Here is a 57265-nt window from a genome sequence, read left to right on the forward strand (position 1 = left end):
AAGCTGATAACCTGTCTGGCGTTAAACACGAGCCGTATTCCCTGGCGATGCCCTATTTCCTTCCTCACCTGATTATTACCGTACGCGCATACACCATTAACAAAAAGCAATACAACGGCTTTAAAGGGCCAGATGATATGTATGCCTGGTACAATTACCTGTATAAAAAGGCAGATAACAAACCGGAAACCATTAAAACCGTAGTAGACCAGCTGACCAAAGGTAAAGGCAGCGATGAAGAAAAAATACGCTCCCTCTACTACTGGGTACAGGACAACATACGCTACATTGCTTTTGAAGAAGGCTATGCGGGCTTTATACCCCAGTCGGTACAGGAAGTATACAAGAACAAGTACGGCGATTGTAAGGGCATGGCAAACCTGCTCTCTGCCATGTTAAAAGAAGCAGGCTTTGATGCACACTTTGCCTGGATAGGCACCCGCGACTTACCGTATGACCGTACCGAAGTACAATCTATGTGTGTGGATAACCACGCCATTTGCGTACTGTATCACAAAGGCACTACCTACTTTCTGGATGGTACCGAAAAATACCAGCCACTGGGCCGCAATGCTTACCGCATACAGGGCAAGAAAGTATTGGTAGAACATGGCGATACTTACAAAATAGAAGCTGTACCGGAAGCAAAAGCCAGCGAGAACAGTCATAATACCCTTGCCACGCTTACGTTGCAGAACGATAAAATTACCGGCCACGTAAAAGTAAGTTTTGACGGCGCTACCAGCAGCCTGTTCCATTATATCTATAACAACACGCCTACCAACAGACGTAAAGACTTTATCAACAGTCTGCTCCAGTTCAACAACAAAAACGCAGAGGTAACCAATGTGCGCACTTCTGACTTTAAAAACAGAGACTCGGCTATTGTGATAGAAGGCGATGTGGACCTAGCAGAACAGGTAACTACTGTTGAAAACAGATACTATACTAATATTGACTTCTTCCCCGGCACTATTACACGGTTTATTCCCGATGACAAGCGTAAAACACCTATTGATATTAATGCAGTGTATACGTCTAACGACGAAATAACCCTGCAGCTGCCTGCCGGTGGCAAAGCTTTATCACTGCCTAAAAGCTTTACCAGTGAGTTTATGAAGAATACCATGCAGGCCAGTTATGAAACGCAGGGTAACAAAATAACACTTCATAAAACGATGGTAATTAATAACCCTGTTGTAAACAGAAGTGAATTTACCGACTGGAAAAACTTCCTGAACCGTATTAAAGCATTTAACAAAAGCAACCTGTCGGTACAACTGTAACCCTGTTACCCAATCAACCTTTACACATGATACCCATTGTATATAGTCTGCTTGCATTCAGCCTTATCACCACTTCTGTAACTGCGCAGCAGCGCATTACCGATAAGGCGCTGGATGCGCTGGAAAAAAACAACAAAGAAGCAAAGCTGCTGGAAGATACAGACGACGACTTTAAAGGCCTTGCCAACGCCACCAGCTGGCAGGAAGAGAGCGCCGTAATACTGGCCCAGAAAACCAGTTTCAGCTTTGATAAAAAAAGCCTGAGCGTAGGAGGCCGTATAGGCCGTAACCTGCTGGGGCTGCTGTATGCCCCCTTTACCTTAGGCACTTCCATTGTACTGGCCAACACCATTAACGAAACCAGTATTCTGGTACAGGAAACAGAAAGAAGGAAGATTCTGCTGCAGGATAAGTTTGCCGTAGAAAACTATTCCATCCTGTACTTCCGCCTGAGTGCAGAGGGTGATGCTTTTACCGCCCGTGTAATTAAAAAAGACGGCACCCAAACAACAGTAGACCTTACAGACGCGGTACGGGTAGAGAACCCTTCTTCAGTACCGGCGCTGTTTACCAGCTATACCGACTCCAGGCCCAGCTATAGCTACCGCCCTACCTTTTATAAAGTAGCGGTGCCTGATATGGAAGAGGGCGATATTATTGAGTACGAGTACGTAAACTTTAACACTCAGAAGTATTCTCAGAATCCGGATTATAAAGAGTTTCAGCCAGTATACTACCTGTGTAACAGAAGTCTGCCTGTGGTAAAACAGGTGCTGGAAGTTGTTACCGAAGACGACCGTTATTACGTAAGCTACAAAAGCCAGAAAGGCGCACCTGACTTTATACAAACTACTGCCAAAGGCAACAAGGTATACCGTTGGACGGATAATAACCGCGACGCCCTTACCCGCGGACGTTTTGTAAACCGTTTGCTGCAACTGCCTTCTGTAAAGTTTCAGGTAGTATATGCCCGTAACAATAGCAAAAACCTGGTGTGGTTTAAAGACAACGAAGACCCTAAGAGCAATATTACCCTGGAGCAATTATCTGAAAAAGCAAAAACCTTCTGGTTTAACCCTGGTAAGCTGCGTACTACCGGTGAGTATACAGATGGCCTGAAAGCCAACTTTGAAGAAACCGCTAAGGGCATTTACAAGGGCATGAAAAAGAAAGGCATTACCAATACCACTGATGATGAGTATGTGCGTAAAGCTTACTACAGCATACGCGCTCAAACGCTGTATAACAACTGGAGCGATTTTGCTTTTGCTAAAATCTACTCTGCACTGCTGGCTAAAAATGATATTGCGCACGAGATTATTGTAACTACTGCCAACAACGAAACCACCATTGAAGCGGCTTCCTTTGCACAGGAACTGAAATGGCTGATACGTTGTAAGAATAAATACTACGCCAATCCGGATGAGCACCGCAACCCGGAAGAGCTGCCCTCGGAGGTATGTGGTAACCCTTCTGTACGCTTTAACGCGCTGAAAGAAGAAGGCAAGCCTACTATAGAGCCTCTGCCACAGTCTGACACACTGGCCAATACCCTTATTGCCAACATTAAGGTAAGCCTGAATCATACGGAAACCAGCGACCTGCTGAACGTAGATAAAACAGTAGAAGCACAGGGCCTGGTTAAAGATGATTTAACCGATGAGATACTGGCCTATACGCCGTTTATGGAAACTGACTTCCGCAACTACGATGGCACCGGTATGTGGGAAGGTATGAACTCCCAGCAGGAAGCGAAAGCTATCAGCAACTTTAATGAGCAAAAGAAAGAGTGGCGCGAAGAGAAACCTAAAATGATGAAGGCGATGGCAGAGGACTATTACGACTTTGCCGTAACCGACTACGCCTCTTTTAAACTGATGCAGGATGGCCGCAGCTTTAAGAAGAACGTATTAAAGTACAACGAGATTTATACGCTGGACGATGCGGTTAACACCGTGGGTGATGATCTGCTGCTGTCTATTCCCAACCTGGCAGGCGGCTCGCAGGGCAAGCTGAAGAAAGAAGAACTTACCCGCACCCTGCCGGTATATCTGGAATATGCCCGCGCTTATAACTACAATATAACCTGCCCCATACCTGCCGGTTATACCGCCCGTGGTGTAGAAAGCCTTTCCAGAGAAGTAAGAAACGAAGCAGGCTCTTTTACTGTTAAAGGCCGTATTGACAATAACAACGTGATTATTGAAGTACGCAAAACCTTTAACAAGAGTGAGGTGAGCGCGCAGCAGTGGCCGCTGATTACAGAATTGCTGAAAGCTGCTTATGGTTTTTCTAAAGCTAAAATCTTATTCAGCAAGAGTTAGTATAGTATCTATATACACAAACGGTTGCCTGTTGTGGATATAACAACATTCCGTTCCAAAAAAATTAAAACGTGGGTGTATCAAAGTATGATACACCCACGTTTTTTATTCCTTACACGCAACCGCCAACATCAATACTGTTTAAGCCTGCGTTATTTCTTTACGTTATGCTTTATTACTGGCAGGCATATAGTCTCCCAGCCAATACCTGCCTGCACTATCCTCTAACTTAAAAGATAGCTTCCAGCTCTTTCAGGTGCAGCACCGTATAAGTTGGTTGCACATGCGGCGTTACATTCAGATGATTTACGAACACCGTATCCAGCCCTGCATTCATTCCCCCCTGTATATCTGCATCCAGGTTATCGCCAATCATAATGCTCTCTGATACCGAAGCGCCGGTTGCCTTCAACGCGTATTCAAATATCTCTTTATGCGGCTTCAGGCTGTTGCACCGCTGTGAGGTGAACATCTCTTCAAAGTAGCTGGTGAGGTTGCTGCTTTCCAGCTTACAACGTTGTACTTCATCAAAGCCATTGGTGATGAGGTGCATACGGTAACCTTTATCGCGCAGGTAATTCAATATTTCTACGGTGTAGGGAAACAAGTTGGTGCGGTACGGCAGGCGGTCCAGAAACTGAACCGACATGGTTTTGGATAAAGGTTCATCGCCTATCTTAAAATCCAGCAGGGTAAACCACATCCGCTTCCAGCGTAGTTCTTCCTGTTTAATAAATCCTTTGGTGTATCTGTCCCACAAACGATCATTATGAAAACTATAACGTTCAAAAAAAAGGGTCATATCATGCACTCCGCGTGCCTCCAGCTGGTTATGGGCATATAGTTCCCTCAGTGTGTCACGTGCATTCGCCTCAAAATCCCACAGGGTGTGATCCAGATCAAAGAAGATATGTTTGTATTCAGCCATACTCAAAGGTATTGCTTACCTGCCGGATAAAAGGATTGCCCGATATTTGTTGCTTTAAAATTCACATTCCGTTGATAAATACAGCAGGCTATGAATATTGTAATAACAGGAGCATCTAAAGGATTAGGAAGAGCGATTGCCGAGAAATTTGGTGAAGACAAACAAGGACACGGCATTTTTTTATGCGCCCGTAACAAAGAGCAACTGAGAGCTTTTGCGTTGGAGCTGCAAGGCCGTTTTCCACGTACCAATGTACAATACTATGCCTGCGATGTAAGTAAACCGGCCGAAGTACAGGAGTTTGCTAACTGGTTACTGCAACAGAACATTCGCATAGATGTTTTGGTAAACAATGCGGGGCAGTTTATACCCGGCAGTGTACACAGCGAACCGGCGGGCGCTTTACAGCAAATGATAGAAACCAATCTTTACAGTGCCTATAATCTAACCCGCGCTTTGCTGCCTGCGATGATGCAGGCAGCGCAGGGTCATATTTTTAACATGTGCTCTATTGCCTCTTTACAGGCGTATGCCAACGGTGGCGCCTACAGCATCAGCAAGTTTGCGTTGGCAGGGTTTTCTAAAAACCTGCGGGAAGAAATGAAGCCGCATAACATTAAAGTTACCGCCGTATATCCCGGTGCTGCATATACCGATTCCTGGAGTGGCTCAGGTGTAGATCCTAAGCGCATTATGGAAGCGGCTGATGTGGCAGCACTTATTTATGCAGCTTCCTTTTTATCGCCACAGGCTTGTGTGGAAGATATTATTCTGCGTCCGCAACTGGGCGACCTGTAGGCACCTCCGCTTTATAAAACAGGGGGTTGATACAGTTTTGCATCCGTAGCCTCCTGTTGAAAGAAGGTTTGTGGCAAAGCATAGAAATGTTTGAAGTCTTCTGCGGATACATCACCTACGTATGGCACGTAGTAATGCATGCGCGGGGGCTTCATGTATTCATTCCAGCCGGCATTGCGCCATAGCAGCACATACGATATTTTATGGTCGCCTATTGCTTTCAGCAGTTTGTCTGTCCACCAGCGGGCATAGGGTATCTGCTCGTAGCCGGTTTCGGCTATGGCAAACAGTTTTCCTTTTTCATTGGCAATCTTTTCTATTACTGCCAGATCACGCTCGCAGTTCTTTTCAAAAGCATCGCTCTTTGCAGGGTCGTCATACTGATAGGTATCAAAACTTAATGCGTCTGCCATATCATCGCCGGGGTAACGGGCCAGAAAATGGTCTGCGGTTTCAAAGCCACCGCTGGTGTTGTATACAATCAGCAGGTTGTGCAGGTTCTTTACCTGGCGCAGGTAATAGATGGTAAAGCGCCAGAGTGTAACAAATTCAATATCGCTACAGGTGTTGCGGCACCACCAGAACCAGTTACCGGTAAGTTCATGAAAAGGCCGGAATAATAACGGGATGGGTTCGCCTTTGCTGCCTTTAAGCGTGGATATATAGGCCGCTGCTTTATCCAGCCAACCTTTATACAGCTCATGATTTTCGCCGCCGGGTAATATGGTGGCTACGGTGTTGTGCGTGGTATCCCAGGCGTTTTTACCACCACCTAACGGGCTGGGCATGTGCCAGCTGAAGGTATTGATGCCACCGCGCTCATATACCTGCTTTATATATTTCCGCTGCTCTTTAAAAGGTACACCGTCCAGGTCTTTGGCCTGATCGCTTTCTATACCTGCCAGATCCCAGCCATATACTGCGGGATGATCGCCGGTTACATTTTTAACATCACAGCTGTCTTTGTTGTATTTCCAGTGAACACCGTAGGCCAGTGCATCCTGATGGCCGAAGAAATAGCCGGTAGCAGCCATGCGTTTCATATTCTGATACAGATGCACCATTTCCGGAGTGGCGTGAGTATCGGCAGGCAACAAGCCGTTCTGCGCAGAGGCAGTAACACTTATGCAGGCAGCCAGTAAAGCGGTAGATAACAGTTGTTTCATACGGCAATAAATAGTAGCACAAAGCTAGGGGCAAGGGTAGCCCGCCTGTGAATACTATTTTAACTAATGCTTATACTTTTCCGTGAAGCCGGTAAGGTAAAGCGCAGCGTACGCAGCAATCAGGAAGCCTCAGGAAAAACAAACCCGGTGTTTGAGGCACCGGGCTTGATAAGCTATTTAAACACTTCCTGTAAACTGGTCCAGGAACCTGACATCGTTTTGTGAATATAAACGCAGATCGTTTACACGATACTTCAGCTGGCATATCCTTTCCATACCCATACCAAAGGCAAAGCCGGTGTATTTGTTAGAGTCGATACCAAAGTTGTCCAGCATTTTAGGATGCACCATGCCACAACCCAGAATTTCTACCCAGCCGGTGTGTTTACACAGAGAGCAGCCTTTACCGCCACATACGGTACAGCTGATGTCCATTTCGGCACTGGGCTCTGTGAACGGGAAGTAAGACGGACGGAAACGGATTTTAACATCCTTACCAAACATTTCCTGTACAAAGAAGTACAGTGTCTGCTTCAGATCAGCAAAGCTTACATGCTCATCAATATACAAGCCTTCTACCTGGTGAAAGAAACAATGCGCCCGGGCGCTGATGGTTTCGTTACGGTATACACGGCCTGGGCAGATGATACGGATAGGCGGCTTTTGCTTTTCCATTACACGTGCCTGCACGCTGCTGGTATGTGTACGCAATACCCAATCCGGGTTCTGCAGAATGTAAAACGTATCCTGCATATCACGCGCGGTATGGTTTTCCGGCATGTTCAGTGCAGTAAAGTTGTGCCAGTCGTCTTCAATTTCCGGGCCTTCTGCTACGGCAAATCCCAGTCTTTTAAAGATGGATACAATCTGGTTGCGTACAATGCTGATGGGGTGACGGCCACCTGCATTTACCGGCGTACCGGGTAAGGTCCAGTCAAAATCAACACCCGCCTGCTCGCCGGAACCACCTGCCTGTTTCAGGCTTTCCCATTTTTCCTCAGCCAGTTGTTTCAGGTCGTTCATCACCTGTCCAAACTGTTTCTTCTGGTCGTTGGGAATATTTTTCATCTCACCCATCAGGCCTTTGATAACGCCTTTGGTACCGAGATATTTAATACGAAATTGTTCTGCAACATCCGCTTCAGTACCGGCAAAGGCACCAATTTCCTGCTTCAGTTCTTCAATCTGTTGTAACAGTTGTTCCATTGGATGAATATAATAAAATCTGATACAGCCCTGCTGTTAAGAATTTTGTTTGGTGATTTTTTCCGCGTTCTCCGCTACCTGCAATGCTTCAATAAACTCTTCAATTTCTCCGTTTACCACCGCATCCAGATTGTAAGAGGTTAAGCCGATACGGTGATCGGTTACGCGGCCCTGCGGCCAGTTATACGTGCGTATTTTGGCACTACGGTCACCGGTGCTTACCAGAGTTTTACGCTGGCGGGCAATTTCATCTTCCTGCTTACGCACCTGCTCTTCGTACAGCTTGGTACGCATCATGGTCATAGCCTTTTCGCGGTTACCTAACTGGGTACGTTCAGTCTGACAGATGATCACCGTTCCGGTAGGTATGTGGGTTAACATCACCTTGGTTTCCACCTTGTTTACGTTCTGTCCACCCGCACCACCGCTTCGGGAGGTTTCCATTTTAACATCGGCGGGGTTCAGTTCAAAATCCACTTCTTCTGCTTCGGGCATTACGGCCACGGTAGCAGCAGAGGTATGCACACGGCCCTGCGTTTCGGTATTAGGTACACGCTGTACACGGTGTACACCACTCTCAAACTTAAGGGTGCCATATACATCTTCCCCGGTTACTTCCACCATCACCTCTTTATAGCCGCCTACGGTGCCTTCGCTTTCGCTAACCACAGCAGTTTTCCAGCCTTTTTTAGAGCAATAGCGCAGGTACATATTCAGCAGATCTCCTGCAAACAGCGAAGCTTCGTCGCCACCGGTTCCTGCCCGTATTTCCAGTACAGCGTTCTTATCATCCTGCGGATCTTTGGGTATCAGCAGTTTGGTCAACAGCTTTTCCAATGCTACTTTTTTCTCCTCCAGCTCGGGCAGCTCCATCTTTGCCAGCTCGCGCAGCTCCTCATCAGTACCGTTCAGCGCGTCTTTGCTGAAGTTATAGTCGTCCATTACCCTACGATACTCCTCATAAGGCTGTACAATCTTTTCTAATTGTCTGTATTCTTTACTTTTCTGACCAAACTCCTTCTGATTATTGATAATCTCGGGGTTGGTGAGTGCAATACCGATTTGTTGAAAACGTGCCTTTATGGCATCTAACTGGTCTAACATCTTGTATGGTTTACCGCTTCAGGTGGTACAATTTTTATTGCATACGCCTGAAGTGGCGGCAAAATTAAGAGTTTTCGCCCGCATGCAGCGTGTCATGTAACTTTACCGTATGGCATATTTAAAATTTCAGGGAGAAGGGATATTCAACGGCCGGGAAATATTGCCTGCCCACCAGGTTCTGGTAACCAATGAGAAAGGTATTATTGAGGAAATTATACCAGCCACAGAGGCGGGTGCAGATGTGCAGCAGCACCAGGGGCTGCTTTGCCCTGGTTTTGTAAATACCCACTGCCACCTGGAACTGAGCCATATGAAAGGGCTGCTACCGGAAAAAACCGGCCTGGTAGATTTTGTAACCGGTGTAATGCAGCAACGGAATTTCACCCCGGAAAAGATACAATCTGCCATGGCAGAAGCCGAAGCCGATATGCAGGCCGGCGGCATTGTAGCGGTAGGCGACATTTGTAATACTGACCATACCATTACCCAAAAGGCACAAAGCCCGCTGCACTGGTACAACTTTATAGAAGTAAGCGGATTTATACCCCAATCGGCCCCGTTGCGGTTTGAGCAGGCGGTAAAAACCTATAACAGCTTTACAGAAAAGCTACCGGCTACCGGGCAGCACCAAACGGCTGTTACCCCGCACGCGCCCTATTCGGTATCCAATGCTTTGTTTGAACTGATTAATGGCTTTTCTGCGGGTAAGGTAATTTCTGTTCACAACCAGGAAACACCGGAAGAAGATGCTTTTTTCAGGAATGGCATTTCCCGTTTCCGGCAACTATACACTCAGCTGGGGGCAGACATTTCTTTTTTTGAGCACCCCGGCTGCTCATCCCTGCAACACTGGCTACCCCAGGTAACGCAGCCGGCGGCGGTATTGCTGGTGCACAATACCTGCACCACAGAAACCGATATCCGTTTTGCCCAGCAGGTGGCGGCAGGCAGGCAGCAAACGCTGTACTGGACCTTATGCCCCAATGCCAATTTATATATTGAGGGCCGGCTACCCCATGTAGAACAGTTACGCCAGAACCAGTGTGCCATTACTATAGGAACAGACAGCCTGGCCAGCAACTGGCAGCTGAGCATACTTTCCGAACTGCAAACCCTGCGCACCCACCTGCCCAATATACCGCTGAACGAGCTTTTGCAATGGGCCACCCTTAACGGCGCACAGGCTTTACGCATGCACGACAAACTGGGCAGCTTTGAAAAAGGCAAACAGCCAGGTATATTGGTGGTAGATAAGCGGCTGGACAGTGTAAAAAGGCTGTTATAGCCTTTTACCTGCCTGCAATTTTTTCCAGCAGTTCCATTTCTTCTTCGTTAAGGGAAATGGCTGCGGCTGCAATGTTTTCTTCCAGATGTTTTACGCGGGAGGTGCCTGGTATCAGCAGAATATTGGGTGAGTAATGCAGCAACCAGCTTAACGCCAGCTGATGCAGGCTCACGCCTTTCTTCTGTGCAAACTGCTCCAGTTTGGTAAGCGCCTCGCTGTTGCCGCCGCCTAAAGGATACCAGGGAATAAAACCGATACCTTCATCGTTACAAAACTGCAGCTCGGCCTCCCACTTACGGTTATCAAAGCTGTACATATTTTGTACAGATACAATATCCACATATTCCTGTGCCTTCTGTATCTCTGCCACTTTTACTTCAGACAAGCCGATATGTTGTATCAGACCATCTTCCTGCGCTTTCTGTAAAAAGGCCAGCGAATCTTCAAACGGCACGTTAGGGTCAATACGGTGCAGCTGGTACAACTGAATACTATCTACCTTTAAACGTTCCAGACTTCCTTCCAGCGCTTCCCGCAAATGATCGGGGTGGGCATTTACCGGCCATTGGTCAGGCCCGGTGCGGAGCAAACCACCTTTGGTGGCAATTACCAGATTATCTGCATACGGATACAAGGCTTCGGCAATCAGCTCTTCCGATACATGCGGGCCGTAGCTGTCTGCCGTATCAATAAAATCCACTCCCAGCTCCACTGCACGCTGCAATACGCGTATGGCTTCGTCTTTATCTGCGGGCGGGCCCCAGATGCCTTTTCCGGTAATGCGCATAGCGCCATAGCCCATTCTGTTTATGGTAATATCACTTCCCAGTGTGTAAGTGGGTTTGTAGGTAGTAGCCGTGTTCATTGTTTATGGTTTTATGTAGGTATAAGTACAAAGAATAACAGCAATTGTTTTGCCGGGAAAACTGATGAGTGTCAAGATTTAAGATGTTATACATCATTTACCGGTGTACGTACCACAGATAGCTTTGAATTCTTAATCAAAACATCATTTATGAAAAAGCTATTCATCATGGGTTGTTTGCTGGCAGGTAGTATTTCAGTGTTTAGTCAGAAAAGCAACGAATGGCGTATAAGGGCCAGGGGCCTGGGTATAGTACCACAGGAAAGCGCCGGTATTGGCGTAGTAGGTGGCGATATCAGTATTGGAGCTGCTTATATTCCGGAACTTGACTTTACGTATTTTTTTACTAAAAACATTGCTGCGGAACTGATACTGGGTACCTCCAGACATACGGTTGGCACAAAAGGTTCTGACCTGTCTGCCATTGGCGGCCCTTCTTCGGCCGATATAGACCTGGGTAAGGTTTGGCTGTTACCACCCACTTTAACGCTGCAATACCATTTACCGCTGGGTTGCGGATTTAAACCCTATGCGGGTGCCGGTGTTAACTACACCATTTTTTACAATGCCAGCTCCGGGCCGGTGGTAAAGAATGTTTCTTACCAAAACAAGTTTGGCTTTGCCACTCAGTTGGGTATAGATTACGACATCAGCAAAAAGCTATACCTGAACATAGATGTGAAAAAGATATTTCTGAAAACAGATGCAACCGTAGATGCGTCTAACCTTACCCCTTCTGCACATCCTGAGTTAAACAGTGTGCTGGGTAATATAGGCGCCCCCACCAAAATAAACCCCTGGGTATTTGGAATAGGCATCGGTTATAAGCTGTAAGGCTATAGCTGATAAAAGTGACAGGGCTGAGAAGCACCGCTTTTCTCAGGCCCTGTCTTTATGTATAATGCGCTTATCCCATATGTCAAAGAATGTCCAACACATTCCGGGCCTTTGCTTTTCATCAAACGATGTTACTAGCTTATAACTTAAAAAGCTGCCCGTTTTCAAAAATAGTTACGCCAGGTTTGGCGGCTATGGCTACAGTAATCATGGCTTTTGCCACTTCTGTTGAAGAAATTGGTTTGTATTTTTTTAAAATACCGATGCTGTTGAGCACTTTTACCAGTGCAATGCTCCAGCCTTCGCCGGTGCGCTTTTGTTTACGCGGGCCGTAAAGGGGGCCAGGCCTTACAATGTTAATGCTGGTAAAGGGAATGCGGCTTACACCTTCATCCAGCTGGCCTTTCATGCGGGGGTAAAAAAGCTTTGCATCTTTATCGGCCCCAACCGAAGAAACAAGTACATATACCGGCACTTTGTTTTCAGCCGCAATAGAGGCCACTGCAAACTGATAGGTATAATCTACCCGGTACTGCGCATCCTTTCCTCCGGCCTGCTTCATGGTAGTACCCAGGGAGGAAAATAGTATATCCCCCTGCACATGGTGTTTCCATAGCTGGGGTTTTCCAAAATCAATCTGGTGCTCCTCCAGTTTTTCGTGGGTAACACCGGTAGCACTTCTGCCCAGTACTTTTACTTTGGAGAAACGGTTGTCTGAGAGCAGCAGTTGCAGCAGCGCGCTACCTACCAGGCCGGTGGCGCCAATAATGATTGCAGTTTTCATGTTACTGGTACAACATTTTAGAAGCTGTTTAGTTTAAAATACCCAAGATGTAAAACATCCTCAGTGTCAGCATATTCTGCTTTTTCAATCTGCAAATGGAACTGCGCTTTTGCAGATTGGGGTAAAATATCGGCAACTTCATACATGTCATCCACGTCTACCCCATATTTATCATCCACATGGGCTGATGCTGAATGCTTAAAAAAGCTCAATTGCTTTGCCTCTTTTATGGCACTGTTTTTATCGTTAGCTATAGAAAGAACCTTGTAATGATACTCTTCAAACTCGCCGGCTTTATATCCACCCAGATTCAGAAAAAAGAGCTTTCCGGCATTATCCGGCTGAGCAGCTTCCAGCGGCACCACCGTAACGCGGTATCCGTTTACCCGTGTTACCTCGCGCCACGCATCGATGTGGATGCCCTCTTTTCCCTCCGGCCAGAAAGTTTTGATAGCAGGTACCAGTTCTTTCACAGACGCGCCCACTCCAAAGAAAATGTCGTGCTGCTCCGTATGCCTGCCCGCCGGCTTGCATCCCAGTAAAAACATATATAATTTCATTTCACTCATATACTGTTATTATTGAGTAGTTATGCCGCTTCTTACGCAAATACTCTGGCTGTTTTTACTGGCACTGCCCATAGCATGCATTGCCTGGACCGTAACCCATGAAGAGGTTTTTCTGGAACCGCGGCAGTATTGTATTGACAGAAGTAAGCATAGCAAAACTTTATTCAAACGTAAAGTATTTTATTTATTTACCTGTGAATACTGTTTCAGCCATTATGTAACCATTTTTATGCTGATTCTGACCGATTTTCAGCTGTTGCTTACCGGATGGCGCGGTTACCTTATTGCCGGGTTTGCACTGGTGTGGGTGGCCAACATATACATGAGCCTGTTTGCCCTGCTGCGCGCCAGCCTGAAAAAAGAAAGTACCGAAGCCAATATTGAAGTAAAAAAGCTGGAGCAGTTATAGGCTAGTGCATATTGCCCAGGCCACTGAGCATAAGGGTACATGCAGAAAAGCCAATCAACACAAACATACCAAAGCCTGCCAGCATGCCTGCGCCCATGGTGCGGTACTCCTGCATAAAACAAAGAATAAGCCCTCCAAAAAACTCGCCTATAAGCAACATTACGCCTATAGCCATAAAAGCCTCGCTGGTAAAAGCCAGGCCCAGCATTAAAAAATTACCCAGGCAAACCAGCAGCGCCACCTTCCAGAATTTACTCATATACTTCTGTTAAGCGTTTACAAATGTTCTTTCTTTTTGTAATTGCTGCAGATGATTTTCCTTGTCATCTCTATACAGCAGATTCATGGTTTCAAACGGAATAATACGCCCGTCTTTATGTACAATATGTACACAGCTTTTTTTAATAGCCCGCACGTCAAAATCCCAGGCATCAATAAACCGCATAATAATAATGCGGAACAGGTTGTCGTACCCCAGCCCCGGTGCATGTATCTGTGGCAGGCAGCATAGTAACTCTTTAAAGTTATCCTGCACTTTATCTACAGAAATACCGGTGCTGAATATAGAGAGCATGTGTTTATGCAAAGCCTCATCCTGCTCGTATACAATAGTATTTCTGCCGTTGTGAAGCAGATGGGCAGGATCTACATAACGCGTCATAGGAAATACCTGATTGCCCAGCTTTAACGCATAGCCCATTACCAGCGCATCGGGGTTACAGGGCACCGGTATCAGATCGTTGGGCTGAAATACGTTGGTTTGGGTAAGTATCTGGTCGCGCACATCCGTCATGGTAATACGGTCGGTAGCCGGATCAAACTTATCCAGGCGGCCCGCTATCTGCACGGGCTGAAAAGTAACGCCTCTTACACAACGTTGTTTCAGCGCAAAGTCAATAATACTACCGGTTTCATCATCATTAACCCCCTTTTGCACGGTTACCACCAGGGTGGTAGACACGTTAAACTCGTTCAGGTGTTCCAGCGCTTTGGCCCGTACTTCCGCTAAATCTTCACCGCGCAGCTTTTGCAGGGCCTCCGGTTTAAACGAATCAAACTGGAGGTAGATTTCAAAGTCGGGCTGGTAGGTGGCCAGGCGTTTTACAAACTCCGGGTCTTTGGCTATCCGAATGCCATTGGTATTTACCATCAGGTGTTTGATGGGTTTCTTTTTGGCAATATCCAGTATTTCAAAAAACTGCGGATGCACGGTAGGTTCGCCGCCGCTTATCTGCACCACATCGGGCTGCCCTTCGTTGGCTACAATAATATCCAGCATACGCTCCACCTCTTCTACCGTGCGGTGGCGGCCATAGTGGGGCGAACTCATGGCATAGCAGGTGGGGCAGGTAAGGTTACAGCGGTCTGTAATTTCCACCACGGTAAGGCAGCTGTGCTGCTCATGATCGCGGCAGAGGCCACAATCGTACGGACAGCCATAATGCGTGTCTGTATTAAACTGTAGCGGCATTTCGGAAGGCTTGTTGTAATTGCGGATGTTTTTATAGTACGTAGCGTCGCCTGCTATCAGCACCTTACTGAAACCGTGTTCGGGGCAGGTTTTAAGCATGTACACTTTATTCTCTTCAAACACAATTTTGGCATCAATTCTCCGCAGGCATTCCGGGCAAAGGCTCACGGTAAAATCGTAGTAAGTGTACGGGCGTTCCGGCATAGTATTCAGGTGGTTATTGCCGGTAAAATAGCTGTTTTTTTGGATTCAGCAACACTTTATAATAGTATAACAGGCCTGCTATACAGGTAAGCTGAATTACTGAGAAAGGAATAACGGTATAGTAATGGGGCTTTATAATATCCAGCAACAGTCGAAACAACAGATAGGCCACCATAAACAGTTTAAATCGTGCGCCGCTAAGCAACTTACGGCGTTTCTCCAATTGTACCAACCCTATCCATAACGCTATCAGAAACACCATTTCATACAGGCTTACGGGGTGGCGGCTCATCCCATCGCCCAGGTTCATTCCCCAGGGCGGCGTGGTAACATTACCGTAAGTTTCCTCATATATGCCCATACTGAAACAACCTATGCGGCCTATAATTAACGCCAGCAGCATAGGAAATACAAACAGATCTCCGGAGGATTGCTTTTCCCCTATGGCTTTTTTAATGGCCTCTACCCCAAACAGGCCACCCAGAAAGCCGCCCACTACTGTTTTATTAGTGTAGAAGTACAGCAGTTTATTGGAAGCGCTTAGCAACTGTTCAGGATTTTCCAGCCCGCCAATTAACCTGCTGCCCAGGAGTGAGCCGAAAATGGCGCCCAGGATAATCATCATGCGGTTGGTAGTTTCAATGCTATCTGTTTGCCTTTTGCGCAGGTACAGAAAGTAGCGGAAGCCAATGAAAAAGCCGGCTGTTTCCATTACAGCATGTAACGGAACCGACAGCCGGCCTATAGTTATTTCAACGGGAAAGTGTATTACCATGCTATGCCATAATCTTCGCCATGATTGCTGGACCCGCCCCAGAAACTGCCATGTTTCCAATCGAAGTAAATGGCGTTTACCGGGCCTGAGGTTCTGGCTTCATAACGCGGAAGATAGCCCATGTTCTTCAGCTTAACGCGGATATCTTCCGGGGTATTGTTGTTTAACAGAATGGAGCCGGGTTTGGGTTTTCTTTCTTCCCCACCCAGGGAAAGGTATAACTGATCGGTATTGATGTTGGCGGCTTCTGTGGCCTGCTGTACCGTCATACCAAATTCGACCATGTTCAGGAAAAACTGCAGCAGGTTCTGATCCTGGGTATCACCACCCTGTACCGCAAAGGATATATACGGTTTGCCATCTTTCAGCGCCATTGTGGGAGTAAGGGTTACGCGCGGGCGCTTGCCTGGCTCAACCACGTTAAACGGATTGTAAGCCGGATCTAATACAAAGCTCTGCATACGCTGGCTCATGCCTACCCCGGTATGCCCGGCAATACAGGCAGGCACCCAACCACCACTGGGGGTAACAGATACCACCCAGCCCTCTTTGTCCGCCGCTTCTACCGAGGTAGTGCCCAGCCACTGTTTTTCCAGATAGGCTTCATCTACCGGTTTATCAGATGCCGCATAGGTTTTGTGCAGCAACGCCAGGTAGGGATTGGTTTTACCTTCAAACGGATAGGGATCGCCCGGTGTTATACGCGGATCATTTTTACCCGTATCTATAGTAGCTGCCCGTTGTTTTGCATATGCTTTTGACAGCAGGCCCTTCATGGGTTCTGCGGGTGGAAAATTGGGATCGCCATAATAAAAATCTCTGTCCGCAAATGCCATACTCATGGTCTGGTATAAAGTATGAATGTATTTAAGCGAGTTATAACCCATAGCCTTCAGGTCGAAGTTTTCCAGTATGTTTAACGCCTGCAGCATTGCCGGGCCTTGTGTCCACTGCTGTAACTTATATACTTCAATGCCTTTGTAGTTTACCATCAACGGCTCTTCCTGAATTACTTTCCAGTTGGCCAGATCGCTCATAGTAATCAGTCCGCCCTGTTCCTGACAACCACGTACAAACTCACGGGCAATATCGCCTTTGTAAAAACGGTCGTATGCGGCGTAGATGGCCTGCTTTCTGGATTTGCCTTTTTTCAGTGCATCCTGTTCAGCAGCTACCATTTTTTGCAGCGTGGCCAGCAGCTCTTTCTGTTTAAATATTTCACCAGCCTCGGGAGCTTCGCGCTCTTCACCAGGATGGGTAAGAAACACGGCTCTGGAGTAAGGCCATTCTTTAATTTTTTCCTTATTCTTTTGAATAGAGTTGGCGGTTTGCGCTTCTATAGGGTAGCCTTCTGCCATTTGCATGGCGGGTGCCAGCACCTGTTTCAGGCTCATAGTACCGTACTCTGCCAGCATGGTACAAATGCCACCAGGCGTACCGGGGGTGGTGGCAGCCAATGCTCCAAACTCCGGCGGCCAGCCCATGCCCTTGCTTTTAAAAAAATCCGCTGTAGCACCCGTAGGGGCAACCCCCATTGCGTTAATACCTATTACCTTTTTTGTTTTGGGGTTGTAAATCAACGCCTGCGTTTCGCCCCCCCAGCTTAACACATCCCACATGGTGCAGGTGGCGGCCAGCATGGCGCAGGCAGCATCTACTGCATTGCCGCCCTGCTGAAAAATGGTAGCGCCGGCAGTAGCGGCCAGTGGTTTGCCCGTAATAGCCATCCAGTTTTTACCATGTAAAGCTGGTTTTTGTGTTGGGGAGGTATTAAAACCCGGGGGTTGCGTACGCGGCTGTGCGTAAGCAGCTGAACCGGCCAGTACGGCTGACAGCAAAATAGTTGTATAGCTTCTCATAATATACAGTGCATTGGCACTGTTATAAAGATAGGGTTTACCCGTAGCAATCCGGCGCTGCCGGGCAGGGTTATCGGTTAATGCAAAGCAGGCTTCTTCCGGCACGACATTTTCAATACATTTAGCAGCAGGCGGCCAAAAATGTGGTAGTGTTTTCCTGGCTGTAAGCACTCAAAAACAACAAAGCATGCGTATCGGCGATTTTATAAAAAGAAGGTTCCGCATTTTCAGAGAGGAAGTGCTGGTACTGTATTTTGCCCTGCGGCACCCGGCAACACCGCTGGCCTCCAAAGCTATAGTGGTGCTAACATTGGCTTATCTGATAAGCCCGCTGGATGCTATACCGGATTTTATACCGGTGGCAGGATTTCTGGACGATATAGTACTGGTGCCTTTTTTGATTAATACTTCAGTAAAAATGCTTCCGTTGCATGTAAAAGCAGCCAGTGCAGAAAAAGCCAGGAAAGAGGCAAAGCGCTTAAAAATATTATTTACGCTTGCCCTAATCCTGCTGATTATTTTATTGGTCTGGCTATTCATAGGCATTAAAGATGCCATACAACATCTGTTGCAGTAAGGTGTGTAGCAGCCGTATAAGCCATACAATAGCACCACAGAGCCGCCGCACCATATGCTTAAAAATTATTTTCATCAGCACTGGGCCCATAGCTTCCGGGAATAGGAACATCCAGCAACCGAAGGTAAACCCCCAGTTGCGCCCTATGGTGAATGATCTGGCTTAAGGCCATGCGCATTACCGCCACTTTGGGCTCTGCGCTGAAGATGTTTGCACCGCTGCGCAAAGTCCATATTTTATCCAGTACTTCTTCTTTTGCCCCCACCAGCTGTGCTTTTCCTTCGGCCAGGTTTTTCTCAAAAAACTCCAGTAACTGAGCAGTGCTGGTAATATCTACGGGCTGGTAAGGGTTGTTTTCAAAATCCAGTTCATCGGTGTGTAAAACCATTCCTATCCAGGTAGGCAGTTCTGCTATATGCGAGGCCAGCCTTTTAATAGTCATACTTTTTTCATGCGGTTGCCAATCCAGCTTATCATCCGGAATACGCTGTAACATTCTGCGGGTGGTATTGCCTTCCTGTTCCAGTTGCTGCTGTAAAAATTGAATGATTGTCATAGTTTCTGTTTTGTTATACAAAGAAAAAAACGCCTACTGACAACCCTATGTCAGTGGCGTTTGAACAATCTTTTCTTTTTATAACCTGGCTACGAAACCCGTGTGGCACCATCCGGTACCTTACCGGCCATAAAGGCTTCCTGCTGTGCTTTATCGCTCAGTTCCATGGTAAAATTCTCCCACTGGCCATTGCTGTTGAGCACGGCACAGTTCCACGGACCATCTACCTCATCAGAAAACTGCCACAGAATATGGTAGCCTTCTTCATTGGAAAAGCCTTCATCATCGGCCTGTAATATGCCTTCTGCTTTTTGCCATAAGGCAGACTGTATGGTAGTAATAATGGGGTAGTGCTGTGGCTCCAGCGCCAGCTCTGTCAGCTGCAGCGCGTAAATCACCTTCACTTTATCAAAAAAGCTTTTAAGCCAGTTAGCGGCAGAAAGCGGTTTAAACTCCAGAATGGTTTCGCGGAATTCGTCCAGCTCTTCCAGGCCAAAATTGCCTTTTACCACCGGGTTGCGTTCTATTTCTATCAGCACTTCTTCTTTATCGCTCAATACTTCAATAGAAGTCCACTTTTCGGGTTTTTCATCATCGGCCACACCAAACTTTGCCCGCAGGCCTTCTGCCTCCAGTGCATCCAGCAGTTCATCCAGATGAATATCGGGGTTCTTTGTTCCCAGAACACGTATATAGTAACTCATGCGGCTAAATTACAGAATTTGTATAGCCTTAACCAACAGCTGTTAAATTATTAATAAACCGTTTGCCAGTACTTCCACAATCGTAAACAGCAGATTAATTTCAGCCTACCATTACACTAAACACTGTTCTACCATGAAAAAGCTTTACTTATTCTATGCTCTTGGCTTGCCATTGTTATTTGCATCCTGTTCCGTTTATCAGTTAAATACCATTTCCAGTAATACGGCCAAATGGAATGAAAAAGACGGCTCCTTTGTACAGGAGAACGATTCTTTACGGATTATTTATTCTTTTGCGGGACAGAATGCACCGGTATCTATTGAGATTCATAACAAACTGAATGAACCGATTACGGTGGACTGGCAGCGTTCTGCGCTGGTGTATAACGACAGCGCCATCAGCTACGCCGGCAACAAGGCGTATATTAAAGGAGACATCAGCGGCAGTTCTATTAACTGGACGCGCGATTTCAGCAGCAACAGGGCCAGCCTGGATGGCTCCGTTACACTGCCGCAGTATGTAGACTTTATTCCGCCCAAAAGTTTTATCAGGCGGGTACCGCTGGAGCTGACCAACGCTTTCTTTGAAAACTTTGCCGACACTTTTTACAGGAAGATTAAAGTGCCTTCTGTTGAAGCGGATTACAAAATAAATGGCAAAAGGGCATTATTTACCGCCAGCAACTCACCACTGGTGTTCAGCAGTTACCTTACACTTACGTATAACAACAAAGAAGATAACAAGATTGCGTATCAGCAGCAGTTTTATATTTCTGAACTGCTGAGGTTGGGCGCACACCCCAGCAATACAACGTTGATGGACAAAAAAAGGGGAGACATGTTTTATGTCTCCCAGCAAACCGGTTATGGTAAAACGATGACCACGGGCGCAGTAGTAGCGATAGGGGCTGCGGCAGTGGCCGGTTCAGCACTTACCAACACCCACAACAACGGTAACATTAATTAATTGCAGGTTTCCATTGCCCCAGCTGTTGCAGCGCTTTAGTTGCTTCAGCTGGTTCATTGGTACCAATAAGCACTCTTTCGCCGTTTTTAAATACCAGCTGAATACCCTGGTTACCGGAGATATTATATGCAGTACCCGATTTTCCACCGGAACGCACACCCCAGCCGCCATATTCTTTTACAGGCTTATATTCTCTGATATAACACTCTTTAATGTCTTCCCAGGCATACTTTCTTTCTTCCGAAACAAAGGGTACAAACTTTACATAAATACCATCTTCGCGTACTGTAGTCAGCAGCTGACTGGCTAATATTAATGCAGTAACCACCCCTGCAACTGCCTCACCAATCCAAAAGCCTATAATGGCTTTGGGTTTATGCTCGCCATTGGCTTTAATATAAATGGCACAGATAACACCAATCAAAATAATATGCACCAGTGCCAGCACTACCCATACATACACATTGTTAAAGCGCTGACTTTCGTTAAAATAAATTGCATTGTTCATGAAGAGAGTATTAGAGTAGGTTTAATTCCTGCTGCAGGTTTTTACGCGCCTGCTGCTCGTATTGCTGATAAAAATATTGCGTTTTAAAAATCCGGGGCATCTGTAAAAAATGATTCAGCACCTTTTTGCGGCCGGGATTATAGAGGAGGGAGGGGTACACTTTATACTCCTGCCGTATCTGCCGGTAATAAGCTTCATACGCCTCCCAGGGCTTACCCAGTATGGAAAGGTCTGCATCGGTAAAAAAGCAGGTATCACTATCTTCACTGGCTGCATGGCCTTTGGTAGCCAGTATCAGCTGCACGCAGCGTACGCGGCTTTGCGGGGGCACGCCCAATTCTGTTAAACGTGCCTGTGCCAGTTGTGCGCTCTTTTCTTCATTATCCTGCTTCTGCACTTTGTACACACTATCGTGATAACAAATGGCAAACAGCAATTCCGGCCAATGTGTAATATGGGATTGTACGGCGGACAGCTCCGCCACCAGATTTTCGAGGTGGATTAATGTGTGGTAATAACGTCCGCTTTCAGAATGTTTCTGCTCAACTTCTGCCCATAACTTCTGTACCAGTGCACTATCTGTTGTGTATTCCGAAGCCAGTTGCAAAAATGCCTGACTTAACATTGGGTATTAGTGTTGTTTAGGCATTAAAAGTAATGCAAATACCAACAAACCCGCCGGTTAATTACCGGCGGGTTTGTAAAATTTATACTGCGTAAATAACGGCGTGGGCCTCCCATAAAGCAGGGATTTCCAGCTTATTTACCAGCTTGTCTATTACAGCAGCGGGCACCACAGCCTCCCTGTTTGTGTTTTGTTTATGCAGGTAGCGGTATGGCACTTCTACATAGACCAAAGTAACATGCGCTTTATAAGTAGTAAACAGCTCTGTTAGTTGCTGGCGTAACTGCGCGGTTACATTGGTGGCATTCCATACAAAGCCAGCTTTACGCCGCAGCAGGGCTCTTGCCCTTTCTTTGGCCTCCTGTATAACACGGCCGTTGCCGGATTTATCTACGGGAGATATGCCCATTTCTTCCCGTATGGCATCCAGCGATATTACCTGCCAGTGTTTATAATGCCTTTTGATATAATTGTCTTTACCAGCTCCCGGCAGTCCGCTCATCATTACTACCTCCGCAACTGGTTTATCAAAAGGCTGATAACCTGGCCATGCCGCTTCATGCGTTAAAAAGTGCCATTTGGCTTCTGCCGACGCAAAGTGCATGGCTTTGCCCCAGCAATCATGCTCTTTACAAAACTCTTCAAAGCAATCAATGCGGTACAAAAGGTCCTGTGCATCGCCACATATGCGGCCCAATACATCTGCCCTGGCCAGCATAGCCAGCCAGGCTGTGTTTACCTCCATACTTACCCGCGCCAGCGTTTTCAGCGGATCTGGCTTTTCCAGCAACCACAATGGCATGCTATGATAACGCACCAGCGCCACAATGCTCTCCCTTATATCAAAAGGAGTGGCTATATCGCGGTACAGCAGTTGCCGGGCCGTTATAGCCCCCTTACGCGCATGGCCGTGCGCGGTAATGCTTCCATCCTGCTCTTTTACCGTGGTAGAACGTTTCTCCACATCGTGCAGCAGCGCAGATGCCCATAGTATTTCCTGCTCCTGCGGTGGCAATGCCTGCCAGGCAGGCAATTGGGTAAGGCAATCCAGCACCATAAAAGTATGTACCGCCACATCGCCTTCTGCATGGTGTACCGCATCCTGCGGCACGCCATGCATATCGCGCACCCAGCTGAATGTTTCTTCCAGGCAGCTTCTCTGTTTGTTGTTACTTATCATCCACATACCCACCTCCTTCTGTTTGCAACCGGGCACGCTTCCAGTTCCGTGTCCAGTGTTCATCTGTTTTTACATGCCCTTTACGCACGTACTTAAATACATTTTTATCCATGGCGTCTACTGCATATCCATCTGCATTGCGGGTTACAATACCTTCCATGGTAACAGGTTTGCCAGTAAACGCGTCGTGTGGGGCAAAACTGCCGGGGCCTGCTACCATTTGCAGCACTTCGCTTTCAAACGTTTTGCGGCAGGTGGGTGGCTTAATAACGCTTATCTCTGGTACTACCGGCAAATCCAGCATAGACGCGTAAAACTTTGTTTCTTCCCAGCTTAACCACTGGTCGTTTTCTCTTACCGCAAATACATAAAAGTGCTGATTCAGTTGCTGGTATCCGATAGAATGCACTGCATACAGGTTCTCTAAAAATATTTCCAGTGCACCCAGATCATGCTTTACCAGCGCCCAGAAGCGCCGCAGACTCTCTGTCCATGGCGACACCGTGGGTGCCGCATGTGAACGGGCAAAGACGCCCCATCTGGACAGACAATTGTTTTCGCCGTCCAGTTTTTCCGTATGTACCACCTGCCGCATCTGCTGCAGGTACTGCCAATAATCTTCCTGAATGCGGTCGTCATTGGTAGTACCCGGAGAAAACGGGTAGTGGTATGTACGGCCATATTTTTGTGAAATGGCCATGTAATTCTGTTGAAATGAAAAATAATATCACCGCCTCACCCGGAGCGGGGAGGTTTAACAAGATTGTTATGTGAGTGACATTACATGGCTCAAAGTGTTAAGCGTTTATATTGAAGGCAAAAGTAGTTATTTTATTCAGAAGTCAAAAAAGACAATCCCACCCGGAGTTCCTCAGCTTTTGCAGAAGTGCTTCCTGTTCTTTGCTTACATCACTTTCAGCTTTATCGTCCTTTGGTTGTAACGAAGATTTGCCTAATGATAATTGTTTCAATAATTCATCTGCCTTTTCCTGAGAAGTTTGCTTCAACATCACCTTTACCCGTTGCTCTTTAGCAGTAACAAATGGAGTAATTCCTAAAACCAGCATACCATTTACTTTGCCTGTTGCCATAATGTAAGCCTGCATACCAGGCTTAAGCGGCAAGGCACTACTCTCCTCATAAAAAACATACCCTTTTTTATTGCTTAATAAACCGCCCTCCACAAATATTTTATCCCCGGGTATGATAAGATAGGTATTTACTATTTTATCATTGCTTCCTTCCACAAACACTTCCAGCTTTGCCTTTACTACGCCGTTTACATCAAACAAATAGGCGTCAATATTAAACCATCCAAAGGTGCTAATGCCAATATTGTAATATTCGGCAGATACAGCAGGCGAAATATTATTCTTCCTCTCGGAAAGCTGCTTCTCAGCAGCACTTGACGGGTTTAATTTTTTATACTGATTGTAACATGCATCTAATTCTGCCTCCTTAATAGTTATAGTATCAGGAATACCCAATCTCTCTGTTTCCCGTCTTATATAAGCCAGCACGCATTCAATTTCATAATCTGTAAAGGAGAAGGAATTCATTGCAATTTTATATTGGCAATACGCCCTGCTCATATAAGCACATTCATCACTACTTATCAAAGCCTGACTGTTCCGGATGCAGCGGTACAAATGCTCGCGGTTAGTCCATCTGCTTTCTATATGTGCAAGTGCAGGCCCTGTAAGTCCGTGCTTAACAGTATGACAGGAAGTACAATTAGCTTCAAAAAGCTGCTTTCCGATTGTATAAGCGCTCAACGTATCCACCTTTAACTCTACCGGATCCTGCCAGTCTACTCTTCCATTCTCTTCCATACCTTTAAAAAGCTGCATAGCAGGATCTGCAAAGGCAGCAGGAACACTTAACCGTAAAGGTTTTGTTAGTTCAGAGGCTTCCCTGGTGTTGATATAGAACATGCCGTTACTGCGCAGTAGTTTATCACCTGAGCGCGTGGTAAGTCCGGCCCGTAGCATATCATATAATGAAAGGGCTTCCTTTACTACTACTGTTACTGATGTTTTAGTTGACTTTATACTACCAGCCGGAATATGCACGCGAATGCCTGCTGCGGAAAGTAAAATGGTGTCCTTTCCGGTATTGATGGTAAAAAGCTGCTCAGTAATATTCTCTTTGGTTAATACATCAGACGCCGGTGGTAATGATACAGACTGGCAACTGCTGCAAAGCCACGTGGCAGTTACTGCCACCAGAGAGTTGCGTAAAGAAAGAATGGGTTGCATTTTTTAAGGGGTTCTGTCCCCCCAAAGTTAACACTTATCTCAGAGAGAATAATCTGTTGATTTCGTCAGGCTTTCCCATTCATGAAACGCTTTGTTGAGGGTTTCTGTTTTTTGCAATGCCCTGTCAAAAGCATCTTTACCCAGCAGCAGATAGAGTGGCGGATTTTGTTCTCCGGTAATAGCAATCATTGCTGCAGCTGCTTTTTCGGGGTCGCCTGCCTGCATACCATCCATTTGCAGATAACGGGCGTGCGACTTTCTCACTTCTTCATACGCTTCAATGGGTTGCTTTGTCATTACCAATGATTCGGGATTGAGGAAGCTGGTTCTGAATGCGCCGGGTGCTACTACGGTTACTTTTACGCCAAATGATTTTACATCAGCTGAAAGCACTTCAGACAAACCTACAATAGCATACTTCGCAGCAGCATACACCGCCCAGCCTGTGTTGGCAGTGAAACCGGCAATGGAAGAGATGTTGATGATGTGACCCGACTGCTGTTCGCGCAGGTAAGGCATTACTCTTCTTATTACATGCAGGGTACCGAATACGTTGATGTTAAAGCTATCGCGCGTTTCCTCATCTGTTAATTCTTCCACACTGCCACCAATGCCATAACCGGCATTGTTTACCACTACATCTATACGGCCAAAAGCTTCTTTAGCGCTTTTCACCGCCTGCGCTACTTCGCTGTCACTTGCCAGATTTACCTGTAAAGGAAGAAAATGATTGTTGTCGCCTACCGCTTTCAACAAGTCGTGTATGTTACGGGATGTTGCCACTACACGATGGCCTTGTTGCAGCAGCTGTTTTGTAAGACTCAGGCCCAGGCCTTTGGAAGCGCCTGTTATAAACCATACTTTACTGTTACTCATAGCTGGTGTATTTAAGGCAACAAAACTAAGGCAGGTTACAACGGCGACACTTGCGCTATTCAAAGCAATAGTTGCAAAATTCAAATCATAACGAACTGTACGGGTGATTTGTACAGCTGTTTTGTTCATGCGCATAGCTATGCCGATGAACAGGATAGGTATGCGCATGATCGGGATAGCTGTACCGGAGAGTGGGATAGCTGTACGGGCCATCCGTAGTGCTATGCCAATGAGTGGCACAGCACTACGACTCACCGGCATATATGTGTCGGTGAGCCATCTATATATACGATTCGCCCGCATAGCTATCCCGTTGAGTGGCATAGCTATCCCGATCATGCGCATAGCTGTGCCGATGAATGGGATAGCTATGCGCATGATCGGGATAACTTCCCAGATTTCCGGGGAAGTTGTGGGGATGATCGCCACAGATGCTAAATTCATCGCCACATCTATGGGGATGAATGCTACATATGCCAGAACGGTCACCACATCTATGAGGATCATCCCCATAGATGCAAAATTCATCGCTACAGATGCCAGATTCTTCCCCATATGCGGGGTGGCTTCCCAAAGCATACTTTATGCGTAGTGGAAAGCTACGGCGGCATTACGCCAGGCTACGAATAAAAATAAGATGGGAGATTTGTACAGGGCTGTATCGGGGAAAACGGGAACCCTATATAAAAAAATTCCCTGCTATGAATAGCAGGGACTTCAACCCTAAACCCTTAAAAAACATTGTAAAGGTAGTTTAATGTATTTTACAAATTATCTTTTTGTTGTTAAAAAACTGCTTAAAACTGCATAATCCGGTTTGTTACCCCATCTGTTTTACGTTGCCGGTACGCTTCAAAACACCCCAATGCTGCAATTCCCCCTTAATAGCCCGCAATAAAGAGCGGAATAATATTATCATTAAAAGCCATCTGTACACCAGACGCTGGGGTAACAACCACACTAATTGCCAGGGCTTTTCTTTCTCCAGCAAAAATGCGAACAGTGCAACAGCTGCATCTATAACGGTAAACAGCAGATAATATTTTCCTATGTTGCTTCTATTTGCGGTAAACAGGCCAATCAGCATGAAAAAATCGGCCAGCGGGGTGAAAAAAGGGATAACATACTTAAATAATAATATGTCAGGAAAAGCCACCCAGCCAAGCGCTTTGTAGCGGAAGTTAAACGTAATATCCTTGTTTTTCCATACAGTTTGCATTACACCAAAACTCCAGCGGAAACGCTGCTTCATAAACTGCTTTACAGTTTCCGGTGCTTCTGTGTAAGCAAAAGCATTGGCTTCGTTGGCAACCACATAACCTGATTTTAATATCCGGATGGTAATATCGCAATCCTCCGCCAGGGTATCGGTAGTAAATCCGCCTGCCATAATCAAAGCGTCTTTCCGGAAAGCACCTATAGCACCCGGCACCACGGTAATGGCATTGATATAAGCAAACGCCTTTCTGTCGAAGTTCTGGCTGGTAATGTATTCAATGCTTTGCCATCTGGTAAGCAGGTTCAGCGTATTACCCACTTTAACAGTACCGGATACGGCACCTACCATAGGTTGCCCCTGTTGCGCCGGCCGTAAAAAGTGCTGCATCAGCAAACGCACTGCATCGGGCCGGAGTTGTGTATCGGCATCAATACATACCACAAAATCGGCATGCGACTGTGAGATGCCGTAATTGAGTGCAGAAGCTTTACCCCCATTGGGCTTGGTAAATACCTTTACCTGCGTGTTGCCTGCAAACGCTTCTGATACTTTTTGCCAGGTAGCATCTTTACTACCGTCATCTACGAATACGATTTCGAAATGCGGATAGTTGCACAACAGCAGGTTTTGCAGTGAGCTTACAGCATTCACTTCTTCATTATACGCAGGCACAATAATGGAAACCAGCGGTAAATGTTGCTCTTCTATCGTTACCGGCTGTAACGCTTTCTCTTTTCTTTTCTGTAGTGTGGCCAGTATACCCAGGGTAAGTAAGCGTATGGCACTTACTGTAAGGAATACAATAAACAGGGTAAACAAAATGTGGCTTCCATAATAGATAAATTGCACCAGCAGGAAGTTGGATTGAATGATGTTATAACCGCTGCCTTTAGGAACAGGCGGCATCAGCTCGTCTTTGTTTTTCCCCAGTAAATCAGCTACCGTAGTAAAGGTGTAACCCTTAGCCCTGAAATACCGGATAATACGAGGTAGCGCCTGTACGGTTGCTTCACGCGGCCCGCCTGCATCGTGCAATAGAATTACATTACCCTTGTCCTGAAAGCGCACTACCCGGTTAAAAATGCTGTCAGCATTCAAGGTAGGGTCTATAGTAGCCTCCCAGTCGTTAGGGTCAATACTTTCTCCTATGGTTAAGTAGTTGCGGGTTCGGCTAAGCGCAACAGGAATCAGCTCTTCAATCGTTTCCGGCTCACTATCGGCATTGTAGGGCGCGCGGAACAGAATGGTGCTTCTGCCGGTAATACATTCCAGCAGCAGCCTTGTGGCATCCATTTCCAGAAAGGCCCTGCTCTCGCTTACCTTAGCCATATTGGGGTGCGTAAAGGTATGATTGCCTATTTCGTGCCCCTCTTTAAAGATGCGTTTTACCAGTGGTATGTTGTTCTCTGCTTCTAACCCTACGAGGAAGAAGGCTGCAGGTGCCTTATACTTTTTAAGCGTATCCAGTATCTGTTGGGTATATACCGGATCAGGACCATCATCAAAAGTAAGTACCATCTTCTTCCCGGTGGGCTTGCCCCATTTCTGCACCACGTACATGGAAGGCAGTGAGTCGTACCGCTGCTCACTGATGAGCATTTCTGTGGTATCTAACTCCGGCGTAATGTGTCCGGGGCGTGGTGTGGCAACTACGTCCAGCACTTCGCCTTCGCCTATATAGTCCACATCGTCAGAGCTTTCCACTCTGTTAAACTCACTGAAATCGAAATGCTTTAACGCGGACTTGGTCATAGCCTTATCGTAGAAATCCCAGATACGGCTATCCTCACTCCCCAAACGCCACAGGGCTGTGCCCGCCAGGCCGTACTCCGTAGCAAAACGCAAGGTGTTGAAGTTGGTGGCAGCATCGGTAGCGAATACGGTGTGTGGAATATTATTTTCATCTACATAGGAATAGGTAATATTATAAGTGTTGTTATCAAAGTCAATATTGGCTTTGCGCTCACGGGCAATGCTTAATGCTTCCTGATAGGTAACTGTAGCAGCATCTGAGCCTTTAGGCCAGTCGTAACCATAGCCTGCTATACACAATACAATTTTTTGAGAAGGCAGCTGTTTGGCAATATGATCTACGGCTGCTTCAATCCACTTCTGGCTGCTTACGGGGCCAGGGGCGGAGTTGGTGCTGAACTCATCATACGCCATGAGGAAGAGATAGTCGTTGTATTTAGCCAGGGTGGGATAATCATAGTCTTCATTAAAACAAGCCACATCCTGTGTAACCAGCAACCCTTTTGCGTGCAGTGCTTCATACAGCTCCTGCTGAAACAGAGCCAGCGGCTCGTTGGTTTCTTCCACCAGATCTTCAAAGTCAATATTCACACCCTGCATGTGATTGGCCAGCAGGAAGCGGGAGATGTCGTTAATCAGTCTTGCTTTTTTTGCAGGGCTGTGCAAGATGCGGTGTACCACATCGCCCCGGAATTTATCTGTAATAAAGTTGGTAAGCATGGGCATTACCTTAACGCCTGATTTTTTAATAAGGCTGAATGCTCTGGTATCAATATTAGTAACCAATGTATCTGCCACAGGGTCTAAGAAAAACCATTCAGGTATTACCAGGTTTACTTTGGTAATATTGCGGCGCAGGGAGAAGTAAGACTGCGCATCCCATGCCACATAGAAAGCAGCGCGTATACCCAGACTATCGCTGAACAAAGGCGAGTTGGATAAATCTACTTTCGCATTATGCTGTCCGCGCCCGCTGCCTTTGTGCCATTGCTTTTCAATAAACCCGCGGAAGCCGCGGTACTGCTTTCCAAGGTTGGATTCTTTGTAAAAAACGGGCTTATCCTGTAACGCATTTTTCAGCAACTCACTCTTATCACGCAATTGCGGCAGTGTAGGCATGTACGCGTTTTTGAGGGAGAGGTAGAGCACTATGCCCGCAAAAAGAAACAGAAAGAATAATATGCGACTACCCCATTTAAACCGCTGCCAGCGGCCGGGGCCTTTTGATTGAAAGATTTGTGCAGAAGGTTGTGGTTGATTCATACGTGTATGCAAGCTACATATCCGCCTGAACTCCGTACTTAAAATTTCATTGAGAATTACGCGAAAACAACAGAATCGCCGTTTTTTCCATCAACAGGTTATGATAATACTTCCTGCAATATTTCCAGGCTGCGCAGGGTTCCAAAGCCGGCCACGTGTAACGCAAAATACTGTTGCAGACTTTCCAGCAACTCGCGGCGCTGAAGGCGGGGCATGGATATAGTTTCGAGATCGTTATAAAACTGGATATTGCTGATGCGCGAAGCATAAGAGGCTGTTTCGCCACTGATGTGAAAGGGATGCATAGGCGCTTCAGCCATAAACATCCCTTCCTGCAAATCCAGCACGGGTGTTTGTTTGCTGAAAGCCCCCTGCAGCTGAAAACCCAACTCGCCCCCGAGGTGTAAAGTAAAGTACAAAGGCAGGTTGGCAACCAATAGCTCAGAACCTCTGTCCAGTTGCTTTAAAGTATCTTCTATCAGGTAAAACAATTCCGGGTTGGCTTCGGGTTCTTTTAAGCTGTGCTGTAGCAGCTCTATCACATACATGGCTACGGCATTGCGTACCACATCAAAAAACACTTTATCATACAGATAGGCCCAACCGTATTCTTTAATGAATTGCAGATGTTTCAGCTCGTTGTGGTACACTTCCATCTGCAATATGGCACCGGGTTGAAACAGGCCTGCTTTGCCGTACGACTTTTTAGTGGTTTGCCGCACGCCTTTTACCATATAGCTTTGTACACCAAACAACTCGGTATAAATACTGGCGATAACACTGGTTTCCCCGTACTTTACTGCTTTTAATACTATGCCTTTGGTTGCGTGTGTCATAATAAAAAAATCATTGAGCGGTATAGCCCAATGATTTTTATTTTAATAAACTAGTTGTTCTTAGTTTTCAAAGCTGCTGTAGAAATACGGCGTCTTGGCTTCAAACTCAGCGCTACAGGTGTCTACCATTTTGTATACACGGGTAATGCCTAAAGCTTTGCGCTTTTCGTACACCTGATCGTCGGAACAATCTGTTTTCAGCAGTTTTGCAATCTGATCATCGCTGAAGCCATTCTTTTTGGCATCTTTCAGCAGTTGCTCAGGCAGCGACTCCAGCGTATGTGTAGCAATTTCTTTTTCAATATCGCACAGCTGCTGAATCTGATAGATAAACCAGCGGTCGATATGCGTAGCCTGTACAATAGTTTTAACGGTAACACCCTGCATCAGCGCATCTTTAATACGGAAGATACGATCCCATTTCGGAGTCTTGATGTATTCAATCAGCTCATCGGTTTTCATCAGGCTTTTGCCATAGTAACCTAAGCCAATAGCATCATTCTCCAGGCTCTGACAGGCTTTCTGAATAGCTTCGGTAAAGCTGCGGCCTATGGCCATTACTTCACCCACGCTCTTCATTTGTAAACCTAAGGTATCATTAGCGCCTTTAAACTTATCAAAGTTCCAGCGTGGTACTTTTACAATTACGTAGTCCAGCGCAGGCTCAAAGTAGGCGGAAGTGGTTTTGGTAATCTGGTTTTTCAGTTCATCCAGGTTATAACCGATAGCCAGTTTAGCCGCTATTTTAGCAATAGGGTAGCCTGTTGCTTTGGAAGCCAGTGCAGAAGAACGGCTTACACGCGGGTTAATTTCGATAGCAATAAGTTCTTCCGTTTCAGGATTCAGCGAAAACTGTACGTTACAACCACCGGCAAAGTTGCCCAGGTCGCGCATAATATCGATAGCGGTATTACGCATCAGCTGAAAGGCGGTATCGCTCAGTGTCATAGCCGGCGCTACTGTAATAGAGTCGCCGGTATGCACCCCCATGGGGTCGAAGTTTTCAACGGTACATATAATTACCACGTTGTCTGCACTATCACGCAGCAGTTCCAGCTCAAACTCTTTCCAGCCCAGTACTGCTTTTTCTACCAGTACTTCGTGGATAGGAGAGGCACTTAAACCGCGGTTCAGCGCTTCATCCAGCTGATCTTTGCTGTGCACAAATCCGCCACCGGTACCACCCAGGGTAAAAGAAGGACGGATAACCAGCGGGAAGCCGATTTCCTGTGCAAACTCTTTTCCTTCCAGGAAGCTGTTGGCAGTTTTAGCCGGTGCAACGGGCACGCCCATTTTAATCATCCACTGACGGAACTTTTCGCGGTCTTCTGCTTTGTCAATGGCTTTAATATCCACACCAATCAGGCGGCAGTTGTATTTTTCCCAAACGCCTAATTCTTCTGCTTCCTTGGCAAGGTTTAAAGCAGTTTGTCCACCCATGGTAGGCAGTACCGCATCAATCTGGTTTTCTTCCAGAATCTGCTCAATACTTTCCACAGTCAATGGCAACAGGTATACCTTATCTGCCATCATAGGATCGGTCATAATAGTGGCGGGGTTACTGTTAATCAGTATCACCTTAATTCCTTCTTCACGCAAGCTGCGTGCAGCCTGTGAACCGGAATAGTCGAATTCACACGCTTGTCCTATTACAATAGGTCCTGAACCGATAATTAACACCGACTTAATTGAATTGTCTCTGGGCATGGTACTTGCTACTAGTGCGATTAATATTAAAAAGACAATTTACCCCGTTAGAGAATGGTAAATTCTGCTGCTGACCGGATAAATTGCGCAAAAGTAAGTTTTTGATTACAATTAGCCGGATAAATTTATTCTTAATGCTGAGATCTGCTGTTTTTTTCCTGCTGCTGGCCCATTATTCCCTTGTTCAGGCGCAGAGTGCCGGTGTGTTTCCCCAACAATATTTCCGCAACCCGCTGGGTGTGCCTATTGAGCTGAGTGCCAATTTTGGCGAGGTGCGTAAAGACCATTTTCATATGGGGCTGGACATACGTACCAGACAACGGGTTAACTTACCGGTGTATGCAGCGGCGGAAGGTTATATTTCCCGCATATCTATACAGCGTTACGGATATGGAAAAGCAATATATATTCAGCATCCGGAAGGGTATATTACTGTTTATGGCCACCTGAACGGTTTTTATGATACGCTGGACCGGTACATTGTTCAAAAGCAATATAAGGATGAGCAGTGGGAGCAGGATTTTTCGCTGCCGGCAGGGCTGTTCCCGGTTTCCAAAGGGCAGTTTATAGCCTTGAGCGGCAATACCGGTTCGTCCGGCGGGCCGCATCTGCATTTTGAAATACGCGATACCCGTACTGGCAACAACCTGAACCCCCTTTTATTTGGAATGGGGGTAGCAGATAATATTGCCCCTGTGCTGCAAGGGCTTTACTGGTACGACCGCCGATACAGCACTTACCAGGCCGGCGCCAAACGCATTCCTTTTACCGGAGCCAAAGGCAGCTATACGGTGAATGGCGGCGATACGGTGCGTTTAGGTTCGTCAAAAGTATCTTTTGCTGTGCGGGCAGAAGACCGTACCAACAGCTCTCCGTTTCTGTTTGGTATTTACGAAGCCAGTTTGTGGATGGATGACAGCCTGCGCTGCGATTTTCAGATCAACAACTTCTCCTATCCCGATAGTCGCTATGTAAACGGCAGTATAGATTACAATGTATTTCTGCAAAGCGGGCAGGGTATACAGCATTTGTCTCAATTACCGGGCAACCGCCTTTCTGTATACAACACAGATGATGCACGGGGTGTGATACCGTTTACCGATACGCTGCCGCACACCGTGCGTATGGTATTAAGAGATGTAGCGGGTAACAGTACGGTGGTGCAGTTTGTAGTACGGTACGACCCTGCACTGGAAGAGAACCTGTTTTTTACCATGAACAGTGTGGCGTTTCCGCCAGGCCAGGCGCGGCAGTTAAAAGAACAGCAGGTAGATGCCAGCTTTAGCGAACTGGCGTTTTATGATATGGTTCCGTTTGTTTTATCCGGGCAACCGGCAGGCAGCTGGCCACAGGCTTCCGGGGCTGCAGGGCTGCACAATGCCACCGTACCTGTGCATGATAACTATACGGTGCAATTGCCGGTAAAGCCTGAGATGGCGGCGTATGCAGACCAGCTGCTGATGCAACTGGAGAGCGGCCGTTATAAGCTGATACAAAAAGCCAAACCGGCTGCTGCGGGCTGGTATAAGGGTTCTTTTAACCGTTTGGGAACGGTACAATTGATAGCCGACACGGTTGCCCCTACCATTGCCACTTATGGATGGAAGAATGGGCAAACGTTTACCAACCAAGCCAACTTACATATCCGTTGCAACGACAATAATGGCGAGGTACAGCATTTTCGTGCTTTGCTGGATGGGCAATGGCTGTTATTTACCCATAGCACCAGCGATTATATCTATACCTTTGACGGGCATTGCGGTATTGGCCCCCATACGCTTACAGTTTCTGTACAGGATGTGGCCGGCAATACCACTACCAAAGAATTTCAGTTTACAAAAAAAGCACCCACCAATGGCGGCAATAAAAGAAGGAAGTAAAGCGCCGGATTTTACCGGTACAGATCAGAACGGCAATACCGTATCGCTGAAAGATTTTAAAGGCAGTAAAGTGGTTCTTTATTTTTATCCCAAAGACGATACGCCGGGATGTACTGCCCAGGCCTGTAACCTGCGCGATAACTACAGCCATCTGCTGAAAAAAGGTTTAAAGGTGATTGGTATAAGCACTGATAGCGTAAAAAGCCATAAGAAGTTTGAAACCAAGTATGAGCTGCCTTTTCCGCTGATTGCAGATGAGGACAAACAGATTGTGGAGCAGTACGGGGTATATGGCGAGAAAACTTTTATGGGTAAAACCCACATGGGAACTATCCGCACTACTTTTTTAATTGATGAGGAAGGTAACGTGTTTAAAGTGCTGGATAAGCCGGATACCAAAAACCAGACAGAGCAGGTATTTGAAGCCTGGGGCATTTAACCCGGCTTACGGATTATTCAATATCCACTGCACCTCGCCAAATTGAAAATATGGTTGCATGGCTTCCTGTACCCACAGTAAGCCATGCTTATCTACCCTGTCTATTACACATTCAAACACCTCATCGCCTTTACGCAGGCTTACTCTTTCTCCCCTTTTAAACAGAACGGCGTTGTATTGTTCCAGTATATGGACTTCTTTTTCTTCATTATTGATACTCTGCTGCAATTGCTGAAAGCGCTTTTGCAGGCAGGCGCAGAGTTCCTTTGCAAGAGTTACGGTATGGAAAGTTTTGCCGGTAATCTGCCTTAACGATACCACATTGGGCATGTTTTCAAAGGCCGCCTGGTTAATGTTTACGCCCATTCCGGCCACAGCCCACTGCCAATTCCGGCCTTTTATACTGTTTTCTATGAGCAGGCCCGCTGCCTTTCTGTCACGCCAGTAAATATCATTGGGCCATTTCACGCGTGTTTCGTCCAGCGCATGGTGGCTGAAAAAATCGTAAGCTGCCAGCGCCACCGTTGCGCTGAGCAAAAACTGCCGGGAAAGCGGTAAGCTACTGGTATCCAGCAGTACAGACAGCAAAATGTTCTCAGAACGCGCTGCTTTCCATACCTTTCCGCGCTGTCCTTTGCCGGCAGTTTGCTCGTGTGCAAACCACGCACTGCCATGTATTCCGGCACCTTTTTGAACAATGCCCATGGCATAGTTGTTGGTACTGTCAACGCTGGATAATTCTGTAAAAGGTTCCCCAATTATTTGATTGGCATGTGAAGGAGGCAAAAGAATTATTATTTTTGACGAGGCGAAACTACAATTTATTCATTTTAAACTTGTTTGATTATTGGCACCATTATCCGTTTTAGCTGCACGCCCAAAAAGCAACGTTACTGCGCTCACCAGGAATTCTAAAATATTCAAGACTATTATAAAGGCCATCCACGACAAAAAGGGTGAAAATATCATTTCGCTCGACCTTAGGAAAATACCTGAGGCTGTAGCGGATTTCTTTATTATATGTGAAGCCACCAGTACCACGCAGGTAAAAGCAATCAGCGATAATATTGAAGTGGTGCTGAAGGATGAGTTAGGAGAAACGCCATACAAGCATGAAGGTCACCAGGCCCTGCAATGGGTAATTATTGATTATGTAAACATTGTGGTGCACGTAATGCAACCCGATACCAGAAAATTTTACCGGCTGGAGGAGATGTGGAGTGACGCCGCCGGTATGGAACATGCTGAATAAACACTTATCTGACTCAAACCTTATTAATACAATTTTAGCTTTAGCAAGACCGTATGGCACAAGATGATAAAAAAATAACTCCTGGTTTTTCGGGAGGGGGAGATGACAAGGGACAAAGACGAGGGCCTAGATTCAGCATATACTGGATATACGCTATAATAGCCGCGATCTTAATTGGCTATCAGGTATTAAGTCTGAACACCGCCAGTACCCAAAACACCACTGAGCAGGAATTTAAGCAAAAAATGCTGTTGCAGGGTGACGTAGCTAAACTGGACATTATCAGTAATAAAAATCTGGTTCGCGTTCACATAAAAAAAGACAGCATCCGTAAGGCTTTTTATGCGGAAAAATTCAAGCGTACCAATGCTGCTGAAAACGTAAAAGGGCCTCAGTTTGAGTTTAAGGTAGCTGATATGAAAAGCTTCCAGGACCGGCTTGCTGACTTTTACAAAACTTATCATATTGCGGAAGCAGAAACTTTCGTAACCGATGAGGGAGAGTGGTACGGACCTGCTTTTCAGGCACTGCTGACCATTCTGGTGTTTGCCGGTATATGGATACTGATGATGCGCAAAATGGGCGGCCCCGGTGGCGGTGGCGGTCCGGGTGGCATTTTCAACATCGGTAAATCCAAAGCACAGCTTTTTGAAAAAGGTACCAAAGTAAATATCACTTTCTCCGATGTTGCCGGTTTGGATGAAGCCAAGCAGGAGGTAATGGAGATTGTGGATTTTCTGAAGAATCCTAAGAAATATACCGCACTGGGTGGTAAAATACCTAAAGGTGCCTTGCTGGTAGGCCCTCCGGGCACCGGTAAAACCCTGCTGGCGAAAGCTATGGCGGGTGAGGCACAGGTACCCTTCTTCAGCATGAGTGGCTCTGACTTTGTGGAATTGTTTGTGGGTGTGGGTGCCAGCCGTGTACGTGACCTGTTTAAGCAGGCACGCGAAAAATCTCCCTGTGTAATATTCATTGATGAGATTGACGCTATTGGCCGTGCACGTGGCCGTAACGCCATTATGAGTAATGATGAGCGTGAAAACACACTGAACCAGTTACTGGTTGAAATGGATGGTTTTGGTACAGATAGCGGTATTATTATATTGGCTGCTACCAACAGACCAGACGTACTGGATAGCGCTTTACTGCGTCCGGGCCGTTTTGACAGACAAATCAGCATTGACCGTCCGGATGTAAAAGGACGTGAAGCCATATTTAAAGTGCATCTGAAGCCTATTAAAATTTCTCAGGCACTGGATATACATAAACTGGCAGAGCAAACTCCTGGTTTTGCAGGTGCGGATATTGCCAACGTATGTAATGAAGCGGCACTGATTGCAGCCCGTAAAGGCAAAGACGCTGTGGAAATGAGCGATTTTCAGGATGCGATTGACAGGGTAATTGGTGGTTTGGAGAAAAAGAACAAGATTATTCTGCCGGAAGAAAAAGAAATTATCGCTTATCACGAAGCGGGCCATGCTATTTGTGGCTGGTATCTGGAACATGCTTATCCGCTGTTAAAGGTTACCATTGTACCACGTGGTACTGCGGCTTTAGGTTATGCGCAATACACTCCGAAAGAGCAGTATCTGTACAATACCGATCAATTGACTGATCAGATTTGTATGACACTGGGTGGACGTGCCGCGGAAGAAATATTCTTTGGTAAAATATCTACCGGCGCATCCAACGATCTGCAGCAGATTACCAAAATGGCTTACTCTATGATTACCGTATACGGTATGAATGATAAGGTAGGAAACATCAGCTACTACGATCCGCAGGCAGAGAATACGTTTACCAAGCCTTACAGCGAGGAAACCGGAAAACTGATTGACGACGAGGTAAGAAAACTGATTGAGTCAGCCTACGTTCGCACCAAGAAGCTGTTAACAGAGAAAAAGGCACAGGTAGAAATTCTGGCCAAGCAACTGTTAACAAAAGAAGTATTGTTCCAGAGCGATGTGGAAATACTGATTGGCAAACGCCCTTATGAAGATAAAAAGCCCCTGGATATAGATCCTGAAAGCAAACATCCGGAGCCGGGTGCTATCAGCGAAGGCGTTCCTCCTTATGATGGTGGTTTGAATAAACTGCCCGTTGAAGAAAAAAACGAGGATTAGATATAAGATGAAAGTTTCTCCTTCAAAAGAAAACATTCTGAAAAAGATAAGACAGGCACTGAGTAATCCGGTGCCTGTTCCTTTTCCGCATAGTGAGGGCGCAGAAGCGGTGTTTAACCCATCGCAGCAGGAACTGGAGATTGAATTTGCAGAAAACTTTACCGGCTTGCAGGGTCGCTTTGCTTTTTGTGAAAATGAACAGGAACTGGTAGCGCAGCTGCATGCGCTGATTACTGCCCGCGAATGGAAGCAGGTATACTGCCGGGAAGATGCCTTAAAGGCCACTTTACAGCAGAACGGCTTTGCCGATCCGATGCATGCACCTAATACCTACGCCAGTGATGCTGCTATTACCACCTGTGAATGGCTGGTTGCCCGAACAGGCAGTATTATTATGAGCAGCGCCCAGCAAAGTGGCAGAACTACCAGCGTATACACGCCGGTACATATCTGCATTGCCTACACCAATCAGTTGGTATATGATATAAGAGATGCGCTGCACAATATGAAAGAACAATACCCCAACATACCTTCCCTGATTACACTGGCTACCGGTCCCAGCCGTACAGCGGATATTGAAAAAACGCTGGTTACAGGTGTTCATGGCCCTAAAGAAGTGTTCTGCTTTCTGGTAGAAAGGGCTGTGCCATAGCGGGTTATTTTTATCTTTACGGCATGACAGAAGTGAAGCCTGGCAAAAAAATCTACTTTCTTTCCGATTTTCATTTAGGCGCCCCTGATTACGAAGCCAGCCTGGTGAGGGAAAAAAAGATTGTTGCCTTCCTGGATACTATTAAACAAGACGCTCAGGAGATTTTTATAGTAGGTGATATGTTCGACTTTTGGTACGAATACCGCCAGGTGGTACCAAAAGGTTATGTACGCCTGCTGGGTAAACTGGCAGAACTAACCGACTCCGGCATTGCTATTCACTTTTTTCTGGGTAACCACGATATGTGGATGAGTGGCTACTTTGAAAGGGAGCTGCATATACCCGTATACGACGCCCCACGGATATTTGAGCGCAACGGCAAATCGTTTTACATAGCCCACGGCGACGGTTTAGGGCCGGGCGATCATGGTTATAAGTTTTTGAAAAAAGTATTCCGTAACCCTGTTTGCCAGTGGCTATTCGGACAGTTACACCCTACCTGGGGTATTGGGCTGGCCAATTACTTTAGCCGGAAAAGCCGGGCTAAAACCGGTAATGCAGATGCTGTTTTTCTGGGTGAGGATAATGAGTGGCTGATTATTTACGCCAAAGAAGTACTTACCAAACAGCATTACGACTTTTTTGTATTTGGACACCGCCATTATCCGCTGGACCTGCCCCTGGGTAATAACAGCCGCTATGTGAATCTGGGTGACTGGATTACTAACTTTACATATGCCTGTTTTGACGGCACTGATATGCATTTAAAGACTTGTGAAGCCTGATTGTATGAAAGAGCTTTTATTAAAAACCGTATTTGGCAACACCATTGAAAACTACCTGATTGTAGCTATTTCCATAGCTGTAGCACTGCTGGTAAAACGCTTTGTATCTAAATACCTGGCTATCCTGCTGTTCAAGATTTTTAACAGAGCGGGCAGAACCTTTCACAAAGCACAATTTCTGCAATTAATTGTAGGCCCACTGGAGTGGTTTCTTGCGTTGTTTATGATAGTGATAGCGCTGGATAAACTGCACCTGCCCTTTTTTCTGGACTTTAAGATTTACCGGGTAGAAAGCCGGGATATTATTGAAGCCATTGCTAATGCTACGCTGATTATTCTGTTCATACGTCTGTGTATACGCGTAGTACAGTTCTTTGGCGCTATACTGGAAGAAAAAGCACGCGAGTCGCAGGCACAATCAGACAGTCAGCTGGTGGTGTTTTTTAAAGACTTCTTCCGGGTAATTCTGATTATTGTAGGTGGTATGCTGATACTCCGTTTCTCCTTTCATTACAACATCAGCAACCTGTTAACAGGTTTGAGTATTGTGGGTGCTGCCATTGCACTGGCCACCAAAGAAAGCCTGGAAAACCTGATTGCCTCATTCATTATCTTCTTTGACAAACCTTTTACCACCGGAGATACTGTTAAGGTAAATGGCTTTACGGGTGCTGTTGAAAAGATAGGATTGCGCAGCACACGTATACGCACAGATCAGAAAACCTTTATTACCGTACCGAACAAGCAAATGGTGGATACCATTTTAGACAATATTACCCTGCGCAGCCAGCGCAAGGTAGAACTGCGTTTGGAAGTGGGCCTGTCTGCCACTGTGCCACAATTGCAGGCCCTTATAGCCGCCATTAAAGAAACACTGAAACACGATGATGTGTTAAGCGCTACTGTATTTTTAAGTGATACCGGTAAAAGTGCGCATGTGATTACGGTGGATTACTTTACTTCTATGCACCAGACAAACGATGAGTTTAACGCCTTTCGGGAGCAGATAAATTTTAAAGTCATCACCCTGCTGGAGCAAAAAGAAACTGCACTGGCAGCAGCCAGTGCAGATGTAGTTATTCACCAGGCGCCTCAGCCCTGACCTGATTAGTTATTGTTATTGCGCCAGTAAGCTTGCTTTAAACTCCAGCAGGAAGTTGCGCACTCTGGTAAGAGATTGTACCAATTGGGTATTGGTATCGGCCTTCTTTCTGTTGGTTTTCAGGTATTCCTTAGCGCCTTCAATAGTAAACTTTCTCTGGCGGAGCAGGTAGTAAATTACCTGTAGGTTCTTCACATCTTCCGGCCTGAATAACCTGTCGCCCTTGCGGTTTTTACGTGGTTTGAGAATGGTAAACTCATTCTCCCAAAAGCGCAGCAGTGAAGGGTTTACGTTGAACCAGCCAGCAACCACACTGATGGGATAATATTGTTTCAGAAACAACACATCATCTTCCGGAACCTGTAGCAGTTCTATGCCTGCATCTATCTCCCGTAGCGATTTACGGCCTCTTTTCTGCTTGCCGGGTATTTCTCTTTTACCAGGCTTTTCTTCCGCAGTACGGGCTACGTAAATGTCTTCATCCGCTATTACATCAGGGTATTCATCCTGCTCTTCCGGGGCTGACTGGAACAGCGACTGTTCAGAGAACACTGCCAGCTGTTCTGTTTCAACAGACGCAATGGTTTCATTTTCATCTTCTGTAATGGCTGCTAATTGTGGTGCCAGCGCTACCTCTTCCTCTGGTATTATCAGTTCCTCTTCTTCCTCCTCAATTACCTCCTGTGCTATAGCGGCAGGCTCATATTCTTCTTCCACTTCTTCTTCGTGCAAGCGTTCATCCTGCGTCTCTTGCGCTGCAAGGGCTTCGTAAGTTTCCTCTTCTGATGTAACTTCTTGTTGTTCTTCCGGCAACCATGCCTCTTCCACGGGGCTTTCTTCTTCCTCTATAATGAGGATTTCATCATCCCCGGCAACCTCTTCATAAGTATCTTCTAACTCTGTAAGAACATTTTCTTCGTCTATTGCCTCTTCATCTGTTTCTTCTTCCCAAACTTCCGTTTCCTCGCCATACACATCCTCCTCGTGAATATCTTCCTCTGAGGAGTTCAGTTCTGATACAATTTCACCCGTCTCTTCTATGCCAGATATGGTTTCTGCCGATTCCTCTTCCTCCGTAATCTCAACTCCCTCCTCGGCTTCTTCTTCTATCTCAGCCGCTTCTTCATAAATCTCCTCTGTCAGTATAGCCTCTTCCAGTATCACTTCTTCATATTCCTCTTCCCACTCTTCTGTTTCACTTTGCTCTTTATATTCTTCACCAACCTCTGATACATCCAGCTCTGCAACAATCTCCCCAACCTCTTCTATGTCAGATTCGGTTTCTTCCAACTCTTCTGCAACTTCCGCTTCTTCTTCGGGAGCTGCTTCCAATTCACTTTCTACCTCATAAACCTCTTCGTCTGTTAGTTCATTCTCCTCTTCTGGTGTTTCTTTATATTCCTCTTCAACTTCCGAATGCTGTGTATAGCTATCATCCTTATACTCCGATTCTTCTGGAGTATTCAGTTCTGATATAATCTCTTCTATGTCAGATTCGACTTCTTCCAGCCCTTCTGCAACTTCTGCTGCTTCTTCGGGAGCTGCTTCCAATTCACTTTCTTCCTCGTAAACCTCTTCCTCTGTTAATTCATTCTGCTTTTCCGCTGCCTCCTCATATTCCTCCTGAACTTTCCACGCTTCTGTATGGTTATCATCTTCAGCCTCTGCTTCTTCAGAAGGATTCTGCTCTGGTATAATCGCTTCAACTTCTTCTGTAGCCTCTTCTATAGCAGGTTCTTCAAGCGCTTCTTCTTCAAAAAGTTCAGCCTGAATATCCCACTCATCAGCCGTTTCTTCTTCCCATTGCTCGTGTTGCGCTTCTTCTACTTGTTCCTCCTGACCGGCCTCTTCGTATATTTCTTCTTCTTGTTCTTCGGCATGCCCGTACTCCTGATACGCTTCCTCTTCGTAAACCTCTGTTTCGTCCGTTAACTCCGCAGCTGTTGTTTCTTCTTCCTCAACAACAGCCTCGTCTTTAACTATCATCACTTCAGCAGATGATTCTTCTGCAACAATATCTTCCTCTATTTCCTCTTCTATAAAAACAGCAGTCTCTTCCCAATCACTCTTTCCGGAAATAAACTGGTATTCTTCTACTTCAAAAGCTTCCAGTTCAGCGGCTTCCTGCTCTGCTTCTGCTTCTATCGCCTCTGCAACAGTCTGCTCAATAATTCCGCTTTGTGGTTCAGCTTCTTCTGAGGCATCCACAACCAGCTGCTCTGGTTCTATCACTTCCGGATGTGCCAGAATGGGTTGCTCGTGCTGTACTGCTTCGGCTTGTGGATGTTCATTTTCTTCCGTTGCCTCTACGCCAAAATCCATCACAATCTGCTCCAGGATGATCTCTTCGCGCACAGCAGTTTTTTCATTAACTGGTATTGCTTCCACAGGTTCCCTTTCTTCAGTTACCACAGGTTCTGCAGTAATCTCTTCAGCAATAACCTCATTCACCTCCACATTATCTGCTGTATCAGCTACGGAAGGCGCTATGGTATCAATGTCGGCAGCCGTTTCGGCTTCCGGTTGTATTACTTCTACAACTGCTTCTGCTGCTATTTCTGCAACAGGCTCTTCCTCTTCCACCTCTATCGTGATAACAGAAGGCTTAACCAGTAATGGTTTGAATGAATATGTTCTTTTTTCTTCCTGGGCAATGGTTTCTTCAATAGCTACAGCTTCTCCGCCCCCACCCGCGAATTCTGTTTCCAGCACCTCTTCTACGGCAGAAGGTGGTTCTGGTTGTACAGCTGCTGGTTCCATTACCTGCTCCTGCACTGCCAGCTCTTGTGCCGGCTGTTGCTTCATGCTCTCTTCTTCAGGGGCTTCTGCTGTTACCGGTTCCTGCAATACAACAGGCTTTTCAACAGATTCCTGTATTGGAGTTTCAGCCAAAACGTTTTCGGTTGCAACAATAGCATCCGCAACAATGTCCTCTGCCGGCGCTGGTGTAGCTTCAGCAATCTGTTGGTTTAACGGTGCTATGTTTTCCCCAGCCATTGCGGCTTGTACTGTTTCTACATCTGTTGCACTATCAGAAGATGAGGAAACGATAGCAGCTTCGTCTGCAAAAAAGGGAAGCGCCAGGTTCACGAATTCGCGAACGGGCGGCTCATTGTTTTCGATCTGTGCGGGTTGCACAGATTCCTGTACAGGTGTAGTGGCAACTTCCTGCCCACGAAATACCGGTAACGGCGATTCCATTATGGGGCTGGTTGCCTGTATATCTTCAGCCGGTAACGACTCCTGGTTATCGGACCTGAGTTTAATTTTTACCCCGATTTTATTGTCAGAAAAAACGAGGGGCGTTGCATCATGCGGCAACATGGCAGCATCTTCAGGCTGTCCGTTCATCTCCAACGGCTCCGGCTCGGCTCCCAGACCAAATAACTCTAATTGTCGCATAATGTAAAATTAAACCATCGCTATGCTGTGGTAAAGGCGTTATACACATTGTGGATAATATGTAAGTATCTTATGAACGCCGTATGTTTGTAAAAAGTATGTAACATGAGTCAATCTGGTGTTATTTGTGTCTGCGGAGCAGGCACCATGGGCAGCGGTATAGCGCAGCTTGCCGCCCGCGCAGGTTACAGAACCATACAGTTTGATATGCAGGAAACCATGTTGCAGAAAAGCCGCAACGCCATTGAAACTGCGCTGAACAGGCTTACAGAAAAAGGCAGCCTTTCCGCAGCGGAAGCCGCATCCACGCTGGATCGCATCACCTTTACCAGTAATCAGCAGCATTGCCAGGCAGACATCATTATTGAGGCTATTGTAGAAGAGCTTTCCGCAAAGGCAATACTTTTTCAGCAACTGAGCGCCCTTAATACCCCCACCACTATTTTCGCCACCAATACTTCTTCCATTTCCATAAACACGCTGGCGCAGCATATTCCGCATCCGGAAAGGCTTGCGGGTATGCACTTTTTCAATCCCGCACCGGTAATGAAACTGGTGGAGGTGGTAAAAGGCAGGCAAACAAATGCCCATGTAACAGAGCGTTTGGTACAACTGGCGGAAGAGATGGGTAAAACAGCGGTGGAGTGTACAGATTCTCCAGGTTTTATTGTTAACCGTGTAGCAAGGCCTTACTACCTGGAAGCAATGCGCGCCGCAGAACGGTATGGTGCGGAACCGGCAGATATAGATGCCTTGCTGGAAGCAACCGGTTTTAAAATGGGGCCTTTTAAACTGATGGATCTGATTGGGATGGACGTGAACTTTGCTGTTAGCCAGCTGGTATGGGAAGCACTGGATAAACCTGAAAGATTACAGCCCAGTAGCCTGCAGCAGCAAAAGGTAACAGCAGGAGAACTGGGTAGGAAAACGGGAAAAGGCTTTTATCAATACCTTTAGCACTATTATTACTACTTTATGATACTTGTAACGGGCGCCACCGGTCTTGTAGGATCACACCTTATTCAACATTTAATACAAAAACAGCAACCGGTCAGAGCCACTTACCGTACTGCCATTCCTTCTTTTGCAGGGGCAGAAAAAGTAGAATGGGTACGGGCAGATATACTTGATATCATAAGTTTGGGCGAGGCTTTGGTTAATGTAACACAGGTATATCATTGCGCCGCCATTGTATCCTTCCACCCTTCACAAAAATTACTACTGCACCAAACCAATATAGAAGGCACAGCCAATATAGTAAATGCCTGTTTGCTGGCAGGTATAGACAAGCTGGTATTTGTAAGCTCAGTAGCAGCATTGGGCCGTATACGCAAAGAGGAAACCATTAACGAAACCATGTACTGGACGCCGGAAACCAGTAATAGCGAGTACGGCAAAAGCAAATACCTGGCAGAAATGGAAGTGTGGCGCGGCATAGGAGAGGGATTGAACGCAGTAATAGTAAACCCGGTGATTATTCTTGGCGCGGGTGACTGGGAAAAAGGCTCTTCAGAATTATTTAAAAGCGCTTACAAAGAATTTCCGTGGTATACAGAAGGCGTTACCGGATTTGTAGATGTAGCAGATGTGGTAAAAGCTATGGAACAACTGATGAACAGCGATATTTCCGGACAACGCTTTATACTCAGTGCTGAAAACATTACCTACCGTCAGCTATTTACTACTATCGCTTCCTGCTTTGGCAAAAAACCTCCGCACAGACTTGTAACACCATTGATTGCCGCTATTGTATGGCGCCTGGAGGCTGTGAAAGGTTTTTTTTCAGGAAAAGCACCGATGCTTACCAAAGAAACCGCTGCCACTGCGCAGGCTAAAGTATATTTTGATAATACCAAGCTATTGAAATTCCTTCCCGGCTTTTCTTACACACCGCTGCCAGAATCTATAGGAAGAATATGTAACGAGTTGAGAAAAAAATATACCTTTAAGTAGAAACCAATCTACTGAAAAAGCTGACTGTTATACTACTGGCAACCCTTATTCTTCTGCCGCCTGCCGCCCGGCATATAGCTTATGCGCAATGTAAGCTGTACAGTGCTTTATACAACAGCAGCAATTCCTGTGATTGTGAAAAAATAAAACCATCCGTTGCCAGCGCCGGTGAGGGAACACTTTCGCATCAGCAAATTATTACCAAAGGGGGATGGGAATACCTCTCTCATCCGTTTGGCATTAACGTAGTATCCCTTTCTTCCATAAAAACATCTTACCCGCTCACAAACACAGCTTTTTATTGTCAGAATTTCCGGCAGCGGATATTTCAGCCTCCACGTATGTAGTACCGCTTTTTCGCCTGTAACAGCTACCGCCCGGTAATGGTCGTTTGTAATAACAGCCAGGGGATGTGTTATGCTTGTTACGCACTGTTATTTATCCATCACTTACACAACCATTTCAGCTATGTATTTTAAAAATATACTGGCAGTGGCTGTAGCATGTATAGCTATGGCCTGCCACCGCCATTCCACTCTTCACAAAACTGCGTATGTTAATACAGTAACTACTTCCGGCACAGGCTCACCTGTGTTGCTGGGGCACTGCTCTCCCAGCATGTTACAAATTCCACCATTTCAAACCTGGTACGACACCATGTATGCCAGCTACCAGACTGATGCCGCCACTATACAACAGTTACAGCCCCGGCTGAGTAACAGAACGGTAGAAGTATTTCTGGGTACATGGTGTGGCGACAGTCGCAGAGAAGTACCAAGGCTGATAAAAGTGTTGCAGGAAGCACATTTTGATACCAGCCACCTGACGCTCATTTTTACGGGAAACGAACCAGACCTCTATAAACAAAGTCCACAGCATGAAGAGCGGGGCAGGTTTATCCATCGTGTACCTACCATAATTGTGTATAACAACGGAAAAGAAGAAGGCCGGATAGTGGAAACACCGGTAACAAGCCTGGAGAAAGATTTGCTCGCTATTGTGTCCGGAGTGGATTATACACCTAAATACATTGCCGCCCGTTACTGGCAACAGCAGGTAAAAGCAAAAGACAAGCTTATGGGTGCCGGACAGTTACAACAAACCGCCACCGCACTAAAGCCGTTGTGCAAAAGTGCAGGCGAACTGAATGGGCTTGGATATGTATTAATGGGACAAAAGAAATATTCCGAAGCCATTAATGTGCTTGCTGTGAACACCCTGCTTTATCCGGAAAACTACAACACGTATGATAGTCTGGCTGAAGCGTATGCAAAAGCGGGTGACGTGGAAAATGCACGAAGCTATTACCGCAAAGCGCTGGAACTGAACCCTAAGGCTACGCATGCAGCAGAACAGCTGGCAGTTTTGCAATAGGTGTTGCTCTTAAATGTCAAGGGTTCACATAAGAACTGTGAACCCTTGATTATTGTTATGCTTATTTGCTTTTCAGCTTTTCCCAGATTTCAGGAATACGCTTAATCCAAACCAGCTCTCTTTTTTTAATGCCGGCCTCTTCCGCCGGATAACCGAAATACACTTTGCCACCGGGCAGCGAAGAAGGTACACCACTTTGCGCCAGCACCACGGCATTGGCACCAATGGTAAGCGTTTTACTTACGCCCACCTGCCCCCATAAAGTAACTCCATCTTCAATTACAGTACCTCCCGCAATACCCACCTGTGCAGCAAACAAACAGTTTTTACCTACTACAGTATCGTGCCCTATATGCACCATGTTATCCAGTTTGGTTCCACGCCCTATACGGGTAGTAGCCGTAACACCCCTGTCGATGGTGCAGCCGGCACCAATTTCTGCATCGTCTTCAATTACCACGTTACCACAACTCTGCATACGTTTATACCATACATCGCGGTTCTTTTTGGTATTGTAGTAAAAAGCATCACTGCCAATTACGGTTCCGGCCTGTATTACCACGTTATTACCTATTTCTGTGTAGTCCATAATGGTTACGTTGGGGTAAATAACGCAGTTGCTACCTATGGTAACATGGTTTCCGATAAACACATTGGGCATAATAACCGTGTTTTCCCCTTTTACCAGGGAAGAACTGATGGTTTCTGTTGATGAAACAAAAGGACGGAAGTGGTTTACAATGGTAAGATAAGCTTCGAAAGGCTGCTCTGTAACCAGCAAGGTTTTTCCTTCCGGCACCTGTACCTCTGATGTGTTGATGATGATATGTGTAGCTGCACTGTTAATACAGGTATTGTAATACTTTGGATGATCTACAAATGCAAGATCACCTTCTTCTACCTGGTGCAGTTCATTTATACCATACACCTTTGCTTCTGCATTGCCTGTTACTGTCGCTCCAATGATGTCTGCGATATATTGAACCGTTACCGGAGAGGGAAACTTCATAAATGCATCTTATTTAGGCGCCAAAGGTAGGAATAGGCATGCTGCTTACGGAAAATTTAATGTTTCATTTGTGCAGAGAGCTACCGTGATTTTTCACGCCGGCTGCATCGCAGTTTTCTTCATTCGTTTTACAATGCCTTGCGTAACCACATCTTCTGTAATGCAATGTTTATGCATGTTTCAGCGATTGCGTTTTCTTCTGTTTTTCTATGCACGCTACTCCTTATATTCGCACAACTACATATCAAACCCCTCTTCCCTTAACACAATTCACAGATTCTACAAAAAATGTGAATAAAATTTCCGTCGTTTTTTTTTGTGTTAGAAAAAACTCTTTTTAATATTGTGTCGGGAATACAAGTTCCCGTACTTACTAACCCATCCATATATTAATCCCGCTTCTGCGGGATTTTTTATTTCTATGACTTACTACTTCGCAATTTATAAACCGTACCTGGTGCTATCGCAGTTTTCAACACAGGATAGAAACAAGCAAACATTGAAAGATTACTTTGATGTTCCCTCTGATGTATATCCTGTAGGACGTCTGGATTATGATAGTGAAGGACTGTTGTTGCTCACTAACGATACGCGTTTGAATCACCGGCTGCTGCATCCTTCCTTTGCACATGAAAGAGAATACTGGGTGCAGGTAGATGGCGCTGTTGGTTCTGATGCCATACAACAACTGGCAAAAGGTGTAGTAATTACACCAGACGGTAAGCCTTACCATACCAAACCCTGCCGTGTACAATTGTTATCACCCGATCCGCAGGTGCCGGACCGTACACCACCTATCCGGTTTAGAAAAGAAATACCTGCTCCCTGGCTGCAAATGATATTAACGGAAGGAAAAAACCGGCAGGTAAGACGCATGACTGCCGCTGTAGGATTTCCTACACTCCGTTTAATACGTCAGCGTATGGAAGATCTTACATTAGGATCGCTGCAGCCGGGTGAGATGATAAGCCTGAACAGGAAAACCATACTTAAAAAACTGTTCCATGAATAGCTACTACCACGCATCGCAAGCTCCCTATCTTATCAGCACAGATACCGCCTTGCTGAATCTGACGGTAATTCACCAATATCTCGCTACACAATCATACTGGGCAATGAACATTCCGGTAACTGTAGTGGAGACTGCTATAGCCAACTCGCTGTGTTTTGGCTTGTACAAAGAGCAAACGCAAATTGGATTTGCCCGGCTTATTACTGACAAAGCAACGTTTGCCTATCTGGCAGATGTATTTGTGTTACCGGAACATCGTGGAAAAGGATTGGCAAAATGGATGATGCAGGTAATACATGCACATCCGGAATTACAGGGTTTGCGCGGGTGGTTACTTACTACTACCGATTCACATGAGCTGTATAAACAATTTGGCTGGCAGGTGCATCAGCATCCTGAAAAAGTAATGCGGCTGAGCAATCCCAATCCATATCCTGAAAGCAGATAAACGGTTACATATACACACATTTTGTACTGCCATTGCGCCTTTAATTACCGGCTTTTTTTGTAGGTTTTCTCGCCAAAAAAATCTATATTAGAGTAGTATTACGTACCTACAGTTGAGTTATTCCCATTCGATCCTTTGTCCTCTTAAAAAGCCGCATGTAAACCTATGAAGATTTTTAAACTAAACTGTATGCCCTATGGACTCGAAAAGTGGAGCATTCGACATTATGAATTACCGCGAAACAATTGCGGCGTTAGACCAGGCCATCTTTTATGTATATGATGATCTGGGCAATAAACAACCCATTGGCCTTATCAGCCATTTTAGTTTTGCAGAAAACGGCCATCTTTATTTCTGCACTTCCCGTTTACCATTAACTGCTGCCAACTGGCATTCATTTGATGCAGAGCTGCAGTTTCACAAAAAAGGATTAACTACGCATGTAGTGCTTTCCGGAGTAGCCATTATTGAAGATCCTGCCACACGTTTCATTTGTTTCCGCGCAACAGATGCATTTGTACAGGGAGACGTGGAAAAGGCTGTAAAGCCATCTTATCTGATGAAGCAGTGGGCTTTTATAAGGGGATTGCTTGGTCAGCAACAGGCTGCATCCTTCTAAACAATGCAGCCCTGATTTTATCTGCCTATTGCATTTTTCTGTAGTTGTAGAATTGTATACCCTTATTGCCTTGTACGGTAAGGGTATCTGTAACGGCACTACCTGCCGATATGGCAACCTTATTCTCGCCTGCCTGTAAAGGAATCCGCACGTAATAAATTTTAGCGGGCAGTGACTGCCAGTTGCGGGTATCAGCTTTTTCCACCAGCAGGTTTACAGCCTGTAATACATCGCCCGCTGTTTGATTTTTATCTTTCAACTGCTTTTCTGCAATCTTTTTAACCAACAGCCGGCTTAAACCCAGCGATATTTCTTTAAGGGCACGCTCACTTAAAGTATGTGTTGCCACAAAATTGATATCCTGTACAGCATTTACCGCAGGCGCTATATTTCCGTTTACAGACACAGAAAAATTTGCAGGTGCAATGGGCCTTACTACGTAAGAGGGCATAGCCAGACGGAACACATTAAAGTCGCTTACTGATAAATTACTGGCATCTACTCCTACAGAAAAGTCCAGCGGAACAGTAATGGCTCTGTTGTTATTGGTAAAGAAGAAGCCGACATCGTTTTTGATAAGCGTGAAATAATAGTCGTCCTGCTTTTTATAAGGAGCCAGTCCGTATTCCAGAAACAGCACCAGTTCTCCGCCTGCGGTTGCAGAAACAGGTTTATAAGTTCTGCCCAGTTTCTGTTCGTAAAAATGCAGTTCATCTGTAAAACCCATCTGCGCAGCGGTACGTAAAAGATCATCAGCCAGCTGCGATGGCAGGGAAACACCATAGTAAGCACTGCCGGGCTGCTTCAGATACAAGTCTGCGGCGTTACGATAGGAGATAAAAGCGTTGTTGATATCATGGTCGCTTTCGTATAAAAGGCCCTGCATAATTAATGCAAAGGCATCCTGACTGTAGCGGCTGCTTTTATCATTAAACTTATCCCGCTGTTCGTTATTGGTTAGGGTAATGCGGCGCGCTTCCACCAGCGCATCATCCTGCCTGCCCAGGTAATAGTAGTTGAGTGCTTTGTAATAATGTACCAGAAAGTGTTCAAAGTCTTCGCCGCGGTAGGTTTGCATCATGGGGTTGGTAATTGTTCCCACAGCTACATCCCACACACTGCCTTTATTGTTCTCGTTAAATGCATCAGCCAGGTTAAAATACACATTACTGGTATCGTACTGATGCAGTAAATGCGATACATACCCTTTTTCCATGTAGTACAGCAGCCTGTTACGTCTGGCCTGAATCAGCTTGTTTCTGTCCAGCAGCTTCTCTGCCTGCGTATAGTTATACTGCTGCAGATCGTTATAATAAGGCTGTGCCCTTTCATGATAGGTGGCACATGAAAACAAAACAGGCATCAATAGCCATGCTATCCATGCCTGCCTGAACTTAAACATACTCTCCCGGTTGGATGATAAAAAATTTACGGCGTGCAGGCAATCCTAGTTCTTAACGTACTTGGCAATTTTCTTATCGCCAATCCAAACCACTTCGTTGGTTTGCAGGTTGGTCAGTTCCAGGTTTACCTGATACTGTACGGTTTTCTGACGCTTGTGGGCATCTACAATAGAATTGATGCTACCCTGGAGAATATAATCAGCCCCGGATTCCAGTCCGAATTTTTTCATGGTAGAAACAGAAGCATTGGTTTGCTGGTCGGCACGTTCTGCACGTAGCTCTTCTCTTTTTTTACCGCTTTGTACCAGTGTTACTTTACCGCCATTTACAAAAGCTCTTTCCAGATCTTTCATAAAAGTTTCGGCTTCAATATGCTCATGGCTTTTGTTGGTAACCATACCTACAATTACCACTGGTTTTTTACCAGCCTTTTGTGTATGCTCAGGAATCCAGGCACGGGTTAAGGCATCAGAAATCATTTCATCTGCTACCATACGGCTGTCGGTACCATTCCACGATCCGCTGATGTCTTTTGCTTCGGTAGGCTCAATACGGGTTACTTTACGGGAGCAGGACGAAAAGGTTATGCCGCCTGCAATTGCCAGCACACATGCGGCTGCCAGAAGTCTTTTATTCATCTTGTTTGTTTAATTGAAGAAGGGTATTCGGTTTCAGGTAACAGTAACTACCAGCCAAACCACCAGTTACCGGTACGGTAACCTACACGGGGTATTAACATAGAACCATAGTTGCCCCACTGGTTCCAATTATTGTAACCGTAGTTGTAAGAAGGATAATAGCTGTTTTCTGCCCGCGTCATACGAAGATTGTATCTTCTGTCGCGACGCTGCTGTCTGCGTTCCAGCCTGGCCTGATAAAAATCATAAGCCTTATAGCTCTGATCGATAGTGGTATTGGAATATACCAGCAGGGAATCTTTAATACCCATGTATTTATTCTGGCTCTGCAGATAATTGGGGTTCTGATCGGGCGCGGTAACTGCCTGAGCGTTTACCCAGGTAATGCCTGCAAAAAAAAGTGCCAGAAGCGTGTATAACTTTTTCATAACAGTAATTAATTGCTTACCAAAAATAGACATAATACACACAAACTACTGTTAATGAGGGGTAAAAAAGGACAAACGGTAATAAGCAAAAATCCCGCAATGCCTTACACATTGCGGGATTCCGTTGTATATTGTACAAAACGCGGAAAATATTGTCGATTTAGCTCCAGGAAGCCAATACAGTTACGCCGCCCTTTACTTTCTGGTTCAGCGAAACGTTTATTTTGGTTCCAACGGGCAATAATACATCTACCCGGCTACCAAACTTAATAAAGCCCATTTCTTCGTTCTGCTTTACGGTCTGGCCTGCAGAAAGATAATTACAGATACGTTTTGCCAGCGCGCCGGCAATCTGTTTTACCAGGATAATACCTTTATCGTTTTCCAATACCACACTGTGGCGTTCGTTTTCGGTAGAGGACTTGGGATGCCATGCTACCAGGTATTTACCAGGATGGTACTGACTGTATTTAACAGTACCACTCATAGCATTGCGGTTTACGTGAACGTTAGCAGGACTCATGAAAATGCTTACCTGTATACGTCTGTCTTTAAAATACTCCACATCAGTAATCTCTTCAATTACCACCACTTTACCATCTGCCGGGCAAATGATCTGATTGTCGCTTACGGTAAGTGTACGGGCAGGAATTCTGAAAAAGGAGATGATAAATAAAACCAGAAAAAGGGTTACAACAAAAATGAGAGTAGCCAGCCAGGGCAGTACTGCACTTAAAAAAGTAAAGGATATAACATTGATAACGCCGAAAATCAGCGCAGCAATTCCTATTGACTTATATCCTTCTCTGTGAATGGTCATGCTAAAAATTTGAACGGCAAAGATATGGTTTGTAGCAGCATTTTAGTCTACAGAAACAGTTTAAAATACGCCCATACAAAAGGGGTAGCCAGCACCAGCGAATCGAAACGGTCTAAAAAACCACCGTGCCCCGGCATAAAGCTGCCGCTATCCTTTACGCCTGCCATACGCTTCAGCTTACTTTCCAGCAAATCACCCGACGTACCTATTACAGCAGCAATACCGGAGATAACCAACAGGGAGGTAATATCCTTTAAACCACAATAATACCCCACTACGGTTACTGTTACAATGGCAAGAATGGCACCACCACCGGTTCCCTCCCAGGTTTTCTTGGGAGAAATGGACGAAAAAGGCGTTTTACCAATAAACGAACCTACAATGTAAGCCATGGTATCATTAATCCAGATGGAAGCAATAAGTACTACGGGTATAAGCCAGCCAATATCCATTCCTGAAAGTACCCCGGAATAAGCTGCGCCCATGTTAAACAGATCAATCATCAGCCCCCAGCTTAACGATATATATACCAGCCCCAGCAGGGAATAGCCTATGTTTTTAAGCTGAAACTGTTTGCTGAACAATACTTCGGTAACCGGCAGCATTACCACAGTAATCAGCATCAGCCACCAGCCCACCTCGTGCAAGGTTACTTCCCCAATACTCCAGGCCGGAGTAGTCATCCACAACATAAACCCCCAGCCCAATGCAATAACCCCGTATTTATGAAAGGGGTTGATTTGCCGGTAATCAGCATCAATCAACCCAATCAGTTTCTGGTACTCCAGCCAGCAGCCTGCATGAATAATAGAAAAAAGCAACAGGAAAGACCAATGATTCAGGAACAGGCCCGCCAGCATAACAATAACAAATACAACTGCTGTAAGGGCTCTGGTTTTAAAGGTCTCTACGTTAAAGGCCATGCAACAAATAAAATTGATGAAGGCCAAAGGTCGTATAAAAAACCATTCTTTTACTATGGTTCAAAACCTTCGGCTATCTGCACATTTATTTTGCCTTGCACGCCTTCATCATCCGCATTTTCACCTTTTACCGCTTTGGCAAGAACGTTAAAAAAGGTAATGGCCTTGTTATGCTTTGTATCCCAATAATAGGCTTCTGTGGGTGCCACACATATTACGGATAACTCAGGATCATCCAGTCCGCCCGGAAACCATGCTTTGGCAATGGGCGACCACAACTCTTCAGCCTTCTGGCGGTTATTATCAAACAAACTGGCATCACCATACACACTCAAAAACTCTGATTTACTTTTATTAGAAAAAAAGAGCTGCACCCGCTTATCTGCCTGGATATGAAGATTTTTATCACTGCTTTTGTTGCTTAAAAACCAAAGATTGCCGGCTTCGTCTACCTGACTTACACTCATAGGGCGCGTAGATAGTGGCAGAATAGTTAGTGCTGTAGTGAAGAGGCAAATGTCTGCGCCCTCTGCAAGATGCTTTAATTTGTCGATGGCTTCCTGGTTAGACAGGTTTTCAATGTGGCTCATAGATTTTTGTTTTAAATGAAAAAACAAAGGTGCATCCCTTCTGGAATACACCTTTTATTGAATGCTTATTCCTTTTACTTTATTCTTTTCTCCTCACAGAAAAAAATGTGTTAATCAGGAAATCACCATTCCATTACTAATATAGTATAAAAGTTCGTGCCTTATATTTAAAAGCGCAAACCAGACACATACAAGGGGAATTGCGTAAGCAGATTACCGGAATGCGATGATATAAATACCCATTCTTACCCTGCCAGAAGCTGCTCCGCCACCTGCATCCCGCTTACCAGCGCCGCTTCTACGGTTCCCGTAAAAGGCCCGTCGTATAAAGCCTCCCCGGCCCAGAAAAGTGTTTCAGCAGTTGGTTGCCGCAACACACTCCATGCCTGGCGGGTATAGATAGTGGCGTAGGAATAAGAACCCAGCGTAAATGGTTCTGTAGTCCAGTTTACCGCATAAAAAGCAATAAGCAAACGATTTAGTTCCCCTTCCGGTAGCCGAAAGATATCTGACAGAGAAGCGATTGCCGCTTCTTTCAATTCTTCAGCAGTAGCATTCCGGAATTCTTCTGCGTGAAACCCACCCAGCCAGCCGGTAAGCAGAGAACGATGGTTGGGCACCTGCGTCCACCAGGTACCAACAGACCGTTGAGAAAACAGGAACTGCATGTCTGTCAGATCTTTTCCGTTCATCTGTTCATGATTCAGCCAGAATGGTTCGGCAAACTCCAGTAGCAGTTTAATAACTGCCCCCATTCCTATCTGTTGAAACGCACGTTCTTTATCCAAAACAGACGGCATAAAAGTAACAGCACCTTGTGCAGTAGCATCCGCCTGTAATACGCCCAGGGGCAATGTAATAACAGCCTGCCGGGCAATATAACTGTCACCCGTTTGTGCAGTAACTGTTACCCGCTGTGGCTGCCAGTGAATTTCCTTTACACAACATTGCATTAATACCTCAACACCTGCTGCGGTAAGCTGTTGAAACAGATAGTTAATCAGGCTGCCGTAGCCTTTGTTAATACGATATTGCGGCGCTTCATCTTCCTGCAGCCATTCGTTACGCAAGGCTAATGTACTGGCTGTGGCAGGGTTGGCAGTATCATAACCGGCAGCATAATTCATAACCCCTGTTCTGAGTTCTTCGTAAGCATCACCCGCAAAATACTGGTGTAAAAAATCAGCAAGAGGCATATCATCCTCTAAAGCACGCATCTTCTCAGCCAGCTCATTCCAACCGGGAATAAACTGATCTTCCTGCTTAAGCTGTCCTTCGTCCTCGCGCCACATACTGCCATGCACGTTGTAAAAAGTAAGTCCTGCCTCTTGCAACAGCTGCTGTGTTACAGGCATATTGCCATGTATAAACTCAGCCCCCAGTTCTATTACACCAGTGCCATCTGTGGCAGATATTGTGTGAATACGGCCACCTAAGCGATCGGCCGCTTCCAGCACTTTTACTTTTTTACCTGCTTTGGCTAACTGCCATGCAGCCATAAGGCCAGAAGCT

The 57265-nt window shown here is 45.9% G+C and carries 54 protein-coding genes (2 of these 54 cut by a window edge); 22 read left to right on the plus strand and 32 right to left on the minus strand.

From position 1 onward, the window contains the following. Both IEY13_RS26800 and IEY13_RS26805 read left to right on the plus strand, forming a co-directional pair. Positions 1-1286: the 3' portion of a transglutaminase-like domain-containing protein gene (locus IEY13_RS26800; protein WP_188958271.1), read on the plus strand. It extends 652 nt beyond the left edge of the window; only the last 1286 of its 1938 coding nucleotides appear in the window; its start codon lies off the left edge, out of view; it ends in the stop codon at positions 1284-1286. 26 nt (positions 1287-1312) lie between these two features. Next, positions 1313-3610, plus strand: coding sequence for a DUF3858 domain-containing protein (locus IEY13_RS26805; RefSeq protein WP_188958273.1), 2298 nt, complete (start codon positions 1313-1315; stop codon positions 3608-3610). Between the two features lie 229 nt (positions 3611-3839). Here IEY13_RS26805 and IEY13_RS26810 read toward each other — a convergent pair whose 3' ends face one another. Beyond that, entirely contained in the window at positions 3840-4538 is a 699-nt protein-coding gene (locus IEY13_RS26810) for a YjjG family noncanonical pyrimidine nucleotidase (protein WP_188958275.1), read from the minus strand. Between the two features lie 90 nt (positions 4539-4628). Between IEY13_RS26810 and IEY13_RS26815 the strand changes: the two genes are divergently transcribed. Then, positions 4629-5336 carry an SDR family NAD(P)-dependent oxidoreductase gene (locus IEY13_RS26815; protein ID WP_188958277.1) on the plus strand — a complete coding sequence of 236 codons (708 nt, stop codon included), beginning with the start codon at positions 4629-4631 and terminating at the stop codon, positions 5334-5336. Positions 5337-5347: 11 nt separating this feature from the next. Here IEY13_RS26815 and IEY13_RS26820 read toward each other — a convergent pair whose 3' ends face one another. The 3 genes from IEY13_RS26820 to prfA all read right to left on the minus strand — a co-directional run bounded on the left by IEY13_RS26820 (position 5348) and on the right by prfA (position 8812). Continuing rightward, positions 5348-6502, minus strand: a complete 1155-nt coding sequence (locus tag IEY13_RS26820) for a glycoside hydrolase family 26 protein (protein ID WP_188958279.1) — start codon at positions 6500-6502, stop codon at positions 5348-5350. Between the two features lie 177 nt (positions 6503-6679). Next, entirely contained in the window at positions 6680-7708 is a 1029-nt protein-coding gene (pheS, locus tag IEY13_RS26825; RefSeq protein WP_188958281.1) for a phenylalanine--tRNA ligase subunit alpha, read from the minus strand. Between the two features lie 36 nt (positions 7709-7744). Further along, complete coding sequence (gene prfA, locus IEY13_RS26830) at positions 7745-8812, minus strand: peptide chain release factor 1 (RefSeq protein ID WP_188958283.1); 1068 nt, start codon at positions 8810-8812, stop codon at positions 7745-7747. A 109-nt stretch (positions 8813-8921) separates the two neighbouring features. Here prfA and IEY13_RS26835 point away from each other — a divergent pair, with 109 nt between their 5' ends. Further along, entirely contained in the window at positions 8922-10097 is a 1176-nt protein-coding gene (locus IEY13_RS26835; RefSeq protein WP_188958287.1) for an amidohydrolase family protein, read from the plus strand. A 4-nt stretch (positions 10098-10101) separates the two neighbouring features. On the opposite strand, the gene IEY13_RS26840 is transcribed toward IEY13_RS26835, so the two are convergent. Further along, positions 10102-10962 (minus strand): aldo/keto reductase, encoded by an 861-nt coding sequence (locus tag IEY13_RS26840; RefSeq protein ID WP_188958290.1) that lies wholly within the window; start codon positions 10960-10962, stop codon positions 10102-10104. A gap of 150 nt (positions 10963-11112) precedes the next feature. Here IEY13_RS26840 and IEY13_RS26845 point away from each other — a divergent pair, with 150 nt between their 5' ends. Beyond that, positions 11113-11796, plus strand: a complete 684-nt coding sequence (locus IEY13_RS26845) for an OmpW/AlkL family protein (RefSeq protein WP_188958292.1) — start codon at positions 11113-11115, stop codon at positions 11794-11796. A gap of 142 nt (positions 11797-11938) precedes the next feature. Here the strand turns inward: IEY13_RS26845 and IEY13_RS26850 are convergent, their stop codons facing one another. Together IEY13_RS26850 and IEY13_RS26855 are read right to left on the minus strand one after the other, a co-directional pair. Next, positions 11939-12583 carry an NAD(P)H-binding protein gene (locus IEY13_RS26850; protein ID WP_188958294.1) on the minus strand — a complete coding sequence of 215 codons (645 nt, stop codon included), beginning with the start codon at positions 12581-12583 and terminating at the stop codon, positions 11939-11941. A gap of 17 nt (positions 12584-12600) precedes the next feature. Next, the gene (locus tag IEY13_RS26855) at positions 12601-13152 is read right to left on the minus strand and encodes a DUF1543 domain-containing protein (protein ID WP_188958296.1); all 552 of its coding nucleotides are present in this window, start codon (positions 13150-13152) and stop codon (positions 12601-12603) included. 22 nt (positions 13153-13174) lie between these two features. Between IEY13_RS26855 and IEY13_RS26860 the strand changes: the two genes are divergently transcribed. Next, positions 13175-13561, plus strand: coding sequence for a hypothetical protein (locus IEY13_RS26860; RefSeq protein ID WP_188958298.1), 387 nt, complete (start codon positions 13175-13177; stop codon positions 13559-13561). 1 nt (position 13562) lies between these two features. On the opposite strand, the gene IEY13_RS26865 is transcribed toward IEY13_RS26860, so the two are convergent. The 4 genes from IEY13_RS26865 to IEY13_RS26880 are packed head-to-tail and all read right to left on the minus strand — an operon-like array spanning position 13563 to position 17975. Beyond that, positions 13563-13820 carry a hypothetical protein gene (locus tag IEY13_RS26865; protein WP_188958300.1) on the minus strand — a complete coding sequence of 86 codons (258 nt, stop codon included), beginning with the start codon at positions 13818-13820 and terminating at the stop codon, positions 13563-13565. Positions 13821-13829: 9 nt separating this feature from the next. Beyond that, on the minus strand, positions 13830-15236 hold the full coding sequence (locus IEY13_RS26870; protein ID WP_188958302.1) for a radical SAM protein: 1407 nt from the start codon (positions 15234-15236) through the stop codon (positions 13830-13832). Positions 15237-15249: 13 nt separating this feature from the next. After that, positions 15250-16011, minus strand: a complete 762-nt coding sequence (locus IEY13_RS26875) for a prolipoprotein diacylglyceryl transferase (RefSeq protein WP_188958304.1) — start codon at positions 16009-16011, stop codon at positions 15250-15252. Further along, complete coding sequence (locus tag IEY13_RS26880) at positions 16005-17975, minus strand: gamma-glutamyltransferase family protein (RefSeq protein ID WP_229688036.1); 1971 nt, start codon at positions 17973-17975, stop codon at positions 16005-16007. The genes IEY13_RS26875 and IEY13_RS26880 overlap by 7 nt, the downstream gene beginning before the upstream one ends. An 82-nt stretch (positions 17976-18057) precedes the next feature. Between IEY13_RS26880 and IEY13_RS26885 the strand changes: the two genes are divergently transcribed. Next, complete coding sequence (locus IEY13_RS26885) at positions 18058-18447, plus strand: YkvA family protein (protein ID WP_188958306.1); 390 nt, start codon at positions 18058-18060, stop codon at positions 18445-18447. 58 nt (positions 18448-18505) lie between these two features. On the opposite strand, the gene IEY13_RS26890 is transcribed toward IEY13_RS26885, so the two are convergent. Then, the gene (locus IEY13_RS26890; protein ID WP_188958308.1) at positions 18506-19003 is read right to left on the minus strand and encodes a DinB family protein; all 498 of its coding nucleotides are present in this window, start codon (positions 19001-19003) and stop codon (positions 18506-18508) included. A gap of 89 nt (positions 19004-19092) precedes the next feature. Further along, positions 19093-19707 carry a hypothetical protein gene (locus IEY13_RS26895; RefSeq protein ID WP_188958310.1) on the minus strand — a complete coding sequence of 205 codons (615 nt, stop codon included), beginning with the start codon at positions 19705-19707 and terminating at the stop codon, positions 19093-19095. A gap of 133 nt (positions 19708-19840) precedes the next feature. On the opposite strand from IEY13_RS26895, the gene IEY13_RS26900 reads away from it, so the two are divergent. Further along, a complete protein-coding gene (locus IEY13_RS26900; protein WP_188958312.1) occupies positions 19841-20674 on the plus strand; it encodes a hypothetical protein in 834 nt (277 codons plus the stop codon). Here the strand turns inward: IEY13_RS26900 and IEY13_RS26905 are convergent. From IEY13_RS26905 to IEY13_RS26930, 6 genes are all read right to left on the minus strand, one after another. Further along, the gene (locus IEY13_RS26905) at positions 20667-21182 is read right to left on the minus strand and encodes a DUF6141 family protein (protein WP_188958314.1); all 516 of its coding nucleotides are present in this window, start codon (positions 21180-21182) and stop codon (positions 20667-20669) included. The two genes, IEY13_RS26900 and IEY13_RS26905, sit on opposite strands and share 8 nt — an antisense overlap. Before the next feature lie 10 nt (positions 21183-21192). After that, positions 21193-21807: an HD domain-containing protein gene (locus IEY13_RS26910; protein WP_188958315.1), complete on the minus strand. Its 615-nt coding sequence runs from the start codon at positions 21805-21807 to the stop codon at positions 21193-21195. 82 nt (positions 21808-21889) lie between these two features. Continuing rightward, positions 21890-22993, minus strand: coding sequence for an AAA family ATPase (locus IEY13_RS26915; RefSeq protein ID WP_188958317.1), 1104 nt, complete (start codon positions 22991-22993; stop codon positions 21890-21892). Continuing rightward, the gene (locus IEY13_RS26920; protein WP_188958319.1) at positions 22977-23687 is read right to left on the minus strand and encodes an RNA ligase family protein; all 711 of its coding nucleotides are present in this window, start codon (positions 23685-23687) and stop codon (positions 22977-22979) included. Before IEY13_RS26920 ends, IEY13_RS26915 begins: the two co-directional genes overlap by 17 nt. Positions 23688-23829: 142 nt before the next feature. Then, positions 23830-25245, minus strand: coding sequence for a c-type cytochrome (locus IEY13_RS26925; protein WP_188958321.1), 1416 nt, complete (start codon positions 25243-25245; stop codon positions 23830-23832). Positions 25246-25284: 39 nt separating this feature from the next. Then, complete coding sequence (locus IEY13_RS26930) at positions 25285-26121, minus strand: oxidoreductase (protein WP_188958323.1); 837 nt, start codon at positions 26119-26121, stop codon at positions 25285-25287. 127 nt (positions 26122-26248) lie between these two features. Here IEY13_RS26930 and IEY13_RS26935 point away from each other — a divergent pair, with 127 nt between their 5' ends. Then, complete coding sequence (locus tag IEY13_RS26935) at positions 26249-26713, plus strand: hypothetical protein (protein ID WP_188958325.1); 465 nt, start codon at positions 26249-26251, stop codon at positions 26711-26713. A 228-nt stretch (positions 26714-26941) separates the two neighbouring features. On the opposite strand, the gene IEY13_RS26940 is transcribed toward IEY13_RS26935, so the two are convergent. The 3 genes from IEY13_RS26940 to carB form a co-directional block, all read right to left on the minus strand. Continuing rightward, positions 26942-30355: a trifunctional glycoside hydrolase family 18/polysaccharide deacetylase/glycosyltransferase family 2 protein gene (locus tag IEY13_RS26940; protein ID WP_188958327.1), complete on the minus strand. Its 3414-nt coding sequence runs from the start codon at positions 30353-30355 to the stop codon at positions 26942-26944. A gap of 98 nt (positions 30356-30453) precedes the next feature. Next, positions 30454-31191 carry a DNA repair protein RecO gene (gene recO / locus IEY13_RS26945; RefSeq protein WP_188958329.1) on the minus strand — a complete coding sequence of 246 codons (738 nt, stop codon included), beginning with the start codon at positions 31189-31191 and terminating at the stop codon, positions 30454-30456. Between the two features lie 60 nt (positions 31192-31251). After that, on the minus strand, positions 31252-32898 hold the full coding sequence (carB, locus tag IEY13_RS26950) for a carbamoyl-phosphate synthase large subunit (RefSeq protein WP_188958336.1): 1647 nt from the start codon (positions 32896-32898) through the stop codon (positions 31252-31254). Positions 32899-33032: 134 nt separating this feature from the next. On the opposite strand from carB, the gene IEY13_RS26955 reads away from it, so the two are divergent. Continuing rightward, positions 33033-34778: a peptidoglycan DD-metalloendopeptidase family protein gene (locus IEY13_RS26955; RefSeq protein WP_188958338.1), complete on the plus strand. Its 1746-nt coding sequence runs from the start codon at positions 33033-33035 to the stop codon at positions 34776-34778. Then, complete coding sequence (gene bcp / locus IEY13_RS26960) at positions 34753-35217, plus strand: thioredoxin-dependent thiol peroxidase (protein WP_188958340.1); 465 nt, start codon at positions 34753-34755, stop codon at positions 35215-35217. The genes IEY13_RS26955 and bcp overlap by 26 nt, the downstream gene beginning before the upstream one ends. 6 nt (positions 35218-35223) lie before the next feature. Here the strand turns inward: bcp and IEY13_RS26965 are convergent, their stop codons facing one another. Beyond that, entirely contained in the window at positions 35224-36003 is a 780-nt protein-coding gene (locus tag IEY13_RS26965; RefSeq protein ID WP_262891996.1) for a biotin--[acetyl-CoA-carboxylase] ligase, read from the minus strand. A gap of 61 nt (positions 36004-36064) precedes the next feature. On the opposite strand from IEY13_RS26965, the gene rsfS reads away from it, so the two are divergent. The 5 genes from rsfS to IEY13_RS26990 are packed head-to-tail and all read left to right on the plus strand — an operon-like array spanning position 36065 to position 41134. Next, complete coding sequence (gene rsfS, locus IEY13_RS26970; RefSeq protein ID WP_188958349.1) at positions 36065-36469, plus strand: ribosome silencing factor; 405 nt, start codon at positions 36065-36067, stop codon at positions 36467-36469. Positions 36470-36522: 53 nt separating this feature from the next. Further along, complete coding sequence (gene ftsH, locus IEY13_RS26975) at positions 36523-38595, plus strand: ATP-dependent zinc metalloprotease FtsH (protein WP_188958354.1); 2073 nt, start codon at positions 36523-36525, stop codon at positions 38593-38595. 7 nt (positions 38596-38602) lie between these two features. Then, the gene (locus IEY13_RS26980) at positions 38603-39247 is read left to right on the plus strand and encodes a LutC/YkgG family protein (RefSeq protein WP_188958356.1); all 645 of its coding nucleotides are present in this window, start codon (positions 38603-38605) and stop codon (positions 39245-39247) included. Positions 39248-39270: 23 nt separating this feature from the next. Then, positions 39271-40032 carry a UDP-2,3-diacylglucosamine diphosphatase gene (locus IEY13_RS26985; protein ID WP_188958357.1) on the plus strand — a complete coding sequence of 254 codons (762 nt, stop codon included), beginning with the start codon at positions 39271-39273 and terminating at the stop codon, positions 40030-40032. A gap of 4 nt (positions 40033-40036) precedes the next feature. Beyond that, positions 40037-41134, plus strand: coding sequence for a mechanosensitive ion channel family protein (locus IEY13_RS26990; RefSeq protein WP_188958359.1), 1098 nt, complete (start codon positions 40037-40039; stop codon positions 41132-41134). Between the two features lie 15 nt (positions 41135-41149). Here IEY13_RS26990 and IEY13_RS30240 read toward each other — a convergent pair whose 3' ends face one another. After that, the gene (locus IEY13_RS30240) at positions 41150-44536 is read right to left on the minus strand and encodes a MerR family transcriptional regulator (protein ID WP_229688037.1); all 3387 of its coding nucleotides are present in this window, start codon (positions 44534-44536) and stop codon (positions 41150-41152) included. 105 nt (positions 44537-44641) lie between these two features. On the opposite strand from IEY13_RS30240, the gene IEY13_RS27000 reads away from it, so the two are divergent. From IEY13_RS27000 to IEY13_RS27010, 3 genes are all read left to right on the plus strand, one after another. Beyond that, positions 44642-45493: a 3-hydroxyacyl-CoA dehydrogenase family protein gene (locus IEY13_RS27000; RefSeq protein ID WP_188958361.1), complete on the plus strand. Its 852-nt coding sequence runs from the start codon at positions 44642-44644 to the stop codon at positions 45491-45493. An 18-nt stretch (positions 45494-45511) separates the two neighbouring features. Beyond that, positions 45512-46489, plus strand: coding sequence for an NAD-dependent epimerase/dehydratase family protein (locus tag IEY13_RS27005; RefSeq protein ID WP_188958363.1), 978 nt, complete (start codon positions 45512-45514; stop codon positions 46487-46489). Between the two features lie 468 nt (positions 46490-46957). Beyond that, on the plus strand, positions 46958-47863 hold the full coding sequence (locus IEY13_RS27010) for a TlpA family protein disulfide reductase (RefSeq protein WP_188958365.1): 906 nt from the start codon (positions 46958-46960) through the stop codon (positions 47861-47863). Positions 47864-47924: 61 nt separating this feature from the next. Here IEY13_RS27010 and IEY13_RS27015 read toward each other — a convergent pair whose 3' ends face one another. Next, positions 47925-48872 carry a UDP-3-O-(3-hydroxymyristoyl)glucosamine N-acyltransferase gene (locus tag IEY13_RS27015; RefSeq protein WP_188958368.1) on the minus strand — a complete coding sequence of 316 codons (948 nt, stop codon included), beginning with the start codon at positions 48870-48872 and terminating at the stop codon, positions 47925-47927. Positions 48873-49293: 421 nt separating this feature from the next. Here IEY13_RS27015 and IEY13_RS27020 point away from each other — a divergent pair, with 421 nt between their 5' ends. The 3 genes from IEY13_RS27020 to IEY13_RS27030 all read left to right on the plus strand — a co-directional run bounded on the left by IEY13_RS27020 (position 49294) and on the right by IEY13_RS27030 (position 50951). Beyond that, entirely contained in the window at positions 49294-49884 is a 591-nt protein-coding gene (locus IEY13_RS27020) for a pseudouridine synthase (protein ID WP_188958370.1), read from the plus strand. Continuing rightward, on the plus strand, positions 49877-50332 hold the full coding sequence (locus IEY13_RS27025) for a GNAT family N-acetyltransferase (protein WP_188958372.1): 456 nt from the start codon (positions 49877-49879) through the stop codon (positions 50330-50332). Before IEY13_RS27020 ends, IEY13_RS27025 begins: the two co-directional genes overlap by 8 nt. A gap of 196 nt (positions 50333-50528) precedes the next feature. Beyond that, complete coding sequence (locus IEY13_RS27030; RefSeq protein ID WP_188958374.1) at positions 50529-50951, plus strand: hypothetical protein; 423 nt, start codon at positions 50529-50531, stop codon at positions 50949-50951. Between the two features lie 25 nt (positions 50952-50976). Here the strand turns inward: IEY13_RS27030 and IEY13_RS27035 are convergent, their stop codons facing one another. The 7 genes from IEY13_RS27035 to IEY13_RS27065 form a co-directional block, all read right to left on the minus strand. Then, positions 50977-52353, minus strand: coding sequence for a COG3014 family protein (locus IEY13_RS27035; protein ID WP_188958376.1), 1377 nt, complete (start codon positions 52351-52353; stop codon positions 50977-50979). 45 nt (positions 52354-52398) lie between these two features. Continuing rightward, positions 52399-52992 (minus strand): penicillin-binding protein activator LpoB, encoded by a 594-nt coding sequence (locus IEY13_RS27040; RefSeq protein WP_188958378.1) that lies wholly within the window; start codon positions 52990-52992, stop codon positions 52399-52401. 47 nt (positions 52993-53039) lie between these two features. Continuing rightward, positions 53040-53420 (minus strand): hypothetical protein, encoded by a 381-nt coding sequence (locus tag IEY13_RS27045; protein ID WP_188958380.1) that lies wholly within the window; start codon positions 53418-53420, stop codon positions 53040-53042. 160 nt (positions 53421-53580) lie between these two features. Then, entirely contained in the window at positions 53581-54240 is a 660-nt protein-coding gene (locus tag IEY13_RS27050) for a phosphatidylserine decarboxylase family protein (protein ID WP_188958382.1), read from the minus strand. A 47-nt stretch (positions 54241-54287) separates the two neighbouring features. Then, positions 54288-55163 (minus strand): phosphatidate cytidylyltransferase, encoded by an 876-nt coding sequence (locus tag IEY13_RS27055; protein ID WP_188958384.1) that lies wholly within the window; start codon positions 55161-55163, stop codon positions 54288-54290. Positions 55164-55216: 53 nt separating this feature from the next. Continuing rightward, positions 55217-55753 (minus strand): pyridoxamine 5'-phosphate oxidase family protein, encoded by a 537-nt coding sequence (locus IEY13_RS27060; protein ID WP_188958386.1) that lies wholly within the window; start codon positions 55751-55753, stop codon positions 55217-55219. A 245-nt stretch (positions 55754-55998) separates the two neighbouring features. Then, on the minus strand, positions 55999-57265 hold the 3' portion of the coding sequence (locus IEY13_RS27065) for a flavin monoamine oxidase family protein (protein WP_188958388.1). 56 nt of this gene lie beyond the right edge of the window; only the last 1267 of its 1323 coding nucleotides appear in the window; its start codon lies off the right edge, out of view; its stop codon occupies positions 55999-56001.

It is taken from the genome of Filimonas zeae, from assembly GCF_014641615.1.
Taxonomy (GTDB): Bacteria; Bacteroidota; Bacteroidia; order Chitinophagales; family Chitinophagaceae; genus Filimonas; species Filimonas zeae.

What these genes read in the sequence shown, in the direction of transcription:
- IEY13_RS26805 (WP_188958273.1), top strand. Translation starts at nt 1,313, where the DNA reads ATGATACCCATTGTATATAGTCTGCTTGCATTCAGCCTTATCACCACT.
- IEY13_RS26810 (WP_188958275.1), bottom strand. Translation starts at nt 4,538, where the DNA reads ATGGCTGAATACAAACATATCTTCTTTGATCTGGATCACACCCTGTGG.
- IEY13_RS26815 (WP_188958277.1), top strand. Translation starts at nt 4,629, where the DNA reads ATGAATATTGTAATAACAGGAGCATCTAAAGGATTAGGAAGAGCGATT.
- IEY13_RS26820 (WP_188958279.1), bottom strand. Translation starts at nt 6,502, where the DNA reads ATGAAACAACTGTTATCTACCGCTTTACTGGCTGCCTGCATAAGTGTT.
- pheS (WP_188958281.1), bottom strand. Translation starts at nt 7,708, where the DNA reads ATGGAACAACTGTTACAACAGATTGAAGAACTGAAGCAGGAAATTGGT.
- prfA (WP_188958283.1), bottom strand. Translation starts at nt 8,812, where the DNA reads ATGTTAGACCAGTTAGATGCCATAAAGGCACGTTTTCAACAAATCGGT.
- IEY13_RS26835 (WP_188958287.1), top strand. Translation starts at nt 8,922, where the DNA reads ATGGCATATTTAAAATTTCAGGGAGAAGGGATATTCAACGGCCGGGAA.
- IEY13_RS26840 (WP_188958290.1), bottom strand. Translation starts at nt 10,962, where the DNA reads ATGAACACGGCTACTACCTACAAACCCACTTACACACTGGGAAGTGAT.
- IEY13_RS26845 (WP_188958292.1), top strand. Translation starts at nt 11,113, where the DNA reads ATGAAAAAGCTATTCATCATGGGTTGTTTGCTGGCAGGTAGTATTTCA.
- IEY13_RS26850 (WP_188958294.1), bottom strand. Translation starts at nt 12,583, where the DNA reads ATGAAAACTGCAATCATTATTGGCGCCACCGGCCTGGTAGGTAGCGCG.
- IEY13_RS26855 (WP_188958296.1), bottom strand. Translation starts at nt 13,152, where the DNA reads ATGAGTGAAATGAAATTATATATGTTTTTACTGGGATGCAAGCCGGCG.
- IEY13_RS26860 (WP_188958298.1), top strand. Translation starts at nt 13,175, where the DNA reads ATGCCGCTTCTTACGCAAATACTCTGGCTGTTTTTACTGGCACTGCCC.
- IEY13_RS26865 (WP_188958300.1), bottom strand. Translation starts at nt 13,820, where the DNA reads ATGAGTAAATTCTGGAAGGTGGCGCTGCTGGTTTGCCTGGGTAATTTT.
- IEY13_RS26870 (WP_188958302.1), bottom strand. Translation starts at nt 15,236, where the DNA reads ATGCCGGAACGCCCGTACACTTACTACGATTTTACCGTGAGCCTTTGC.
- IEY13_RS26875 (WP_188958304.1), bottom strand. Translation starts at nt 16,011, where the DNA reads ATGGTAATACACTTTCCCGTTGAAATAACTATAGGCCGGCTGTCGGTT.
- IEY13_RS26885 (WP_188958306.1), top strand. Translation starts at nt 18,058, where the DNA reads ATGCGTATCGGCGATTTTATAAAAAGAAGGTTCCGCATTTTCAGAGAG.
- IEY13_RS26890 (WP_188958308.1), bottom strand. Translation starts at nt 19,003, where the DNA reads ATGACAATCATTCAATTTTTACAGCAGCAACTGGAACAGGAAGGCAAT.
- IEY13_RS26895 (WP_188958310.1), bottom strand. Translation starts at nt 19,707, where the DNA reads ATGAGTTACTATATACGTGTTCTGGGAACAAAGAACCCCGATATTCAT.
- IEY13_RS26900 (WP_188958312.1), top strand. Translation starts at nt 19,841, where the DNA reads ATGAAAAAGCTTTACTTATTCTATGCTCTTGGCTTGCCATTGTTATTT.
- IEY13_RS26905 (WP_188958314.1), bottom strand. Translation starts at nt 21,182, where the DNA reads ATGAACAATGCAATTTATTTTAACGAAAGTCAGCGCTTTAACAATGTG.
- IEY13_RS26910 (WP_188958315.1), bottom strand. Translation starts at nt 21,807, where the DNA reads ATGTTAAGTCAGGCATTTTTGCAACTGGCTTCGGAATACACAACAGAT.
- IEY13_RS26915 (WP_188958317.1), bottom strand. Translation starts at nt 22,993, where the DNA reads ATGTGGATGATAAGTAACAACAAACAGAGAAGCTGCCTGGAAGAAACA.
- IEY13_RS26920 (WP_188958319.1), bottom strand. Translation starts at nt 23,687, where the DNA reads ATGGCCATTTCACAAAAATATGGCCGTACATACCACTACCCGTTTTCT.
- IEY13_RS26925 (WP_188958321.1), bottom strand. Translation starts at nt 25,245, where the DNA reads ATGCAACCCATTCTTTCTTTACGCAACTCTCTGGTGGCAGTAACTGCC.
- IEY13_RS26930 (WP_188958323.1), bottom strand. Translation starts at nt 26,121, where the DNA reads ATGAGTAACAGTAAAGTATGGTTTATAACAGGCGCTTCCAAAGGCCTG.
- IEY13_RS26935 (WP_188958325.1), top strand. Translation starts at nt 26,249, where the DNA reads ATGCGCATAGCTATGCCGATGAACAGGATAGGTATGCGCATGATCGGG.
- IEY13_RS26940 (WP_188958327.1), bottom strand. Translation starts at nt 30,355, where the DNA reads ATGAATCAACCACAACCTTCTGCACAAATCTTTCAATCAAAAGGCCCC.
- recO (WP_188958329.1), bottom strand. Translation starts at nt 31,191, where the DNA reads ATGACACACGCAACCAAAGGCATAGTATTAAAAGCAGTAAAGTACGGG.
- carB (WP_188958336.1), bottom strand. Translation starts at nt 32,898, where the DNA reads ATGCCCAGAGACAATTCAATTAAGTCGGTGTTAATTATCGGTTCAGGA.
- IEY13_RS26955 (WP_188958338.1), top strand. Translation starts at nt 33,033, where the DNA reads ATGCTGAGATCTGCTGTTTTTTTCCTGCTGCTGGCCCATTATTCCCTT.
- bcp (WP_188958340.1), top strand. Translation starts at nt 34,753, where the DNA reads ATGGCGGCAATAAAAGAAGGAAGTAAAGCGCCGGATTTTACCGGTACA.
- ftsH (WP_188958354.1), top strand. Translation starts at nt 36,523, where the DNA reads ATGGCACAAGATGATAAAAAAATAACTCCTGGTTTTTCGGGAGGGGGA.
- IEY13_RS26980 (WP_188958356.1), top strand. Translation starts at nt 38,603, where the DNA reads ATGAAAGTTTCTCCTTCAAAAGAAAACATTCTGAAAAAGATAAGACAG.
- IEY13_RS26985 (WP_188958357.1), top strand. Translation starts at nt 39,271, where the DNA reads ATGACAGAAGTGAAGCCTGGCAAAAAAATCTACTTTCTTTCCGATTTT.
- IEY13_RS26990 (WP_188958359.1), top strand. Translation starts at nt 40,037, where the DNA reads ATGAAAGAGCTTTTATTAAAAACCGTATTTGGCAACACCATTGAAAAC.
- IEY13_RS30240 (WP_229688037.1), bottom strand. Translation starts at nt 44,536, where the DNA reads ATGCGACAATTAGAGTTATTTGGTCTGGGAGCCGAGCCGGAGCCGTTG.
- IEY13_RS27000 (WP_188958361.1), top strand. Translation starts at nt 44,642, where the DNA reads ATGAGTCAATCTGGTGTTATTTGTGTCTGCGGAGCAGGCACCATGGGC.
- IEY13_RS27005 (WP_188958363.1), top strand. Translation starts at nt 45,512, where the DNA reads ATGATACTTGTAACGGGCGCCACCGGTCTTGTAGGATCACACCTTATT.
- IEY13_RS27010 (WP_188958365.1), top strand. Translation starts at nt 46,958, where the DNA reads ATGTATTTTAAAAATATACTGGCAGTGGCTGTAGCATGTATAGCTATG.
- IEY13_RS27015 (WP_188958368.1), bottom strand. Translation starts at nt 48,872, where the DNA reads ATGAAGTTTCCCTCTCCGGTAACGGTTCAATATATCGCAGACATCATT.
- IEY13_RS27020 (WP_188958370.1), top strand. Translation starts at nt 49,294, where the DNA reads ATGACTTACTACTTCGCAATTTATAAACCGTACCTGGTGCTATCGCAG.
- IEY13_RS27025 (WP_188958372.1), top strand. Translation starts at nt 49,877, where the DNA reads ATGAATAGCTACTACCACGCATCGCAAGCTCCCTATCTTATCAGCACA.
- IEY13_RS27030 (WP_188958374.1), top strand. Translation starts at nt 50,529, where the DNA reads ATGGACTCGAAAAGTGGAGCATTCGACATTATGAATTACCGCGAAACA.
- IEY13_RS27035 (WP_188958376.1), bottom strand. Translation starts at nt 52,353, where the DNA reads ATGTTTAAGTTCAGGCAGGCATGGATAGCATGGCTATTGATGCCTGTT.
- IEY13_RS27040 (WP_188958378.1), bottom strand. Translation starts at nt 52,992, where the DNA reads ATGAATAAAAGACTTCTGGCAGCCGCATGTGTGCTGGCAATTGCAGGC.
- IEY13_RS27045 (WP_188958380.1), bottom strand. Translation starts at nt 53,420, where the DNA reads ATGAAAAAGTTATACACGCTTCTGGCACTTTTTTTTGCAGGCATTACC.
- IEY13_RS27050 (WP_188958382.1), bottom strand. Translation starts at nt 54,240, where the DNA reads ATGACCATTCACAGAGAAGGATATAAGTCAATAGGAATTGCTGCGCTG.
- IEY13_RS27055 (WP_188958384.1), bottom strand. Translation starts at nt 55,163, where the DNA reads ATGGCCTTTAACGTAGAGACCTTTAAAACCAGAGCCCTTACAGCAGTT.
- IEY13_RS27060 (WP_188958386.1), bottom strand. Translation starts at nt 55,753, where the DNA reads ATGAGCCACATTGAAAACCTGTCTAACCAGGAAGCCATCGACAAATTA.